Origin of the sequence: Pyrococcus sp. (assembly GCF_030153625.1) — an archaeon.
Lineage (GTDB): Archaea > Methanobacteriota_B > Thermococci > Thermococcales > Thermococcaceae > Pyrococcus > Pyrococcus furiosus.
In genome coordinates this window covers 1-55,967 of record NZ_JASKLM010000002.1, presented here as the reverse complement: position 1 = coordinate 55,967, position 55,967 = coordinate 1, and the positions used below count along the sequence as shown (strand labels likewise).

General features: G+C 40.0%; 61 protein-coding genes, 4 tRNA genes, 1 other RNA gene and 3 pseudogenes. 42 read left to right on the top strand and 27 right to left on the bottom strand.

Annotated features, from left to right (window positions below; all coding sequences use genetic code 11):
• The first annotated feature begins 154 nt into the window (after positions 1-154).
• The 9 genes from rpl7ae to PWP39_RS00780 all read left to right on the top strand — a co-directional run bounded on the left by rpl7ae (position 155) and on the right by PWP39_RS00780 (position 5,845).
• On the top strand, positions 155-526 hold the full coding sequence (rpl7ae, locus tag PWP39_RS00820) for a 50S ribosomal protein L7Ae (protein WP_014835393.1): 372 nt from the start codon (positions 155-157) through the stop codon (positions 524-526).
• 46 nt (positions 527-572) lie between these two features.
• Positions 573-788: a 30S ribosomal protein S28e gene (locus PWP39_RS00815; protein WP_288071929.1), complete on the top strand. Its 216-nt coding sequence runs from the start codon at positions 573-575 to the stop codon at positions 786-788.
• A gap of 5 nt (positions 789-793) precedes the next feature.
• Positions 794-994: a 50S ribosomal protein L24e gene (locus PWP39_RS00810; RefSeq protein WP_288071927.1), complete on the top strand. Its 201-nt coding sequence runs from the start codon at positions 794-796 to the stop codon at positions 992-994.
• 405 nt (positions 995-1,399) lie between these two features.
• Entirely contained in the window at positions 1,400-1,789 is a 390-nt protein-coding gene (locus tag PWP39_RS00805; RefSeq protein ID WP_288071926.1) for a hypothetical protein, read from the top strand.
• A gap of 44 nt (positions 1,790-1,833) precedes the next feature.
• Positions 1,834-2,925, top strand: a complete 1,092-nt coding sequence (locus PWP39_RS00800) for a hypothetical protein (RefSeq protein WP_288071923.1) — start codon at positions 1,834-1,836, stop codon at positions 2,923-2,925.
• Positions 2,888-3,592, top strand: a complete 705-nt coding sequence (locus PWP39_RS00795) for an ABC transporter permease (protein WP_288071920.1) — start codon at positions 2,888-2,890, stop codon at positions 3,590-3,592. The genes PWP39_RS00800 and PWP39_RS00795 overlap by 38 nt, the downstream gene beginning before the upstream one ends.
• Positions 3,589-4,038: a hypothetical protein gene (locus PWP39_RS00790; protein ID WP_288071917.1), complete on the top strand. Its 450-nt coding sequence runs from the start codon at positions 3,589-3,591 to the stop codon at positions 4,036-4,038. The genes PWP39_RS00795 and PWP39_RS00790 overlap by 4 nt, the downstream gene beginning before the upstream one ends.
• Positions 4,022-4,690, top strand: a complete 669-nt coding sequence (locus PWP39_RS00785) for an ATP-binding cassette domain-containing protein (protein ID WP_288071914.1) — start codon at positions 4,022-4,024, stop codon at positions 4,688-4,690. Before PWP39_RS00790 ends, PWP39_RS00785 begins: the two co-directional genes overlap by 17 nt.
• A 297-nt stretch (positions 4,691-4,987) precedes the next feature.
• Positions 4,988-5,845 carry a DMT family transporter gene (locus tag PWP39_RS00780; protein ID WP_288071912.1) on the top strand — a complete coding sequence of 286 codons (858 nt, stop codon included), beginning with the start codon at positions 4,988-4,990 and terminating at the stop codon, positions 5,843-5,845.
• Here PWP39_RS00780 and PWP39_RS00775 read toward each other — a convergent pair.
• Both PWP39_RS00775 and PWP39_RS00770 read right to left on the bottom strand, forming a co-directional pair.
• Positions 5,824-5,901: transfer RNA gene (locus tag PWP39_RS00775), tRNA-Ile, on the bottom strand. The two genes, PWP39_RS00780 and PWP39_RS00775, sit on opposite strands and share 22 nt — an antisense overlap.
• A gap of 6 nt (positions 5,902-5,907) precedes the next feature.
• A tRNA-Asn gene (locus PWP39_RS00770) sits at positions 5,908-5,983 on the bottom strand.
• Between the two features lie 426 nt (positions 5,984-6,409).
• Here PWP39_RS00770 and PWP39_RS00765 point away from each other — a divergent pair.
• Positions 6,410-6,643 carry a hypothetical protein gene (locus PWP39_RS00765; RefSeq protein WP_288071910.1) on the top strand — a complete coding sequence of 78 codons (234 nt, stop codon included), beginning with the start codon at positions 6,410-6,412 and terminating at the stop codon, positions 6,641-6,643.
• A 138-nt stretch (positions 6,644-6,781) separates the two neighbouring features.
• On the opposite strand, the pseudogene PWP39_RS09745 reads toward PWP39_RS00765, so the two are convergent.
• The 7 genes and pseudogenes from PWP39_RS09745 to PWP39_RS00730 form a co-directional block, all read right to left on the bottom strand.
• Positions 6,782-6,938 (bottom strand): annotated as a pseudogene (locus PWP39_RS09745) (IS6 family transposase); the annotation flags it as partial.
• A 366-nt stretch (positions 6,939-7,304) separates the two neighbouring features.
• Positions 7,305-7,964, bottom strand: coding sequence for a hypothetical protein (locus PWP39_RS00755; RefSeq protein WP_288071907.1), 660 nt, complete (start codon positions 7,962-7,964; stop codon positions 7,305-7,307).
• A complete protein-coding gene (locus PWP39_RS00750; RefSeq protein WP_288071905.1) occupies positions 7,961-8,656 on the bottom strand; it encodes an ABC transporter ATP-binding protein in 696 nt (231 codons plus the stop codon). Before PWP39_RS00750 ends, PWP39_RS00755 begins: the two co-directional genes overlap by 4 nt.
• Complete coding sequence (locus PWP39_RS00745) at positions 8,653-9,084, bottom strand: hypothetical protein (RefSeq protein WP_288071902.1); 432 nt, start codon at positions 9,082-9,084, stop codon at positions 8,653-8,655. Before PWP39_RS00745 ends, PWP39_RS00750 begins: the two co-directional genes overlap by 4 nt.
• Positions 9,077-10,150 carry a radical SAM protein gene (locus tag PWP39_RS00740; RefSeq protein ID WP_288071901.1) on the bottom strand — a complete coding sequence of 358 codons (1,074 nt, stop codon included), beginning with the start codon at positions 10,148-10,150 and terminating at the stop codon, positions 9,077-9,079. The genes PWP39_RS00745 and PWP39_RS00740 overlap by 8 nt, the downstream gene beginning before the upstream one ends.
• 88 nt (positions 10,151-10,238) lie before the next feature.
• A complete protein-coding gene (locus PWP39_RS00735; RefSeq protein ID WP_288071899.1) occupies positions 10,239-10,451 on the bottom strand; it encodes a hypothetical protein in 213 nt (70 codons plus the stop codon).
• A gap of 48 nt (positions 10,452-10,499) precedes the next feature.
• Positions 10,500-10,628: a subtilosin A family bacteriocin gene (locus PWP39_RS00730; RefSeq protein WP_288071898.1), complete on the bottom strand. Its 129-nt coding sequence runs from the start codon at positions 10,626-10,628 to the stop codon at positions 10,500-10,502.
• A 783-nt stretch (positions 10,629-11,411) separates the two neighbouring features.
• On the opposite strand from PWP39_RS00730, the gene PWP39_RS00720 reads away from it, so the two are divergent.
• Entirely contained in the window at positions 11,412-12,275 is an 864-nt protein-coding gene (locus PWP39_RS00720; RefSeq protein WP_288071895.1) for a cation diffusion facilitator family transporter, read from the top strand.
• Here the strand turns inward: PWP39_RS00720 and PWP39_RS00715 are convergent.
• The 3 genes from PWP39_RS00715 to lplA all read right to left on the bottom strand — a co-directional run bounded on the left by PWP39_RS00715 (position 12,253) and on the right by lplA (position 13,653).
• Positions 12,253-12,438, bottom strand: a complete 186-nt coding sequence (locus tag PWP39_RS00715) for a hypothetical protein (protein WP_288071893.1) — start codon at positions 12,436-12,438, stop codon at positions 12,253-12,255. The genes PWP39_RS00720 and PWP39_RS00715 overlap by 23 nt on opposite strands.
• A gap of 323 nt (positions 12,439-12,761) precedes the next feature.
• Entirely contained in the window at positions 12,762-12,935 is a 174-nt protein-coding gene (locus PWP39_RS00710; RefSeq protein ID WP_288071891.1) for a hypothetical protein, read from the bottom strand.
• Entirely contained in the window at positions 12,904-13,653 is a 750-nt protein-coding gene (gene lplA, locus PWP39_RS00705) for a lipoate-protein ligase large subunit (RefSeq protein ID WP_288071889.1), read from the bottom strand. Before lplA ends, PWP39_RS00710 begins: the two co-directional genes overlap by 32 nt.
• Positions 13,654-13,924: 271 nt before the next feature.
• Here lplA and tuf point away from each other — a divergent pair, with 271 nt between their 5' ends.
• From tuf to PWP39_RS00690, 3 genes are all read left to right on the top strand, one after another.
• The gene (gene tuf / locus PWP39_RS00700; protein WP_288071888.1) at positions 13,925-15,211 is read left to right on the top strand and encodes a translation elongation factor EF-1 subunit alpha; all 1,287 of its coding nucleotides are present in this window, start codon (positions 13,925-13,927) and stop codon (positions 15,209-15,211) included.
• Positions 15,212-15,250: 39 nt separating this feature from the next.
• Positions 15,251-15,559, top strand: a complete 309-nt coding sequence (gene rpsJ / locus PWP39_RS00695) for a 30S ribosomal protein S10 (protein ID WP_011012523.1) — start codon at positions 15,251-15,253, stop codon at positions 15,557-15,559.
• Positions 15,560-15,596: 37 nt separating this feature from the next.
• Positions 15,597-15,683 (top strand) — tRNA-Ser (locus PWP39_RS00690).
• 43 nt (positions 15,684-15,726) lie between these two features.
• On the opposite strand, the gene PWP39_RS00685 is transcribed toward PWP39_RS00690, so the two are convergent.
• Entirely contained in the window at positions 15,727-16,629 is a 903-nt protein-coding gene (locus PWP39_RS00685; protein WP_288071886.1) for a transcription initiation factor IIB, read from the bottom strand.
• Between the two features lie 140 nt (positions 16,630-16,769).
• Between PWP39_RS00685 and PWP39_RS00680 the strand changes: the two genes are divergently transcribed.
• From PWP39_RS00680 to PWP39_RS00670, 3 genes are read left to right on the top strand one after another with little or no spacing between them, the layout of a single operon-like run.
• Positions 16,770-17,132, top strand: coding sequence for a ribonuclease P protein component 2 (locus PWP39_RS00680; protein ID WP_288071884.1), 363 nt, complete (start codon positions 16,770-16,772; stop codon positions 17,130-17,132).
• Between the two features lie 4 nt (positions 17,133-17,136).
• Positions 17,137-18,207, top strand: coding sequence for an mRNA surveillance protein pelota (locus PWP39_RS00675; RefSeq protein WP_288071883.1), 1,071 nt, complete (start codon positions 17,137-17,139; stop codon positions 18,205-18,207).
• 12 nt (positions 18,208-18,219) lie between these two features.
• The gene (locus PWP39_RS00670) at positions 18,220-20,109 is read left to right on the top strand and encodes an arginine--tRNA ligase (RefSeq protein ID WP_288071882.1); all 1,890 of its coding nucleotides are present in this window, start codon (positions 18,220-18,222) and stop codon (positions 20,107-20,109) included.
• Positions 20,110-20,113: 4 nt separating this feature from the next.
• Here PWP39_RS00670 and PWP39_RS00665 read toward each other — a convergent pair whose 3' ends face one another.
• The 3 genes from PWP39_RS00665 to PWP39_RS00655 form a co-directional block, all read right to left on the bottom strand.
• A complete protein-coding gene (locus PWP39_RS00665; protein WP_014835397.1) occupies positions 20,114-20,548 on the bottom strand; it encodes a UPF0179 family protein in 435 nt (144 codons plus the stop codon).
• A gap of 13 nt (positions 20,549-20,561) precedes the next feature.
• Positions 20,562-21,602 carry an NAD(P)-dependent glycerol-1-phosphate dehydrogenase gene (locus PWP39_RS00660; RefSeq protein ID WP_014835398.1) on the bottom strand — a complete coding sequence of 347 codons (1,041 nt, stop codon included), beginning with the start codon at positions 21,600-21,602 and terminating at the stop codon, positions 20,562-20,564.
• Positions 21,603-21,648: 46 nt separating this feature from the next.
• Positions 21,649-21,758: transfer RNA gene (locus PWP39_RS00655), tRNA-Met, on the bottom strand.
• An 83-nt stretch (positions 21,759-21,841) separates the two neighbouring features.
• On the opposite strand from PWP39_RS00655, the pseudogene PWP39_RS00650 reads away from it, so the two are divergent.
• The 4 genes and pseudogenes from PWP39_RS00650 to PWP39_RS00635 all read left to right on the top strand — a co-directional run bounded on the left by PWP39_RS00650 (position 21,842) and on the right by PWP39_RS00635 (position 24,379).
• Positions 21,842-22,644: pseudogene (locus PWP39_RS00650) on the top strand (sugar phosphate isomerase/epimerase family protein).
• A gap of 5 nt (positions 22,645-22,649) precedes the next feature.
• Positions 22,650-23,024, top strand: a complete 375-nt coding sequence (locus tag PWP39_RS00645; RefSeq protein WP_014835399.1) for a hypothetical protein — start codon at positions 22,650-22,652, stop codon at positions 23,022-23,024.
• The gene (udg, locus tag PWP39_RS00640; protein ID WP_011012532.1) at positions 23,025-23,615 is read left to right on the top strand and encodes a type-4 uracil-DNA glycosylase; all 591 of its coding nucleotides are present in this window, start codon (positions 23,025-23,027) and stop codon (positions 23,613-23,615) included.
• A gap of 44 nt (positions 23,616-23,659) precedes the next feature.
• Entirely contained in the window at positions 23,660-24,379 is a 720-nt protein-coding gene (locus PWP39_RS00635; protein WP_149586330.1) for a helix-turn-helix domain-containing protein, read from the top strand.
• Here PWP39_RS00635 and PWP39_RS00630 read toward each other — a convergent pair.
• Positions 24,376-25,161 carry a 4-phosphopantoate--beta-alanine ligase gene (locus tag PWP39_RS00630; RefSeq protein WP_288071874.1) on the bottom strand — a complete coding sequence of 262 codons (786 nt, stop codon included), beginning with the start codon at positions 25,159-25,161 and terminating at the stop codon, positions 24,376-24,378. The two genes, PWP39_RS00635 and PWP39_RS00630, sit on opposite strands and share 4 nt — an antisense overlap.
• Before the next feature lie 60 nt (positions 25,162-25,221).
• Positions 25,222-25,653, bottom strand: coding sequence for an OsmC family protein (locus tag PWP39_RS00625; protein ID WP_011012535.1), 432 nt, complete (start codon positions 25,651-25,653; stop codon positions 25,222-25,224).
• A 69-nt stretch (positions 25,654-25,722) separates the two neighbouring features.
• On the opposite strand from PWP39_RS00625, the gene PWP39_RS00620 reads away from it, so the two are divergent.
• On the top strand, positions 25,723-26,559 hold the full coding sequence (locus PWP39_RS00620) for an SPL family radical SAM protein (protein ID WP_011012536.1): 837 nt from the start codon (positions 25,723-25,725) through the stop codon (positions 26,557-26,559).
• Here the strand turns inward: PWP39_RS00620 and PWP39_RS00615 are convergent.
• From PWP39_RS00615 to rqcH, 3 genes are all read right to left on the bottom strand, one after another.
• The gene (locus PWP39_RS00615) at positions 26,545-27,315 is read right to left on the bottom strand and encodes a hypothetical protein (protein ID WP_223208978.1); all 771 of its coding nucleotides are present in this window, start codon (positions 27,313-27,315) and stop codon (positions 26,545-26,547) included. The two genes, PWP39_RS00620 and PWP39_RS00615, sit on opposite strands and share 15 nt — an antisense overlap.
• Positions 27,316-27,462: 147 nt before the next feature.
• Entirely contained in the window at positions 27,463-27,900 is a 438-nt protein-coding gene (locus tag PWP39_RS00610) for a hypothetical protein (RefSeq protein WP_288071870.1), read from the bottom strand.
• A complete protein-coding gene (gene rqcH / locus PWP39_RS00605) occupies positions 27,900-29,849 on the bottom strand; it encodes a ribosome rescue protein RqcH (protein ID WP_011012539.1) in 1,950 nt (649 codons plus the stop codon). The genes PWP39_RS00610 and rqcH overlap by 1 nt, the downstream gene beginning before the upstream one ends.
• Before the next feature lie 183 nt (positions 29,850-30,032).
• On the opposite strand from rqcH, the gene PWP39_RS00600 reads away from it, so the two are divergent.
• Positions 30,033-31,931, top strand: coding sequence for a 1,4-alpha-glucan branching protein (locus PWP39_RS00600; RefSeq protein ID WP_011012540.1), 1,899 nt, complete (start codon positions 30,033-30,035; stop codon positions 31,929-31,931).
• On the opposite strand, the gene PWP39_RS00595 is transcribed toward PWP39_RS00600, so the two are convergent.
• From PWP39_RS00595 to PWP39_RS00585, 3 genes are read right to left on the bottom strand one after another with little or no spacing between them, the layout of a single operon-like run.
• Positions 31,914-32,834: a D-2-hydroxyacid dehydrogenase gene (locus PWP39_RS00595; protein WP_011012541.1), complete on the bottom strand. Its 921-nt coding sequence runs from the start codon at positions 32,832-32,834 to the stop codon at positions 31,914-31,916. The genes PWP39_RS00600 and PWP39_RS00595 overlap by 18 nt on opposite strands.
• 5 nt (positions 32,835-32,839) lie before the next feature.
• Positions 32,840-33,478, bottom strand: a complete 639-nt coding sequence (locus tag PWP39_RS00590; protein ID WP_014835401.1) for a TIGR00153 family protein — start codon at positions 33,476-33,478, stop codon at positions 32,840-32,842.
• Entirely contained in the window at positions 33,456-34,382 is a 927-nt protein-coding gene (locus tag PWP39_RS00585; RefSeq protein ID WP_011012543.1) for a 2-dehydropantoate 2-reductase, read from the bottom strand. Before PWP39_RS00585 ends, PWP39_RS00590 begins: the two co-directional genes overlap by 23 nt.
• A 63-nt stretch (positions 34,383-34,445) precedes the next feature.
• Here PWP39_RS00585 and amrS point away from each other — a divergent pair, with 63 nt between their 5' ends.
• The 19 genes from amrS to fen all read left to right on the top strand — a co-directional run bounded on the left by amrS (position 34,446) and on the right by fen (position 54,321).
• Entirely contained in the window at positions 34,446-35,492 is a 1,047-nt protein-coding gene (gene amrS / locus PWP39_RS00580; RefSeq protein ID WP_014835402.1) for an AmmeMemoRadiSam system radical SAM enzyme, read from the top strand.
• A 1-nt stretch (position 35,493) separates the two neighbouring features.
• The gene (locus PWP39_RS00575; protein WP_011012545.1) at positions 35,494-36,297 is read left to right on the top strand and encodes a hypothetical protein; all 804 of its coding nucleotides are present in this window, start codon (positions 35,494-35,496) and stop codon (positions 36,295-36,297) included.
• A gap of 187 nt (positions 36,298-36,484) precedes the next feature.
• Positions 36,485-38,302 carry an S-layer protein gene (locus PWP39_RS00570; protein WP_288071866.1) on the top strand — a complete coding sequence of 606 codons (1,818 nt, stop codon included), beginning with the start codon at positions 36,485-36,487 and terminating at the stop codon, positions 38,300-38,302.
• A 44-nt stretch (positions 38,303-38,346) separates the two neighbouring features.
• Entirely contained in the window at positions 38,347-39,087 is a 741-nt protein-coding gene (locus PWP39_RS00565; RefSeq protein WP_011012547.1) for a hypothetical protein, read from the top strand.
• A 45-nt stretch (positions 39,088-39,132) separates the two neighbouring features.
• The gene (locus tag PWP39_RS00560; protein ID WP_011012548.1) at positions 39,133-39,909 is read left to right on the top strand and encodes an FKBP-type peptidyl-prolyl cis-trans isomerase; all 777 of its coding nucleotides are present in this window, start codon (positions 39,133-39,135) and stop codon (positions 39,907-39,909) included.
• 233 nt (positions 39,910-40,142) lie between these two features.
• Positions 40,143-40,838: a hypothetical protein gene (locus tag PWP39_RS00555; RefSeq protein ID WP_288071863.1), complete on the top strand. Its 696-nt coding sequence runs from the start codon at positions 40,143-40,145 to the stop codon at positions 40,836-40,838.
• Positions 40,839-40,852: 14 nt separating this feature from the next.
• Complete coding sequence (gene trmY / locus PWP39_RS00550; RefSeq protein ID WP_011012550.1) at positions 40,853-41,461, top strand: tRNA (pseudouridine(54)-N(1))-methyltransferase TrmY; 609 nt, start codon at positions 40,853-40,855, stop codon at positions 41,459-41,461.
• Between the two features lie 88 nt (positions 41,462-41,549).
• A complete protein-coding gene (gene psmB / locus PWP39_RS00545) occupies positions 41,550-42,170 on the top strand; it encodes an archaeal proteasome endopeptidase complex subunit beta (RefSeq protein ID WP_011012551.1) in 621 nt (206 codons plus the stop codon).
• Positions 42,171-42,188: 18 nt separating this feature from the next.
• Entirely contained in the window at positions 42,189-44,135 is a 1,947-nt protein-coding gene (locus tag PWP39_RS00540) for a beta-CASP ribonuclease aCPSF1 (protein ID WP_014835404.1), read from the top strand.
• 4 nt (positions 44,136-44,139) lie between these two features.
• Entirely contained in the window at positions 44,140-45,477 is a 1,338-nt protein-coding gene (gene thrC / locus PWP39_RS00535; RefSeq protein ID WP_011012553.1) for a threonine synthase, read from the top strand.
• Between the two features lie 33 nt (positions 45,478-45,510).
• Positions 45,511-46,188 (top strand): UMP kinase, encoded by a 678-nt coding sequence (gene pyrH / locus PWP39_RS00530; RefSeq protein WP_014835405.1) that lies wholly within the window; start codon positions 45,511-45,513, stop codon positions 46,186-46,188.
• A 240-nt stretch (positions 46,189-46,428) separates the two neighbouring features.
• Positions 46,429-48,546: an ABC transporter substrate-binding protein gene (locus tag PWP39_RS00525; RefSeq protein ID WP_011012555.1), complete on the top strand. Its 2,118-nt coding sequence runs from the start codon at positions 46,429-46,431 to the stop codon at positions 48,544-48,546.
• 118 nt (positions 48,547-48,664) lie between these two features.
• Positions 48,665-49,663, top strand: coding sequence for an ABC transporter permease (locus tag PWP39_RS00520; RefSeq protein WP_011012556.1), 999 nt, complete (start codon positions 48,665-48,667; stop codon positions 49,661-49,663).
• A gap of 11 nt (positions 49,664-49,674) precedes the next feature.
• Positions 49,675-50,826, top strand: a complete 1,152-nt coding sequence (locus PWP39_RS00515) for an ABC transporter permease (RefSeq protein WP_011012557.1) — start codon at positions 49,675-49,677, stop codon at positions 50,824-50,826.
• Positions 50,819-51,799 carry an ABC transporter ATP-binding protein gene (locus tag PWP39_RS00510; RefSeq protein ID WP_011012558.1) on the top strand — a complete coding sequence of 327 codons (981 nt, stop codon included), beginning with the start codon at positions 50,819-50,821 and terminating at the stop codon, positions 51,797-51,799. Before PWP39_RS00515 ends, PWP39_RS00510 begins: the two co-directional genes overlap by 8 nt.
• A gap of 10 nt (positions 51,800-51,809) precedes the next feature.
• The gene (locus PWP39_RS00505) at positions 51,810-52,799 is read left to right on the top strand and encodes an ABC transporter ATP-binding protein (protein WP_011012559.1); all 990 of its coding nucleotides are present in this window, start codon (positions 51,810-51,812) and stop codon (positions 52,797-52,799) included.
• Between the two features lie 24 nt (positions 52,800-52,823).
• Positions 52,824-53,213: a phosphate-starvation-inducible PsiE family protein gene (locus tag PWP39_RS00500; protein ID WP_011012560.1), complete on the top strand. Its 390-nt coding sequence runs from the start codon at positions 52,824-52,826 to the stop codon at positions 53,211-53,213.
• A 21-nt stretch (positions 53,214-53,234) separates the two neighbouring features.
• An RNA gene (locus PWP39_RS00495) (C/D box small nucleolar RNA) lies at positions 53,235-53,292 on the top strand.
• Between the two features lie 6 nt (positions 53,293-53,298).
• Complete coding sequence (fen, locus tag PWP39_RS00490) at positions 53,299-54,321, top strand: flap endonuclease-1 (RefSeq protein WP_011012561.1); 1,023 nt, start codon at positions 53,299-53,301, stop codon at positions 54,319-54,321.
• Here fen and trm5b read toward each other — a convergent pair.
• From trm5b to PWP39_RS00475, 3 genes and pseudogenes are all read right to left on the bottom strand, one after another.
• Positions 54,311-55,309: a tRNA (guanine(37)-N1)-methyltransferase Trm5b gene (gene trm5b, locus PWP39_RS00485; RefSeq protein WP_193328789.1), complete on the bottom strand. Its 999-nt coding sequence runs from the start codon at positions 55,307-55,309 to the stop codon at positions 54,311-54,313. The two genes, fen and trm5b, sit on opposite strands and share 11 nt — an antisense overlap.
• 11 nt (positions 55,310-55,320) lie before the next feature.
• The gene (locus PWP39_RS00480; RefSeq protein ID WP_011012563.1) at positions 55,321-55,737 is read right to left on the bottom strand and encodes a hypothetical protein; all 417 of its coding nucleotides are present in this window, start codon (positions 55,735-55,737) and stop codon (positions 55,321-55,323) included.
• 140 nt (positions 55,738-55,877) lie between these two features.
• A pseudogene (locus PWP39_RS00475) lies at positions 55,878-55,967 on the bottom strand (IS6 family transposase); the annotation flags it as partial.

Genomic DNA, 55,967 nt, shown 5'->3' with positions numbered 1-55,967 from the left:
TGTTCCCCCTTCTTTTTCTAAAGTACTGCCAGTAACTTAAACCTGACACCCCACAGCTTATCCTAACAGTATCCTGCATCTAACCAAAATCCTTTTAAAGCAGAGTTTTCAACCAACCTCGACAGATGAACGATGACTAAAGGAGGGATGGATGATGGCCAAACCAAGTTACGTGAAGTTTGAAGTCCCAAAGGAGCTTGCTGAGAAGGCTCTACAAGCAGTAGAAATAGCCAGAGACACAGGAAAGATTAGAAAGGGAACAAATGAAACCACAAAGGCTGTAGAGAGAGGCCAAGCAAAGCTCGTCATAATTGCCGAGGATGTTGATCCAGAAGAGATTGTAGCACACCTTCCACCACTCTGTGAGGAGAAGGAGATTCCCTACATCTATGTTCCAAGTAAAAAGGAGCTTGGAGCTGCAGCTGGCATTGAAGTTGCAGCCGCAAGTGTTGCCATAATTGAACCAGGTAAAGCGAGAGATTTAGTTGAAGAGATAGCCATGAAAGTTAAGGAATTAATGAAGTGATTTCCTCCCCTTTATTATTTATCACTCTCATCGTGAGGTGTGAGAGATGGCTGAGGATGAGGGGTACCCAGCTGAGGTTATCGAAATCATTGGGAGAACAGGTACTACTGGAGACGTAACCCAGGTAAAAGTTAGGATACTCGAGGGTAGAGATAAGGGTAGAGTCATCAGGAGAAATGTCAGAGGGCCAGTAAGGATTGGAGATATCCTCATATTAAGAGAGACAGAAAGAGAGGCTAGAGAGATTAAGAGCAAGAGGTGAAGTCTATGGCAAGATGGAACGTCTGTTCTTATTGTGGAAAGCCTTTCGAGCCTGGGACTGGAAAAATGTATGTAAGGAACGATGGCAGAGTCTTGTTCTTCTGCTCAAGGAAGTGCGAAAGATACTACTTTATGGGAAGGAACCCCAGGAAGCTTAAGTGGACCAAGGCCTATCAAGAGGCTAAACTTCAGAGGGCTAAGAAGTGATTTCTCCCGTCTTTATCTTTGGATTAATAATTTTTACTAACTTAGGAAAGGTAAGTTGGTAGAATGATAATAACTATACCGTTTTAGAGTGATGTTTAGTTTTGAATTTATTTTAATTCTTAAGGATATTAGCAGTGGTAGAATATCCAAGTTCTTTAGTAGTCTTCAACTATTATATAAATTTACTTTACATTAGTCTATCTAAAATTTCAATTGGTCAATTTATATTTGTAGTTTGGTTGATATGATAATTTGAGTGAGCTTTATTAATAATTTTGTTACATCTTCTCCAACTCCAAATAATTATTTAGTAAACAAAGAACTTTAATAGTCTAATGCCTACAAATATGGAAAAATTTATAAGTATCAACGTTAATAATTTGCTGAGGTGATGAGAAATGAAGAATGGAAAAATATCTATTAATTAGTTTATGGATATTTGGCCTAGTAGTAGCAAATCTAGCCTTGGCTTATGAAGACTCTCAGAAAAAAGAAAATGGTGTAGCAAATCCCATACCAAGAGATCCCGTAGTAACGGACTTTGACAAAATTGGTGGAGAGTTCGATCCATGGCTTGATTCAGCATATGCATATATTAGTGGGAAAGCCAGCCAATTGCATCCTCCTATGCTTTACAGCATTGAAAAATGGGCAATAGCATATCCAAATTGTCATCTTGTTTGGACTACTGGAACTCCTGGTACTATAGCCTATCTAAGAGCTTGGATTGAAGCACAAACAACATGTGGTGAATTATATGCCGAAATAAACTGGATTGAGGGATGGGCTTTATAGTTCAACGCCCACAAACCTAATACTGGACTGGAGGAAATGAACATATGTTATTACAAAAGAAAATTAAGGCCATAATTATTCCCATTTTATTAATTTTTTTAGTTTCCTGGAACTCTGTTCAATCTAGTCCTTACTGGATCAGACCCGGAGTTTATTTCATATACACTGCCAAGGGTGATAGAAGCGTCATAGTTGAATGCAACAATGGAACAATATACTTTGGAAAGTATGGAATCTTTAGATGGGAGATACTGGACGTATCAGAGAGTAGTATGCTCATCAATGTTTCGCTGGAAGTTCATAACGCCACAGCTTATACAGTTAGAACATTAAGTCTTGAAGAAGGGCTCAAAAGGAGCAAAGATTTGATAAACAGATATAGCAATTTAAATTATACGAAGGAAAATTCGTGTAGATTTGCAAAAACAAAGAATGATGAGAATATAACAATCTGTGAAGATGATAAGGTTGTCTTAGTTAGCATTCAAGCACCTAATTATATACACGGTCTTTACGTGGATAAAAAGGAAGGATATGCTCAGGAAACTCTCATCTCTAACATTGAGGTGAACCTCACTAGATCAGCGCTAATTGAAGTTTCTCTTCCAGATAATGCTGTGTACTTTAGAGGCAAGAAACTCGGAATGAATACATTATTCTTGACAGATATGAATGTAAGCGGTAAGAGGATTTTGGAGGAATGGGTTATAGAGGAAGTTAAACCATTAAATGCAAGTGTTCATACGCGATTTAAAACGTTCAAACCTCCTATTTTACTCATAAGGACAAACTTCTATAACAATGCATCTAATTTCGCGTTATACGATCCATCATCAGGAATACTCCTCGAGGGTTACACACCTGTTTCCCCAGTCTGGCTTGCCCTAGGATTTAAACACGTAATCTTCGCTGAGAAAGAACATTTTCAAAAAACGAAACAGCCCATAACAACAAGTAAAGATATCTATGGATTTGGGATGGTATTAGAAGAAACAAATGCATTCAAATTTGAGAAACAGACCCTTAGTGGGGTTGAAATTCCAAGAGAGGGTTTGATCGTTCTTGTGATCTCAATACTATCTCTCCTGGTGGTTAGCTATGAGAGGTTTAAGGCTAATCGCTTGGGAAAGCAATGATACAATTAGAGGGTACATACTAATTTCGATGACTTTGGTATTGGCGATATTCATGAAGGCTGCCCTCATGAAAGGAGGCCCTATTATAATTACCACTGGGCCAGTCTCAATGCTTAATCATTCGTTGTTTGGGATGTTTTCATTTAACGTCTACATAGTTATCACTTTTGCAATATCCCTCATAACTTCCTTAAGAATAAGGGGAGAAATCGATGAGGGAAGCGCTTATTTCATATATTCTCTCCCTTACCCGAAGCGATTCCTCGTTTTCACGAAAATCCTCGTGACATACTTGACGTCACTTTTAACAATAATCACTACTCATATTTTGATATTTTTCCTTCACTTTTCTTCTATGTATGAAAAAGCCATTATAACAATTGTTTCCAACATTCATATATTGTTCACGTTTTACTCCTTAATCCTTCTATATCTCATATCACTTGCAATGTTCTTCTCCTCAATATTACCCAACGCTCCAATTTCAAGTTTATTCTCCTTCTTCTCTGCATTTGGCTTGGCAAATTTGAAAATTTTTAACCCAACAATTAAGATACAAGAAATCCTAACTGGGAACTATCTCTTGAGTTTACTACCATACTTGCTCGTTTCGTTCACGTTAATTCCGATTTCGATTGAATTAATTTGCAGGAGGGATATCAGATGAATCTCTCCAGGTTGATCCTTATAACTGGAATGGTCGTGATCACGGTGTCCCTAATTCTCCAGACAATCATTGATGAAGATGAAATCATTTATCCAATAATCCCCCTGGGAATTAGCGAAATTTCAGGATTTTATTCTCCAGCGTCAGCATTAGTTGAAATATCTTTCACGGGTTCGGGGAGTGGGAATTTTTCGATAATAAGTTTAGAAACAAGGGAGGTAATATACACTGGAGAGCTTAGCGAGAAGATCGTTAGAGTTGTGTTGCCCAATCCTGGGTATTATGGATTTTTGATCAACGGATCATACTCCGGCACGGCAACAATAAGACCCATAGCTATTGGATTTCCTTCCGATAATTGGAGAGTCCACCTGTTCTCTTTGTCTTCTCTGATATTCATACTCTCAATGACAATTTGGAGGGAGAAGAATGATTGGAAGATTTAAGGGTGTGTACAAGAGAATTGGACAAACAGAGATCCTTAGAGATGTTTCCTTAGAAATAAAGAAAGGAGTCACGCTAATAGTCGGACCGAACGGGAGTGGAAAATCTAGCCTAATAAAACTTCTTGTGGGCTTTTGGAGACCGACAAAGGGAGAAGTTAGATTATTGGAGGAAGATCCTTGGAACAATCACGAGCTCATGAGGAAGATCGGCATAAGCCTTGATCCACCATCATTGCCAAGATATCGGAGGGGAATTGAAGTTGTCAAGCTAGTTGCGGATGCCAAAGAGGTAGAGGTTGACAAGAACATGGTAAGAAATATATTTCCAGAGGTTGGTGCTCTCAACAGAAGGATACTTGAGTACTCAGCGGGCATGAGGAAAAGGTTAAGCTTGCTCTTGGCTTTACTTGGTGATAATGAGGTTTTAATTTTGGATGAACCTTTCTCAGGCCTCGATATCAGCGGAATTTTAGAGGTCTCAAGGATTATCAAGGAGAAAGCTGAAGCTGGGACAAACATAGTTGTTGTTTCCCACATTTGGAAACCTCTCTCTGAAATAGTAGATGAGGTTGTTGTTCTAACTGGTGGAGAGGTTTCTTTTGTTGGTAATAAGGAGAAAGGGTTTGAATTTCTTGAGAAGATGGGAATCTGACCTAAACTAGGATCTCCTAACCCACTAGATTCATGGAGAAATTTATAAAAAATTTAGTGAAGAGGATTTTATAATTCCTTCACTTGGGTGAGTAGTATGAATAGATGGGAGAGTTACTTTACTGATTCCCGAAAATAGACTAATTGATAAAGGCTAAACTCATTATAAGAAAGGATACGCTCACAATAAAGTGGCAGGAGAGGGACTATTATGTGAGGATTAATACAACTGGGAAAATACTCAAAGGATAGCATTTTACAAGTGAAATTTATATAGGGAGCATGAATATTCCCGAACATGAACATCTATGCTGTGCTCTCCATATTGTTTTGGTCAACTGTTGCCTCGGCTTTCAAATTGACACTATCAAGGATAGATCCTGTAAGCATGCTCTTCTACTCTTCCATAACCTCAACCCTCGTATTCCTACTTGTTAATATAATTAGAAAACCAGAAAATTGGTCATCGATAAGGGCCAACTACAACTCAATACTTCTGGGCTTTATGAATCCCTTCTTCTACTACCTGGTTCTTTTCACCGCTTACTCGAGGTTGCCAGCTCAAGAGGCTCAGGCCCTCAACTACACCTGGCCCATAATGCTGGTTCTCTTTTCTTCTTACCTCCTCCGTCAGCCAGTAACCTTAAATGAAGTCTTTGGTATTCTTTTGGGCTTTCTCGGTATAGTTATCATTGGAACTAGGGGAGATTTATCATCCCTAAGCTTTAAGGACCCGGTTGGAGATGGCTTAGCTCTTAGCAGTGCAATGCTATTCGCAATGTACTGGATCCTCAACCTTCAGGATGACAGAAGAGCTGAGGTCAAGATGTTCTGGAACTTCCTCTTCGGTTCAGTTTACATTACCCTATATGCTATTGGATTTAAGGGAATAAAGCTTGATCCCCTTGGAATTCTTGGAGCTGTGTACATAGGGATCTTTGAGATGGGCGTTACATATCTCCTCTGGCTCAAGGCTCTTGAGATTGATAGGGCCGGGAAAGTGGCCTCCCTTATCTATCTAACCCCCATAATATCCCTGGGGATAATATCCTTGACGGTTGGGGAGAGAATAATGGCATCAACGGTTGTGGGCCTTGGATTAATTCTCTCTGGTGTTTTTCTATCAAGAAGAGGTGGTGGGCCCGCGGGGATTTGAACCCCGGACCACGCGGTTATGAGCCGCGCGCTCTGACCAGGCTGAGCTACGGGCCCACTTACTGGCGCCGCCGCCCGGATTCGAACCGGGGACCGCCGGATTAACAGTCCGGCGCTCCACCAGCTAAGCTACGGCGGCTCGCCCAAAAGATAACCATAGCTCCTAGTTTATAAATGTTACGGTTCACTTTAATTTTCTATGATTACTTCTCATGAGGAAAATGCCTAAAGTAGTGGGACAAATGGTATGGCATTTATCTAATATGTCCATCTGACTGCTGAAATGTTCCCTAATTCCTTCTCTTCTGAAGATATTCCATCAAGCCGCAAGGTAGGTGTGTTAATATCAAAGTTAGTCCTCATTCTGCTAACAACATTAACTCCTATCAACCACTTTACTTGTCTATAGACTTTGGTTGTGAAAAATCTCCCGCATACTGAAGCCTAAAGAGCCCACAACTGTTGCTTGAACTCTGACCATCAATTTTCCACACAAAATTCTCGAAATGTTTATAATCTTTCTTTTCGTAGTTAAAATATGAAAAGCCTTTAAGGGGGGAGAAAAATGACAGAAATAAGATACTACAAAATAGGTGAGGACAGGTTTAAGATCAGTGAAGATGAAGTGGCAAGAAGAGAGCTAAGAGTTGCCAAAGTCAGCGATGATGTAATCCAAATTCAAGAGGAAGTGCACGGAATAATAGCACTTGTTGGAGCAACAAGCAGTGTAAACATAAAGAAAGAAGAACTAAAAGAGCTAATTAAAATTGTTAAAGAAGAGTTCGGTTGGGATATTTAAAGGAATTCTCGAATTCTCTTTTTTGCTATTTTTATCATACTGTTAGGATGACTGGGGCATCACTTCCTGAAGGTATTCACTTATATCACCAGGCGATCCACCAAACCGAAAGTGAATTATTCCAAAAACGCTTTGTTCTTCTTTAAAAGTCCTAAACCAGCGTTCAATATTGTTCCTCGGCCCGAAGGTTACGTGAAGATAATCCAGCTCAAGGGATTTAAACGCTGATGTATACCACGGCCCTTTGTCAACTAGAACAGGATTTTAAAACAACCAGAATGAAGTTCCTGGCAATCTTTCCTAGACTGTCATGTGGCTGATTTCTAGTATTTTTTCAGGCCGAAGCCTCGCAGGTATAATTCTACTGCCTTGATTTTCTTTTCCGCTGGGATTTTGTTCCGGCGAAAAGGTTTTCTACTGTCCTTCATAGTTGCCTTTCGAAAAGGTATTAATAGGCCTCGGCAGGGGGAGAATGCTACGTTTAGTGCCTCGATCCCGGAGAACCTTACACAGACGACGGAACGGTTGGATTTTAGAGAGATTCTGGCACTGAATCTGGATTATATCACTTCACAGGCAGTGGGAACTAGGGTAATGTGTACTGGAATGAACGATCTAACGAGCAAAAGACCAAAAAAGTGGAAAAATAGGTTTTTAAAGCTCACGATGACAGTATAACCCTCTCTGGATCAACCTTTTCAAGGGTCACCGAACCCGTCACCGCAAAGAACACGGAAACTGCTATTAGAAGCGCCGTTGCCATCTTCAAGGGGGCTCCATTCTCCACCACATATCTTGGAACCCTTGCGAGCACGAAGAGCAGGAGAAACAGAACGGCGTTCAAACCCCTCACGTTGGAGACCTGGAGCGTAAGGGCTAGAGATAGGCTGCCCAGCCCCCACACAAAGAGGGCACTGCCGAATACCGGTATGAGCATCCAGGAGGGGGAAGGAGATGGCGCCTTGGAGTACAGGATAAACCCAATCCCCCATGCGGAGGTGAGGGCCACCACGAACGTTGGCATAATCTCTGCAAAGAGCAGGCGTGAGGGTTTCTCCGGGAAGATGAGGTAGAGGTGGTAAAACTTAGATGTCTTCCTCTTCAGAAGCCCCGCGAAGGACACCGAGATCACAACCGCGTATCCAACGAGCATCATGGTGAAGAGGGAGTAAAACTGGAAGAGTTCTTCTGATATCAGAAATTCCTCTAAACCCTCGTTGTTAATGAATGAGTAGAAGAGCAGGCCAACTAAGAGGAAAACAAGCAGGGACTCTCTCATAAATGTCCTAAACTGGAAGATCACAATTTTTCTGAACCTCATTTTGGACCCCCCACAAGATTAATGTAAACTCTCTCGAGGTCGTCAACTTCCCCGAGTGAAAATTCAGCCCTTGTTATCCCATCAACAATGATTGCCGCCCTGTCTGCTATTTTCTGGACCTCTGGGAGATTGTGAGACGAAAAGAATATGGTTTTCCCCTCCTCTTTCAGCTTGAGGAGAAGGTTTCTCACCTCGATCTGTGCAGTGGGGTCAAGTCCGCTCGTTGGCTCATCAAGGATCAAAAGTTCGGGGTCATGTATAAGAGCGGAGGCGAGAGAGACCTTCCTCTTCATACCTTTGGATAGCTCTTTGAACCTCTTCCCCCAGTACTCCTCTGGAAACCCGACTTTTCTCAATGCTATCTCGGCGTCATCGAGGCTCTTCCCCCTTACATGGGCAATAAACTCAAGATTTTCGAGAACCGTCCAATCAGGGTTCAGAACTTCGTACTCAAAAACGATCCCTATGCGCTTGAAAACGTCCCTCTTTGGTTCCTCTCCAAACAATTTAACGTCACCCCCGTCCCTTCTGAAAAGTCCGAGCATGGTTCTTATGGTCGTTGTCTTCCCCGCACCGTTCGGACCGAGGAAACCATAAATTTCTCCCCGGTTAACGTGAAATGATACTCCCTTAAGGATTTCCCTCTCTCCTAATCTTTTTTTTAGATTTACAACTTCTATTATCACCTTCACTTAGACCCCCTCCACACCACTCTGTAGGTAACAAAGTAGAAGATTATAAGTATAATCGTGGGATCCACCTCGGTCAAGCCCCTCATACTTACACCCATCATAAACATAGCCAGCACTATGTACGAGTTTGCCACATAGTTAAAGACCTTTCTTGCAGCTACTGGCCAGCGGGGCACCTTTAAGACACCCCTCAGAGCACTTAGGAGGAGCGATGTCCCGTAGAGAAGAAAGACCGCCTTAATTTTGCCCTCGGCCTCCAAGGATAGGATAAGGGATGACGCCCCCATTATTGAGTCAAATACCCCTCGGACTCTTGGCCAGAAAAAATCCTCTCCTTTCATCAGCTTCCTTGCCGTTATCAAAATCAAAACAAAGGCAATGTATCCGTATACACCAAGTAAAAACGAAAGAAGTAGAAGCCTATTCATCGATCCTCACCTTTAGGCACTTTTTTAGGTTCTCCATTCCAACCTCCTGTGCCCATTTGCACTGAGACGGATGAATAAAGCCCTTTTCGAGGACGTACCTTGCCCTCAGGATACAGGGCGAACAGAAGTTTAAGAACTTACAGTCCCCACAGACATCGTGTCCAGGTGCCCGCAAGGTATAGAAGAACGTCATCCCATCCAACGCTTCTATAAACGCTGATTCCACGTTGTTGGGATCTATTCTTACAAACGAATCTCTCGTGGAATCGCTTATAACGCACATCCTGAGGATCATGTCTGGTCCAATGGTAACACTTCTCCATCCTGCGCCGCAGTTCTCTATTGTTCCACCGAATTCCTCTATTTTAACCACCGGTATAATGGATTTGAATTTTTCTCTAACCCTCTTGTCAATTTCACTTAACTTCCATAGATCCGCATTGGACCACGTGATACCATTGGCCCTTCCGAAAGGCAACATGGGGCTGTAAGTGAACATTTTAGCACCAAGGTTGATGGCAAGTTCCGCGGTTTTCTCAATGTGATCGATATTGTTTGGAGTGACTGTCATTGCAATTCTCACTTGGTATCCAGCAGAGGTCAGTCGTTTGATATTGGATACAGTTCTTTTCCATGCTCCGGGTAGCCCTCTGAATCTGTCATGGTAATTAGGGTCATAACTGTCCAAACTTATGCTAAAGAAAATCTTTTCCTTGTAAGGTTCAAGACGCTCGATAGTTTCAGGGGGAAGATAGGCCCCATTTGTAAGAATGCCAACCATGGAAACGTTTTTGGCGGCATATTCTACTATGTCCAGAAAGTTGGAATGAAGCGTTGGTTCCCCACCGGTTATTTCGATGCCGATGAGGCCTCTCGAAATCAGGAAATTCAGGATTTTCCGAAATGCATTAAATTTGAGGTAGAGCGGCTTCTTGTCCTTTATTCTGTAGCAGTGGACGCAGTTCAGGTTGCAGTTCTCAGTAATTTCAAACACAACGTGGGTGGGAACAATATATGGATACTCTTCAACACTGGCGTGGGTGCTCATAGGGTTGTCAGAGAACACCACATCACCTAGTTTTTCTGCAATGAGCAAGAAGTTAATTATCTTGTTCCTCTCTTCAGGACTTGACGAGAGAGACTTTGTTAGGTCGTCAACCGGTTATAGTCCCGCTACACAGTCTCAGTATTTTTGCGCCATCCGCATTGACGGCGCGAACATTCCCGTCTTTCAAGATAATAGCCATGTGTGGGTATATCCTCAACTTAATAGAATGTGAGAGAGATACATATTTCGATTTTATATCCCTCTGCACCGCAGGTGTTTTAGCTCCCATCAGATCGTCCACATGCAGGAACAACCCCATTAAACTCCCTCCATAGATTTAATCATAAAAAATTAAAAATGTAGGAGCTCAGAACAGGCCAAAGAGCCCGTAGAGTCCAACTCCCTCAAAATCGGGAATTGGACCATCCGCGAAGCAAATGGCACATATAGAGCAGATGGCACAATCCTTTCCTTGGACTACATACTTGGGGTCCATTATGTTCACCTCCAATAGGTTTTTGCGTTGTGTAGTGATTACTATTTTATATTTAAATTTTTTGCTTCAAATACTGGATACATTTTAAAATCTTTTTTCTACTTGTTATCACATTGACAATTAGTTTTAACAAAACTTAATTGGAGAGTTGGTATAGATTCTACGGAGACAACGTTGATTTGCTATCTCAACTACTATCCAAAGAATAATTTTAAAGTAAAATGGTATGACATGAGAAAATCATTGGGAATAAAACATGTGCTTGGGTAATTCAAAAAATCTTACTCAAGCAGGACTTCGGTTCTTTTCCCGAAGTCTTCAGGCCTGTCGTGCTTTTTGGAAAGAATGAGTGGACATAGATAGCTATCCCTTGGAGACGAGCATAATGACTAAACCAGCAAAGCTCATAAATCTCCCTACCGTGCCTATTATAAAGAGGTGATGACTAATCCAGAGATAACCAGAATTGCCGAGGAAACTAAAAAGACGAGCCACCTGAAGTGTCAGGAGATCTCCATGATGAAAATTGTTCACCAAAATACTTAAGGCTTATGACCAAAGCCTTTTAAGGGGAACAAAAAACGCCAATCATGAGGTTAATCTGACGACATCCAATATCTTAAAATCTAAAAATAATGAAACGGGTTTAAAAGGCAATGATGAATGATGGGCAAACTGAAATAGTGATGATGGTAGGTGATCTCTGAGCCAAATTTTCGGGATGAGGAATTCAGCCTAAGCTGAGGTGTGATGAGGGAGTGACGGACTGACCGAGGTGATTAAATGTATGAAGCTTACAAGCCAATCCTCGTGAGTATAATTGGCAATCTACTTCTTGCAGTCTTGAAAATAACCATTGGTATTATTTCATCCAGCATTGCCCTGATTTCAGATGGAATTCACTCTCTCAGCGATCTTATTACCACCATTATAGGATTTGTTGGTGTTAAAATAGCCAAGAGACCTCCGGATAGCACTCATCCATTTGGCCACTCAAGATTTGAACCACTTTTCGCGTTCTTCATGGGTGAGTTACTGCTCATAGTTGCCTATGAAATATTCAGGGACTCCATTGAAAGAATTATGCATGGAGTTATTATAGAGGTCACCCCAGTGATGATTGGAGTTGCCCTCCTTTCGATATTCGCCAAGGAGGCAATGACCCAATATACCCTAGTTGTGGGTAGAAAACTTAATAATGTAATTCTAATAGCAGATGCTTATCACCATAGGAGTGATGTTTTAAGCACTATCGCTGTTTTAGTCGGTCTTCTCTTTGAAAAAGTGGGAGTAAAAGGAGGAGACAGTGTTGCTGGTATAATAGTTTCTCTGTTCATCGCTAAGGTTGGGATTGATATTATCCTTGAAAATGTCAATTATCTAACGGGAAGATCCCCACCTTCGGAAGTTTACAGGAAGATTGAAGAGGTAGCATTAAGTGTTAAAAACGTTTTGGGTGTTCATGATCTTAGGGCTCACTACGTAGGAAGCAAGCTTCATGTCGAGCTTCACATTGAGGTCCCCCCAAATCTAACACTTTTAGAGGCTCATGACATTAGTGAGGAAGTTAAGAGGAGGGTTGAGATGCTGCCTGAGGTTGAGGTTGCATTCGTTCATGTCGACATTAAAGGACTAACATCTCCTTGAATATTCTCTCGATTTCACCTTTGGCAGTTTCGGTAGGTCCATTCACGATAATTCTTCCCTCGGAAATCATTATCATCCAGTCCGCGAGTGGAATTAAAGGTTCCCATATGTGGCTGACTATCAAGAAGTTAACGTCAAGATTCCTTGAATTCTCTGACCTCAATAACTTTCCTCACATTCTTGAAGTCTAAGTCCGAAAATTATTCATAGTTTGATTTATGTAAACCTCAGGTTCGATCCAATAGGGGATTCCAAGTGAAAAAATCAACAATAATTAAAAATTATAAGTGCTCTACCTCGTTCTGAAGAGCGAGGTTTTGTGAGGGGTTTATCTGGTATCCCGTTATCGGCAACCTAATTCTCATCCAATCCACCAGCCACTACTGATATTCCAATGGGGAAATCACCGGTTACCTTATGCAAAATGTTCAAAGTCCCATTAGCGTTACTCAAAACTCCAATAGCCTCCTTCTTAGCCCATTCCCTTCAAATCCCCTTCTCTACTAATGGTTTTAAAGCCAGAGCATCAACCCTACTCATGTAGGTCTCACCAACCACAATCCCAAACCGCTTTCCCTTAACCTTTAATTTCATTAAGTTAAGTAATGTAAGAATGGATAGAGAAGAATCACCTAGAAAAGTTCCATTCTTTTCTTCCATATTTTTCCTCTATAAGCTTCTCAACCAGTTCGAGTTCATACTTTGTAAGTTCCCCCTCTTCTAGCGGGAAGGCCCTAAAGAAGGAATTTTTCAAAAGATTATAAGCTTCCTCTCTGTTCATTTTAATACCTTCTCTTTCCAATGTAGTTACTCTATCAAAAATACTTTTAACACCTTTATCCTTAAGTTTTTCTTTAGAAACTTTTAATACACTCCCCAAAATTTCAAGTCTTGTTGCATACATAAATGTTCCATGTTGAAGGATTATCCCTTTTCTTCTTGTCTGGGCTGATCCGCTTATCTTCTTACCATTGGCTATAATATCATTCAATCCAGAGAACTCAGCTCTAACTCCAAGATCCTGTAGAGCATCGACCAAGGGGCCAGCTAAAAACCTGTAACTTTCGTAGATATTCTTAAGGGCTGGATGATAGTCCTCTCCAATTATAACTGAATAGGTTATTTCTCCGTACTCATCATGAAATACACTCCCCCCTCCAGTAATTCTTCTAACTATAGGTATTCCAAGTTCCTCTGCTTTTTTCACATTAACATCGTGTCTAACGCTCTGAAACCTTCCAATAGTCACTGAACTCGGCTTAAAAACGTATAATCTTATCGTATCAGGGACTTTTTCTTCACTTCTAGCTATTAAGATCGCTTCATCAATTGCCATCTGTACTTCAGGCCTAGCAACTATTAAAGGAATAAACCTCATAAATCTCACCCGACTATCTCTTACCAATTATAGTTTAATAAAACTTGGCTATGAGGAAATCGGTCTTGACTGAGGAGTGATGAAAGTGGTCACCGCTGAGCCACCTAAGCAAAGACAATTAAATTTTTAAACTTCCTTCATAATTTCACACCGAACTCAATGAAGCCCCCTCAACTAAAGGCGGGTTTCCCGCCTGAGGGGGCTGATGTGCGAAAGCTTTAAAAAGTAAGTTCAAAAGTAGGGTTAGGCAAGAAATTGGAGGTGAATAAAAATGCCCAAGGACAAGCCCCACGTTAACATTGTATTTATTGGACACGTAGACCACGGAAAGAGTACAACAATTGGAAGGTTACTCTACGACACTGGAAACATTCCAGAGACCATCATCAAGAAGTTCGAGGAGATGGGTGAAAAAGGTAAGTCCTTCAAGTTCGCTTGGGTCATGGACAGACTTAAGGAAGAGAGAGAAAGAGGTATTACAATTGACGTTGCCCACACCAAGTTCGAGACACCACACAGGTACATCACCATTATCGATGCTCCTGGCCACAGAGACTTCGTAAAGAACATGATTACCGGTGCTTCACAGGCTGATGCTGCAGTTCTTGTAGTTGCAGCTACAGATGGAGTCATGCCACAGACAAAGGAGCACGCCTTCCTTGCAAGAACACTCGGTATTAAGCATATCATTGTAGCTATCAACAAGATGGACATGGTTAACTACGACCAGAAGAGATTTGAAGAAGTTAAGGCACAAGTAGAGAAGCTCTTGAAGATGCTTGGTTACAAGGACTTCCCAATCATCCCAATAAGTGCTTGGGAGGGTGACAATGTAGTTAAGAAGAGCGACAAGATGGCCTGGTACAACGGCCCAACACTCATAGAGGCTCTTGACCAGATTCCAGAGCCAGAGAAGCCAGTTGACAAGCCACTTAGAATCCCAATCCAAGATGTATACTCAATTAAGGGTGTCGGTACAGTTCCAGTCGGTAGAGTTGAAACCGGAAGACTTAAGGTTGGAGATGTAGTTATCTTCGAGCCAGCATCAACAATCTTCCACAAGCCCATACAAGGTGAAGTCAAGTCCATCGAGATGCACCACGAGCCACTCGAAGAAGCCCTTCCAGGTGACAACATTGGTTTCAACGTCAGAGGTGTTAGCAAGAATGACATCAAGAGAGGTGACGTTGCCGGACACACAACCAACCCACCGACAGTAGTTAGGACAAAGGACACATTCAAGGCTCAAATTATCGTACTCAACCACCCAACTGCAATTACCGTTGGATACAGCCCAGTACTACACGCCCACACCGCCCAGGTTCCAGTCAGATTTGAGCAACTCCTAGCAAAGCTCGATCCAAAGACAGGTAACGTTGTCGAGGAGAACCCACAATTCATTAAGACCGGTGATGCTGCAATCGTAGTTCTAAGGCCAATGAAGCCAGTAGTTCTTGAACCAGTTAAGGAAATTCCACAGCTAGGTAGATTCGCTATTAGAGACATGGGTATGACAATTGCCGCAGGTATGGTTATTTCAATTCAGAAGGGAGAGTGATTTCTCTCCCAAATTCTTTTTCTTTTGAGGTGATCAATTATGCAAAAAGCAAGAATTAAGATAGCAAGCACAAATGTCCGTTCTCTTGATGAAGTTGCTAATCAAATAAAGCAAATTGCAGAAAGAACAGGAGTTAGAATGAGCGGGCCTATACCACTTCCAACAAAGAGGATAAGGATTACAACAAGAAAGAGCCCTGATGGAGAAGGCTCTGCCACATTTGACAGATGGGAATTAAGAGTTCACAAGAGGTTAATTGATATTGAAGCGGACGAGAGAGCAATGAGACAAATCATGAGAATTAGAGTTCCTGAAGATGTTACAATCGAAATTGAATTGATATCATGATAAATGCTTATTAATCCCCTTACCTATATTTAATTGTGCCGGGGTAGCCTAGCCAGGGAAGGCGCGGGCCTGGAGAGCCCGTGGGCGTTCGCCCACCGGGGTTCAAATCCCCGCCCCGGCGCCATATTTCTCACTTCTAATCAATAGCAAAATTAAAAACTAAAAAATCATGCTATAGGAACTTTAATTTTCAGCTTCTCCACAAGTTCTTTGTATCTATTTCTTACGGTCACTTCAGTTACTCTAGCAACTTCGGCAACCTCTCTCTGTGTTCTCTTCTCTCCTTCCAGTAAAGAGGCTATGTAAAGGGCTGCAGCTACTAAACCAGCTGGACTCTTACCGCTGGTCAATCCTCTCTTATAAGCTTCCTCCAGAATTTCAATGGCCCTCCTTCTAACTTTTTCACTTAGTCCAAGCTCATCCGCAAATTTATTTACATAGTCAGTTGGCTTGACAAATAACTTTTTAGGAGTTAAATTGAGGTTTCTCGCAATGAATCTGTAACTCCTTCCAATTTCTTTCTTATCAACTCTAGCAATGTCAGCAATCTCATCCAGAGTCCTGGGAACTTTTAATAATCTACAGGCAGCATAAACACAGGCTGCCATAACGCTTTCAATAGACCTACCCCTAATAAGCCCTCTTCTCACTGCTTCCCTATACAACCTAGCAGCTTCTTCCTCAACATGTCTTGGAAGTTTTAACTGAGCAGTAATTCTATCTAGTTCACTTAAGGCAAAAGCTAAGTTCCTCTCTGCTGCATCACTGACTCTTAATCTGGACTGCCACTTTCTCAGACGGTACATCTTCTCTCTCATTAATCCCGAAAGAGATCTGTCAATTCCAATCTCAGTTGAAAGCCCTTTGTCGTGAAGAAGAATACTTTCAGGCGCACCAGTTCTAGACCTGCGCTCCCTTTGAGAAGCATCAAAAGCACGCCATTCGGGACCCATATCAATTATGTTTTCCTCTATTACATAACCGCACCTGGCGCAGACTATCTCCCCCCTCTCTGGATCATAAATAAGTTCCGTGGATCCACAAGCAGGACAAACCTTTTGCTTATTCACTTCAACACCCCCACTGCCTAAAACCCTGTCCAATATAACTACGGGTTCCAAAAGGTATATAAACCTTTTGTGTTACCATGTCGGATAGTAACTTAAAAAGATTTCGGTACTTTTAAATTATGTTCTGCATTTTTCAAAGGATGATGGAGAGGCCAAAAACCTTACCTCCTACTTTGAGAGACAAGAAAAGATACATAGCATTTAAGGTTATTTCAGAAACTCAGTTTAATAAAGATGAAGTAAAAGATGTCATTTGGAAGGCATGTCTTAGAACGCTTGGAGAACTTGGAACAGCAAAAGCCAAGCCATGGCTAATCAAATTCGACGAAACTACTCAAATGGGAATAGTGAGGTGTGATAGGAATCACGTCTATGATGTCATATTTTCCCTAACACTAGTCTCAGACATTAATGGAAATGAAGCAATTATAAAAGTTCTAGGGGTTTCTGGAACAATCAAAAGGCTCAAAAGAAAGTTTTTGTCCCAATTTGGGTGGAGGTGAGCGGATGGAAATATTAGAGGAAAAACCAAAGGAGGGCAAAATAAAGATAAAGGCAGAAACTCTCGATGATCTCTGGCACTTATATCATATCATAAGTGAGGGAGACATTGTATATGGCAAAACTCTAAGGAAACAGGCTCAAAGAAGCGATTCTTTAAGGCCAGAAAAAGTTGAAGCAATACCTGTATTTTTAGGAATAAAAGTTGAAAAGGTTAATCTACACAGATTTGCCAACCAGCTTAGAATAACTGGACCGATAATTTATGCAAGTAGGGAGGATGTTCCCCTGGGAAAATACCACACACTAACGGTAGAACCTGGTACTGTAATAACCATACAAAAAGAAAAATGGAAAAGTTATCATATTGAAAGACTTAACGAAGCTATAGAGGCTTCAAAAAAAGCAAGAGTCATGATTGTCGCCATGGAAGATGGAGAGGCTGAAATTGCAATAGTTAGGGAATATGGTCTAGATTTCGTTGGATCTATAACCTACAATATAAGTGGGAAGAGGTATAACGTAAAGAGAGATAATGAAGAAAAGAAATTCTTCCATGAAGTAGCAAAATCTATGGAAGAGTTAATGAAAAGAGAAAAGATAGAGAAAGCGATTGTAGCAGGACCTGGATTCTATAAGGAGAATTTCGTTAACTTTCTCAAAGAGAATTATCCAGAACTTGCAAAGAAAGTTGTCACAGACGACACAAGCATGGGGGGAAGAACAGGAATCTACGAAGTTATAAGAAGAGGAACAGTGGACAAAGTGTACACCGAAAGTAGGATATCGAAGGAAATAATGTTGGTAGAAAAAGTGATAGAAGAGATAGCAAAGAATGGCTTGGTGGCTTATGGACTAAAAGAAGTAGAGGAGGCAATAAATTATGGGGCCGTTGAAACTTTAATTGTCCTGGATTCACTGCTAAAGGGAGAGTTAAGGGAAAAAATTGAAGAGTTAATGGAACTTGCGAGAAATTTAAGGGCCTCTGTCGTTGTAGTAAGCTCAGAACATGAAGGAGGCGATAAACTTAAGGCCCTTGGAGGTATAGCTGCACTGTTGAGGTTTAAAATCAAGTGAGGTGATAAAAGTATGATTGAAACAATAAAGTCCGAAATAAGGAAAACTATTGAAGATATAGTAAGAGGAATTGCACCAGATTGGAGTGGAGATATACAGTTTGTAGACACTCCAAGCCCAGAGCTGGGTGATTTTGGAACTACAGTAGCATTTCAACTTGCTAAATTATTAAGGAAATCTCCCATCATTATTGCCCAAGAAATTGCAGAAGAATTTAACAAAAATAGGCCAAAAGAGGTAAAAAAAGCTCTAGCAGTTAATGGCTATGTAAACTTCTTCCTAGATTATCCACAAATTTCTAGATTAGTTATAGAGACTATTTTAGGCTATGGAACAGATTATGGTAGGTCAGAAATAGGAAAAGGGAAGAAAGTTATAGTGGAACATACTTCAGTTAACCCTACAAAACCACTTCACATGGGACATGCAAGAAATGCAATATTAGGAGATACAATGGCAAGAATTCTGAGATTTTTGGGATATCATGTTGAAGTTCAAAACTACATTGATGATTTAGGCGTTCAATTTGCCCAAGTATATTGGGGATATTTGAACTTAAAAGGGAAGTTTAATGAACTAATGAAAGAACTAAAAGAAAAAGGGCTAAAAAACAATCCAATAGATCATGCATTAGGGCTTCTCTATGTTGAGGTTAATAAGAAAATTGAAGAATCTCCAGAAGTAGAGAAGGAGATTAGAGAACTAATGAAAAAGCTAGAAGAGAGAAAATTAAACGGGAGAAATCTTGCTGAAGAGGTCGTTAAGGCCCAAATGGAAACCTTATACAATCTAAACATATATTATGATCTCTTAGTTTGGGAAAGTGACATAGTCAGCACAAAGCTCTTTGAAAAAACAATTAACCTTCTCGAGAAAAATGAGAACTTTTACACTCCAAAAGACGGGAAATACAAAGGAGCTTTTGTTATGGATTTGAGTAGGTTATTCCCCGAGATGAAGAACCCCTATCTCGTTCTTAGAAGAAGTGATGGAACAGCGACGTACACGGGAAAAGATATAGCATACCACCTATGGAAATTTGGAAAAATAGATATTGACTTACTGTACAAGAGATGGGATGAGTACACATGGACAACAGCTCCAGATGGAGAACCGATGCCAGGAAAATTTGGAAGGGGAGACATTGTCATTAATGTTATTGGGGCAGAGCAAAGACATCCTCAATTGGCAATTAAATATGCTTTAGAGTTGCTCGGATACAAAGATGCCGCGGAAAACTTCCACCATTTAGCTTATGAGCACGTAGAAAGTCCAGAAGGAAAATTCTCAGGTAGAAAAGGAACATGGGTTGGATTCACTGTAGATGAAGTTATAGCCGAAGCGATAAACAAAGCCAAGAGTTTAATAGAAGAAAAGAATCCAAACTTAACAGAGGAAGAGAAAGAAGAAATAGCAAAGAAAGTGGCTGTTGGGGCTATAAGGTACACCCTCATCAAGTATAGTCCAGAGAAGAAAATTGTATTTAGATGGGAAGACGTGCTCAACTTTGAAGGAGAGAGTGCCCCTTACATTCAGTATGCCCATGCAAGATGTTCTTCAATCTTAAGAAAAGCTGAAGAATTAGGAATATCAACGGATTGGAAGTCACTTCTAAAAGTGGCTAATTTTAACCAAATAACAGAAAAAGAAAGAGAATTAATAATGTTACTATCAAGGTTCCCAGAAATAGTTCAGCAAGCTGGAACTGATCTTAAGCCCCACTTAATTGCATGGTATGCAAATGAGGTTGCCTCAACGTTCAACAAATTCTACATGGATCATCCAGTTATAAAAGCAGAAGAGGGAGTAAGAGAAGCAAGGCTCTTGCTTGTCATGGCTACAAGGCAAGTTCTAAGGAATTCTCTTTGGTTAATGGGTATAGAGGCTCCAGATAAAATGTGATGCTCTATTTTTGTGTATTTTCCCTTATTACCTTTGCAATCTTATATTTTCTTCCATTACACTCAATGTCTCCAATTATCTCCAGTATTTTCACAACGTCCCCTTCAAATAGTCCTTCTGGCCTTACTAGATCAACTTTTTCGGGATCATCGCATTCAACAAACTTTAATGTTATTTTGCTCCCAGCAACTGCATACCTGGGCTCTATAATCACATCAATTGCTGGTTCTACAACTTCAACTACCCTTACCTTTCCTTCATGAAGTAGGCAAGGATACTCCATATTTCTTACCTTGATTATTTTGTATCTCCTTCCAGGTTCGAGGTTTCCTGTACATACTCTTGCCAATCTACATGATTTACAAGGCTCAGCTGGTCCATAATAAATGAACTCAACACCTGGTTTAGCCAACTTTTCTCCAACCAGTGTGATAACCATCTTTCCCACCTCCTCAAATTACACCAGTGATTTTAGCAGCCCTTTCAGCGGCCTCCCTAGTCAGACCATCCCTCCCCAGGATAGTGTATCTCTCTGGTCTTATAGTATGAGCTATAGTAAGGGCCTCTATTATTATTTCTGGATCAACTCCTAGCTCATAAGCTGTAGTTGGAGCGCCTACCTTTTGGAGAGTTTCCTTTATTTTTCTCCAGTTTATTCCGTGGAGATAAGCCATAATTATTGTTCCAATTCCTGTTTGCTCTCCATGAAGAGCAGGTTTTTCAAGCAAAAGGTCTAATGCATGGCTGAAAAGATGCTCCGCTCCACTAGCTGGTCTTGAAGAGCCAGCGATACTCATAGCAACTCCGCTGGAAATTAAGGCCTTCACTACTTTTCTAACCCCTTCATCGTCTCCTATTCTTATGATTTCCGCATCCCTCATGACCATTTTTGCACTCATTAAACTTAAAGCTGCAGCGTATTCACTGAAATATTCGCCTTTAATTTTATGAGCAAGTTTCCAGTCCCGCACAGCAGTGATATTGCTGATAACATCTCCTACTCCTGCAGCTAAGTACCTCCTGGGAGCGGATTTTATTATTCTAATGTCTGCAATAACTGCCACCGGAGGCCTGGCCTTGATTGAGGTCTTAGTTCCAAGCCCCTTTATGGAAGCATTTGCGCTTGCTATTCCATCGTGGGATGCGGTAGTTGGAAAACTGACAAATGGTATTCCTGCTCTATAACTGGCCAACTTGGTAACGTCTATAATTGTTCCTCCTCCAACTGCAATAGCCCATTTTACCTTATTGTCTCTTATTATACCTTCAACCTTTTCAACTTCATTAATTGTTGCTTCCTTAACAATTACAGAATGAACGTCAAATTCTTCTTTAAGAACTCTTTCCACATCCTTCCCAGCTATTTCTTTTGTTTTCGGTCCATAAACCACAAGAACAGGTGAAGAAAAACTCAACCTTTTTGCAACGTTAACAGTCTCACTAATAACATTCTTACCTAAAATTACCTCTCGCGGGAACTCCATTATGTGCATTTGTATCCCCTCATTTCTAATACGGTACATGGAGTCATAAGAATAGTGGTGCCGGGGCGGGGCTTCGAACCCCGGATCTCCCGGTTTCTCAGGCTCCCCCTTAACGGGGGAGGGCCCTATGAGCCGGGCGCTTTGACCAGGCTAAGCTACCCCGGCACTACCCGAGTTATCCTCATCCACGGAAGACTTTTAAGTCTTTCGCTTGATGAAAATCTCAGAAAAAAGTGAGGTGAATAATAATGAAAGTTGGAGTTAGCATATATCCCCACTTTTTAAATGAAAGAAAAACCCTTGCCTCAATTTTAGCAGATATCAAAGTAAAAAATTATGATTTCGTCCAGATATTCCCCACGCTTTGGGAGTTATTAAAAACGGAACCGTGATAGAAGAAAAGTTGAAAGAAATAGAGACAATACTAAAGGGTGTTGAAATAGATTACATAGTTAGAATGCCAGTTTCGTTGAATTTAAGGGACAACGTCTACTACTCAAGACATTTTAAAGTTGCCAAGGCGGTCTTGGATGTTGCTATTAAGCTTGGAGCAAAAACAATAGTTATGCAAAGTGGAAAAACTGGAAGGTTAGACTTAGAGATTGACTCAATAAAAGCTTTGGCTGATATAGCAGAAAACTTTGGAATAAATATTGCACTTGAAAACACGTTTAGTGTTAAGGATACTCTCTACGTAATAGACAACGTGAATAAGGACAACGTTGGATTTGCTCTGGATGTAGCTCATGCATTCTTAAGTGCCCAGGGGGATGAAAATAGGCTCTTAGAAGATGTTAGACTAGGAGTCGAGAAAACAATAATCCTTTTAGTCCACGATAATTTTGGAAAAATGTTCCCCCAGGTAGAGCCAGAAGATGCCCTAGCTTACGGGGTGGGAGATCTACACCTTCTCCCAGGGGAAGGAAAGATACCATTTGGAAAGATAATAAGACTCTTCAAAGATATACCAATTCTCCTAAAGGTAAAAGACGTTAAGACTTTTGAAAACCTCCCCTCAAAATCTGATCTGCTTCAGAGATTGATGAGGTGAGAAACATGCCAGCCAGAGAAATGCGCATGGAAATGTTTCTCAGGGCTCTCTTAAGGAGAGATTTTGATAAAGCGAAATCACACTTAGATAAACTCCAAAAGCTAGTGAAAGAAGAAGATGAATGGGGAAGAGGATATCTAAAGGCCTTAAATGGCTTCATGAGCGCAATAAAGGATAATGACACCGATTCACTCATTATAATGCTTCTAAATAATCCAGACGAAGAGAGAATAAAAGAGTTTCTTAGGAACTTTGAAGAAATAAAGAATCAGGAATTTCGAGATGACTATGAGAAAGGCTACTACACTGCCTGGGTAGAATTACTGCAAGCTTATCTCTCTCAAGCACGGCTACAACTCAAAGAGAGAAAAGGTGATTAAATGTCAAAGCATGAGCTAATGAAAAAGCTAGAAGAAAAAATACTCACCTGTAAAAAATGCCCATTGTGGAGGCTAAGAACTAATCCCGTTCCCGGGTATGGAAATTATGACGCAAAAATAATGTTCATTGGAGAAGCCCCAGGGTACTGGGAAGATCAAAAAGGGTTACCATTTGTTGGAAAAGCTGGAAAAGTCTTAGATGAACTATTAGATGGGATTGGACTAACAAGAGAAGATGTTTATATAACAAATGTGGTTAAATGTAGGCCACCAAACAATAGAGATCCGACAGAAGAAGAAATAAAGGCATGCTCCCCATATCTTGATCAACAGATAGATATTATAAAGCCAAAGGTTATCGTTACATTAGGAAGGCATTCCACCAATTACATCCTCAAAAAATTTGGATTTGATCTTGAGCCAATAAGCAAAATTCATGGGAAAGTCTTCAAGGCAAAAACACTTTTTGGTACTCTTTATATCTTCCCAACATATCATCCAGCAGTGGCCCTTTATAGACCTCAACTAAAGGAGGAACTAAAGCAGGATTTTGACATCCTAAAAAGCTTGTTAGAAAAACTAGGGATTTAGGCAATCGCCGAAATATTTATATTTGACCAGGAAAATATAACTTCATGCTTGAAAAGGAAAAGGAAATCTTGGCAAAAAGAATTGCTGGTGAGATTGTTTTATCCCCCGACCCAGGAAAGACTATGAGAAAATGGAGAGAGATTTTCGGCATAAGCCAAAGTGAACTTGCCGAGTATCTTGGAGTGTCATCTTCTGTTATTAGTGATTATGAGGGTGGAAGAAGAAAGAGCCCAGGAGCTTCAACTATAAGGAAGTTTGTTGAGGCTCTTCTGGAGATCGATGAGAAGAGAGGAGGAAATGTAATTAGAGCGTTTAGTAGAACCCTTGGCGGGGATATTCCAACAAGTGCAATCCTTGATATAAGGGAATTTAACATTCCAGTCACGGTAAAGGATATTGTAAATGCCGTTAAAGGCGAAATAGTAGCCAACCCAGATTTGATAGATAGGAAGATTTACGGATACACTATTGTCGATAGCATTCAGGCTATCCTGGAGATGTCTGCAGAAGAGTTTCTTAAGCTCTATGGTTGGACGACTGAAAGAGCTCTTGTCTTTACAAAAGTAACAACTGGAAGAAGCCCAATGATAGCAATAAGAGTGCAGGGTTTAAAGCCTGCCATGGTAGTGCTTCATGGAGTAAAAAGACTCGATGAATTAGCCATAAAAATTGCAGAAAAAGAAAGAGTCCCCTTGGTTGTCTCAAAAGCAGAGAGCGAAAGTGAATTAATTATGGGCCTGAGGAAACTAGTCGGGGCATTTTAAATGTCAAGTTTTTCTTTTTTCCAGATTCCCCCCTCTGCAAGCTTCGTGAGCCTATCTCTAATGTGTATGAGAACCTCACTCAAAACTTTTGAGTTATCATAAGTGGCCACTATCTTCTCTAGATCTTCTTTTGGGAGAGACTTCATTTCTTTTGCGAGCTCTATCATCCTGGGATAAGCCCTAACTATGTTATCCACTATTGTTATATCAGCCATTCTGGCACTTCTCGAGAGCGGGTTTAAATCCACAGTTATTACAAATTTTCCCATTCTACATAATGCTTCTGTTCTGTCTCCATCTTCTAAAGAAACCAAAATGACATCAGCTTTCCAGATACCATTTTCATCAACCTTTCCCCTCTCACTCTCCAATCCTGGAATTCTTTTAGTTGGGTTAATTCCCAGAACCTCATCGGCTCCATTCTCATAAAGGACTTCAGCAATTTTCTTAACTCTCTCTTCAGTTCTATAAAATAAGTTAATCTCCAATTTTGCGTTCAGAACTTTTGCTAATTCAACTGTTTCTTTAGGAACTAAAGCAGCAACATTGCCGTTTACAGAAATTACAGGGTGTTTCGCAAGGAGTAATTTAGCAATTGCAGCTCTCATTGCAGTTTCTGCTGGTGGGATTGTTTTTTCTCCAATTAAATAGTCAAATGCTTCTCCCCTTCCATGGGCAATAAGCCCTGCTTTGGCTGTAATCCCTTTCTCCATCCCCTCAATTATTTTTTCTCTATACAAAAGACTCCAATATCGTGGATGAGACTTCGGTATTTTTACCATATCAACCACCAAAAATAAAATCAAAGAGAAAGTTATAAAGCTCAGCCTGATGTGCACTCATCACCCTTCAGCATGGGATGGAGGCTCATCATCGAAAATCTCCAAAGTATATCTAACTATCGTTCCACCCAATTTTAGATGAGCAGAGGCAGAACAATACTTCTCTTGGCTAAGCTCTATTGCTCTTCGAGCCTTCTTTTCGTCAACCTTTCCATAGATTTTATAGTGGATAGTTACCTCCTTATACACTCTCGGATGCTCTTCTCGCCTAACTCCCTCGATTTCCACCCTCAGACCTCTTATAGGTTCTCTCATCTTCCTTAGGATCATCACTACATCATAGGCAGTACATCCTGCCACGCTGAGCAATAAAAGCTTCATTGGGCTTATTCCGCCTTCTCCTAAAATAACCGAACAGTTTTCCCCTTCTATACCCCCAATGAACTGTTCTCCTTCAACCCACTTTACTATTCCCTTCACTATGTTACTCATTCCTCCATCACCCTTCTGGATTGACCCTAAAAATTTAAATTAATTTCTCCATTCAAGCATTAAATGAAAATGTACATCAGACCATTTGACCCCTGGAAATCAAATATGTGCACTTGCCCGTTTAAATACACCCTTAACCCCTACACTGGATGCGATCATGCTTGTGTTTACTGTTACATAACATCCTACATTCCTAAAGCCTTTAAAGTGAGAATTAAAGAAAGCTTGCTTCCTACGTTAGACAGGGAATTAAGGAAGTTTAATAAGAACTTTATAATTGCGATGTCATACTCCTCAGATCCCTATCCAACGATTGAAAAGGATCTCACGATAACGAGGAGAGTTCTAGAGCTATTCAAAAAATATGATATAAGATGTTTACTTTTGACGAAGTCTGATATATTTATAAGAGACCTAGATATAATTAAAGAGCTAAGGTGTGCAGTCGGAATTACAGTAACAACGGTAGATGAAAGAAAGGCTAAACTTTTGGAGCCAAATGCGCCTTCTCCTAAAGAAAGAATTAAAGCACTAAAACTTGCAAAGAAAGAAGGCATTCCTGTGTACGCAAGAATAGATCCAATTATTCCCTTTTACACCTGGGAAGATTTCGACAAAACTCTAAAAGCATTGAAATTTGTTAGTCATATAACAGTCTCAACCTTAAAACTAAGGCCTGACATTAAGGCAAGAATGAAAGCAAAATTTCCCGAGCTAATGGAAAAACTAGAGCCCCTATACACCGAAAAATATGAAGGATATTATTACCTCAAAAAAGATCTGAGAATGGAGATATTAAGGACAGCGAGGGAAAAAATTGAAGAAGCTGGAATAACATTCGGTTCCTGTAGGGAGGGATATTATTCTTATCCCACTTGTGATGGTTCTCATCTAGTTCCTAGATAACTTTCCTCTAAACTTTTGGACTACAAGTTGTATATCCTCATCGGAAACTATTTGTGAGGCTTCCCTTTCGGCTAATCTTTTCCTCTTTAATGCAATTGATACCCAGGGCTTAATCTTAGTTGTTATAACTTCAATATCATCCAAAATAGCCTTCAATCCTCTTTCTCTTAGGTATGAGGTATATTTCTCTGCTACACCTCTAAGCAACTTTTCTAGCTTATCCTCCTCATATTCACCCACTGGCATTAGAACAACTCTTATTTTAAGAATGTCTTTCACTAAATATCCTGAAATAACAAGGGTGTCAAAATTTACATTATTGTCAGAAAGGAAGATTGCAATACCCTTGGCAACTCTTTTCACTTCTTTTTCATATTCTTCAGGCACATCAACAACAATGTTCTGCCGATTCTCTTCTTGCTCTCTACTCATGCTCAATCTAAATTTATCAACATCAATATAAGAGTAATATCCAACAGGGCGAACCTCTCTTTGGATCTCATCATTTATACTCCTTAAAATTGGACCAATTAGGTGCTTAATTTCCCTCAAGAAAAGACCACTCTTCTCTGAAATTACAATCTCCCCTACAATGTACAAGACCATATACCTATTTACAGTAATTTCTCTCCCCCTCAATGAGACTTCATTAATTTTAACCCCCAAAGCCTCGAGAGCTTCAACTAATCTTGTAAACTTCTGTGAAACTATTTCCCTGAAGATTTCTGGACCATCATAATTTATAATCTCCCTCATACCATTGTGTTTTTGGTTGAGGATATATTTAAACTTTTTCCAAGAAATTAAACAAATTTTCACATACAAATTACTATCTTGTAAATTTTATAATTAGATTTGGAAAATTTACAAAACTAATTCGATAAAGATTAAAAAATATCCAAATTATGCTACCTCCACCTGCTCATATGGACTCTTGCCTTTTTTATGCTTCAACAATAAATTGTACATAGCCTCCCTAAGCGAAGAGGACATATTGTCGTCTAATAGGATATCTGCTCCCTTATAGCTTAACTCCTTTGCCACTTGAACTAAGTTATTTATAATAGGCATTACTTCCGAAATTATAATTCTCACAAGTGAAGGATAAACTTCCTCTTCGATTTCTTCCTCCGCCTCAATTCCCAAATACACTACATATCCAGAGGTTTGTATTGCTAAGATGAACTCATTTTCGGAAACCTCAAATATCGAGAAATTTGAAGAAGTTGAAGAAGTATTAGCAAGTAAGATCCCCTTTATTGATAAGGTAACTACATCTCCATTAATTTCAAAAAGTAAATCCCTTGCAAATTCTCTTGCAAGAGAGTAAAGCTTAAACATTATTCAACCACCTCCTCAATCTCTCCATGTCCTGGGGGCAAAACGCTCATTATATCTTCTTCAGAGACCCTATATCCCCATTTTTCAAATATTTTTTGGATTTTCTTTACAAGGTCACTCTTCTTTAATCCTCCAGGCCTTATCACTACATACTTGTTTGTATGAGCTTTTACCGCATCAACTGGACCACACATGACAAGCTCTTCCCCCTCAACATTAACTATTCCAACCGCAAGTTTAAGAGGGATCCCATGAATCCAATTTCTCTTCCCATACACCATAAAGGCTCCTTTGGGTAGGTATTCTCCAGCAGGGGCTTGTTTGCTAACTTGCTCTGGGTAAACCCAGTAAGCATCTGCCGAAGCTAATCCCTCGCTCCATGCTCTACTCATGGCAACGGCAAATTGACAAGCTTCTCTGATCGTTTTTTCACTGGCATTTCTACCATTTTTTATAATAACATGAGGAGCCCCCCATATGTCTGCGTGACAATAGATGTCATTTTCATCCATATGCTTTTTAACAACGATTTCATTCGTTGTAGCATCCTTCCCTCCGATGACCAGAAAACCTTCGCTGCTAATAAACCACCTAAATTTTTCAAACCACTTTTTCTTTTTGCGGGTGATTTTCTTTATGTTGATTTCTTTACTCTCTCGCTCTATCTCTTTTTCAAGCTCTATTAATTTTCTTTTAGTTTCCTCATATGCTATTTTTGCTCCTTCCAGTTTCTTCTTTGCTTTTTTCGCCCTCTCATAGTAAAGCTCAGCATTTTCTTCTAGTGATTTTTCAACATCGAGAGAAACTTTTATCCCATCCAAATTGAGCGTTACTTTGTTGTCGGTTACGTCGATTATCATTTTTGCCCAAGGGTAGCCAGCTTTCTTTCCTTCTTCTATCCTCTTTTTAACTTCTTCAACTCCATATTGCTTTAATGCTGAGGAAATAACTCTTAAGATTTCATTTACAATGGAATAGTGGGCATAGAGCGCGTCACCCTTTTCCTGATTAGTCATGGCTTCTTTTTCAAATCCTTTTATCTGTTCTTCAATTCTCCTTAAAGAAATTTCAAGAGCCTTTCTCCTTTCTTCTAGTTGCTTGGTTTTTTCGAGTCTTGCTTTTTCAATTGTTAGCTTTCCAAAGTATTCATCCAAAGCTTCGCTAAAAGATTCATAATATCTTTTTGTATATTCCCGATACCATTGTAGATCTATTGGAACGACATCCACCATAACCCCTTCTTTGTTATATACAATGTTAGGCTTTTTTTCATCGTTTAGAACTGTTAGAAGAGTATCATATACGAGTCTTAATTCTTCTTCACTTAGTTCATCAACCTTTCTATCTTTATCTATTTTTGCTCTAAGGAGAGTCTCTTCAGAATATAAGCCTCCAATGCTAAAATTTTTCGCAAGCGCTCTCACGATTTCAGTTCCCTGGGAGTTCAATATTATCTCTTTGAACTCTTCAAAGCTAACTTTTAGGGGGTTAGCTCTAGAAGGGGGAAAAACGTACTTAATTTTTGGTTTTATTGCCCTATCTTTAAACTCTTCATATCTAAGAGCCCCAATTATTTCCCAATCTTTAGTTACAAATATAATATTCCCCCTACCAAAAAGTTCGGCGATGAGGAAATATTCACCAAACGACAAGATAACTACCCTATCGAATTCGTATTGCCTTATATCCTCAAGAAATTTTCCAGACAAATATTTTCGTAAAAGCATCGCGAATGAAGTTGGCTGTAGATTCTCCTTAACGTAAGTAGTTATGTGGATTCTCTTTCCAGCCTCAATTAACAAATCTACCCTTCCTACTCCCGTCTTGTGAAGTTTAAACCTAATTTCATTACCTTCATGATAAATTTTCTCAACCCTCGAACCCACTATCATGTCTTTTAGTTCCTCGGTTATGTATTTTATATCCACACTGCTCATGCTTTCTTTCATAAATACCCCCCCTAAGGTTAGTTTTGCAATTTTATAAAGATGGGGTGGTTATTTACATCTCTTACCCAGGACTTACAGTTTTCTATATTTTATATACATAAAGCATTTTTTAGTAAACAAAGCTAAGATATAGGCAAAATCGTTAAATACTCTCTTCATAAATCTTTTCATAGGGAATTAGCCATGAGAGGATACTTAACTTTTGTCTTACACTCCCATATACCTTATGTAAGAAAGCACGGAAAGTGGCCCTTTGGGGAAGAGTGGGTTTTTGAGGCTATTGCAGAAACATACATTCCTCTACTTATGGAGTTTGAAAAGTTGCGCAACAAAGGTGTAAACTTCAAACTCGTTATAAGCTTCTCTCCAGTGCTATTGGAGCAACTAAACGACGAATACATGAAAAAAGAGTTCGAAAAGTATATCACTAGAAAATTAGAGCTTATGAAAGAAGATCTTACAAAATACACGAACGATCAATTGAAAAAAGCAATAGCCTACATGATAACATACTTTGAAGATGTTTATAGGTATTGGAAGGAAATTAATGGCGACATTATAGGAAAATTTAGAGAATTCCAAGAAGCAGGTTACCTTGAAATAATAACATCAGCTGCAACTCATGGATACCTCCCACTTTTGGGAAGGGATGAAGCTATCGAAGGTCAAATTGCAAATGCGATAAAGACTTACGAAAAGTATTTCCAGAGAAGGCCCAGAGGAATGTGGTTACCCGAGTGTGCATACAGGCCTGATGGATACTGGAGAAGCCCGAGTACAGGAGAGGTAGTTTGGAGGAAGGGAATTGAGCACTTCCTTAAGAAGTATGGGATAGACTACTTTTTCGTGGAGAGTCATCTAATTGACGAAGGACCAGCTACTTCCAAGTACGGGGAGATTTTACCCGAAAAAACCAAGAAGTCGACGCTAAGACCCTACTTCCTTAAAAATGGAATTGCCGTTTTTGCAAGAAATAGAGAAACGGGGATTCAAGTGTGGAGCGCAGACATAGGGTACCCAGGAGACTTCTGGTATAGAGAATTCCACAAGAAGGCCGAGAAAAGTGGAGGACAGTATTGGAGGGTTACATCTAAGGAGATTGACCTTGGAGGAAAAGAGCCCTATGTGCCAGAAAAGGCCATGGAAAGAGTTGAAGAACATGCAAGGCACTTTATATCATTGGTATCCTCCCTTCTAGAAGAATTCAAGAAAAAAGAAGGAGAATATGGAATAGTAGTTGCTCCCTATGATACCGAACTATTTGGACACTGGTGGTTCGAGGGGGTTAAGTGGTTAGGAAAAGTTTTGGAGCTTGCCGAGAAGCTAGGAATTAAGACTACGACAATATCCGAATTTCTAGACAACTTCGATGGTAAAAGGTATGAAATAGAGCTACCTGAAGGCTCCTGGGGAATGTTCGGAACTCACTATACATGGTGGAACCCAGAAGTTGAGTGGACATGGCCAATAATCCACTTGGCGGAAGATAGAATGGTGGCATTAGCTAGCAAATACCTTGGAAGAGACGAGCTAACAGATAGGACATTGGATCAGCTTGGCAGAGAGCTTCTTCTTATTGAATCAAGTGACTGGCAGTTCTTAATAACAACAAAGCAGGCAAAGAAATATGCCAAAAAGAGGATTCTCGAGCACGCCCACATTTTCCACAGGCTTGCAAATTCCCTGGAAGTGTATGTAAAAACTGGGGAATTTCCGGAGATGGAACTTCTCGAAGAAGCAGAAGATAAAGACAATGTCTTCCATCCAATAGTTATAGAGCCATATGTTAGTGAAGTTCCGCCTGAAGTTCCAGAATACATTGAGCCTCCCCAGATTCCCAAAGAGGAAGAAGATAAAGAGAGAGGAAAATTTTCAAGTGGCCAGAGCATGGGCAGAGACTTCGAAGAATTTTTGCTCTCCATAAAGGGAATTGGTCCAAAGACCATAGAAAAGCTCAAGAAGGTAGGTATAACGAAGCCTGAAGACTTCCTTAATTGGAAGATAGAGGAGCTTGCCAAAAAAGCAAGAGTTCCAAAAAAGAGATTAGAAAGGATCTATAGGAGATTAAGAGCTCTTCTTTAGTATTTCTACAATTTTTTCCGCTACTTCTACTCCCGCTCTCTCCTGGGCTTCGTAAGTTGAGGCTCCTATGTGAGGTGTTAGAACAACATTGTCAAATTTCGTTAGTGGATGGTTTTCTGGAAGAGGCTCTTCTTCAAATACATCTAACCCTGCACCCGCAATCCATCCCTCTTCAAGAGCTTTAATTAGGGCCTGTGTATCGACTACAGCCCCTCTCGAAGTGTTTATTAAAATAGCTGTTCTCTTCATAAGCCTAAGTCTCTCTTCGTTAATGAGGTGATATGTTTCCGGAATTAATGGAACATGAATTGTGACTATATCGCTCTCCTTTAGCAGTGTTTCTAGATCCACAAACTTTCCACCGACTTCTTTAGCTCTCTCTTCGTTAGGGTAGGGGTCATAAAGTAACAATTTCATGCCTAAAGCTCTTGCAATCTTCGCAACTTGATAGCCAATTCTTCCAAATCCAATTATTCCAAGGGTTTTTCCTTCAAGTTCTATACCCATACACTCCTTCTTCGCCCACTTTCCTTCCCTCATCTTTCTATCAGCATAAGCTATCTTCCTAGCAACTGCAAACATCAACCCAACAGCCAACTCTGCAACACTTCTAGAACTGGCTGCTGGAGCATTAACAACTTCAATGCCTTTCTCTTTAGCAGCTTCAACATCTATGTTATCCAATCCAACTCCAGCTCTTGCAATTACCTTTAATTTTGGAGCATTTTCTATTACCTTTCTTGTAATCTTTGGCTTACTTCTAACTATAATAGCTTCAACATCTCTAACTAATTCTAAAAGCCTATTTTCCTCCGGATACTCCTCGTAAATAACTTCAAAACCAGCATCTTTTAGTATATTTAGAGCCTTTTCATGAAGAGGGGCAGCTACAAGCACCTTCACCATTATCACCTCCTTTTAACGGCCATAAGCATTATATGGTCTGAAGCATCTTCAGCCCTATCGGCAATATCTCCAATTTTTGTGATAATTTGGTTCCAAATAAGCTTTGCGTAAGTGGAAATGTTTTCATCTTCAAATATCTTTCTCAGCAAAGAGTATTCTATTTTATCGGCATCCTCTTCTTGAGCTTCAGTGGACTTAGAATATTCAAGTGCTCTATCTACGTCAGTCTCTAAGGATACAACAGCTTCTTTGAGGTACTCAAATGTTTTTAGGGATTCGTTGATTAAAATAAGGATCTTTTCTTTATATTCCGGGGGAACTGCAGGCTTAGCAAATATTAGGGTATGGGCAGCACTTTCCGCAGCATCTGCAACATTATCTATTAGCTCTACAAGTCTTATGTAATCCCCTCTATTTGCCGGAATAAAGGCTCCTGAGTAAAGCATAAGCTCTATTTCTCTCCTAAGCTTATCGGCCCGAGTTTCACTCTCCTCGACTTTAGTTAACAGCTCCTCGGCATTTCCTATGTTTCCCTGCAAATACTGAACAAACATCTCCTTGGTGTATTTTAATGTATCTCCGACCATTGTCAAATGATCCCTTATTAGTTTAAACACATCATTCTCTTTTGCCCCAAACATTTTCCACTCCTCCATGTAACTTTTCCATTCCCTTAATTAACCCCCACAGAAGAAAATTAAGGGGAGCTTCAAGCCCAACAGATTTGGCATACTCAACTATTTTTCCGTTTATGTAGTCAATTTCAGTCTTTCTCCCCTTTAATATATCCTGGAGCATGGAATTGTAATTCTCCCTAGTTTTTTTCAATGTCTGGAATAGCAAATCTATTGGATGAACCTCTAATTTTACTCCATTTTGCGTCGCAACCTTACACCCCTCTTTCACAACTTCTACTGCTACAGAAAGCAATTCCTCATTGTCTAGAATTGCCCCATTTTTAACCCGTAACAGAGTGCCAATGGGGTTAATAGCAGAATTAACAATTGCCTTTGCCCATATCCACCCTTCAATGTTCTCACTTACAATAGTTTCTAATCCCGCTCTATTGAAAATTTCGGAAATTTTGTCAACAAATGTGTGACGCCCTTTAGGGTATAAACCAACTACAGTTATTCCTTTTCCCGTCCACTTCACAACCCCTGAGCTCACTAAGATAGCTCCATTTGTAGTTATTCCTCCTATAGGCTTTCCCCCGAACTTTCTTATTTCATCTTCATTTCCTATTCCATTTTGAATACTTAATATCCAAGTGTCCTCCACAATCGCTTTAGAGGCTCTAAGGGCTTCTACTGTAGAGTACGATTTTGTTGCGAGTATTATTAGATCTGGTTTTTCTTCGGGAGGAGAGATTGTAGCAGGAACTTTTATCACCTCTTCTATAATCCCAGTTATCCTAAGCCCTCTCTTATTTATTGCATCTACATGGGGCTTTCTGCCAATAAGAACAACATCCTCACCTGCAGCGAAAAGTAGCCCTCCAAAAAGCGAGCCTATAGCCCCAGCACCCAGAACATAAATTTTCATTCCACATCTCCTCATATTAGTTTGGGGGTAGATATATAAATGCCCTTTGCTCATAAGGTAGTGATGAGAACAGCACTATATTGGGAGCCCCTAGAGGATGGAAAAGTTAAATGCAAGCTTTGCCCGCTAAATTGCATTATAAACCCAGAAAAAAGAGGATCTTGTAAAGTTAGGATTAACATAGATGGAAAGCTCTATACCTTAAATTATGGGAAGGTCTCCTCAATAGCCCTCGATCCCATAGAGAAAAAGCCCCTATTTCACTTCTGGCCAGGCTCCTGTGCATTTTCAATAGGAACTGTAGGATGTAACATGCACTGTAAGCACTGCCAAAATTGGGAAATTAGTCAAGCGGATGAAAGCTTCCCTTACCTTCAAGATGCAACGCCAGAAAGTATAGTGAGGTTAGCAAGACACTACGAATGCGAGAGCATAGCCTACACTTACAACGAACCCACCATATGGTATGAGTTCGTTTTGGACACAGCAAAACTAGCTAAGAAGGAAGGACTAAACAATATTCTGGTAACAAATGGTTACATAAATGAGGAGCCATTTAGAGAGTTAGCAAAATACATAGATGCCATGAACATTGATATAAAAGCATTTAACGACAAATTCTACATGAAAATTTCAAGTGTGCCAAGTGGCGAGCCGAGCAGAAGAACCGCAGTAATTGCCAAAAAAGAATTTGGAATTCACGTTGAGCTAACATACTTAATAATTCCAACTCTTAATGATAATGAAGAAGAAATTAGAAGATTTGCCAGGTGGGTTGTGGAAGAGCTCGGAGATGATACCCCAGTACACTTCTCACGCTTCTTCCCACATTACAAACTGTTGAATTTACCTCCAACCCCTATACAAACTTTGGAAAAAGCTTATAAGATAGCCAAAGAAGAAGGACTCAAGTTCGTGTACCTCGGAAATGTTCCTGGACATGAAGGAGAAAATACATACTGTCCACGTTGTGGAAAATTACTAATAGAAAGATGGGGATTTGAGATATTAAGGTATGAAATAAAAGATGGAAAATGCAAATACTGTGGTGAACAAATCCCTATAGTTGGAGAATATCAAAGGAAAACATACAGGGGAATGTGGTGGTAATATGGTGCTAATAGAGGCAATTTTTTATATTGAAGTGCTAGGAAATGATAAGAAAGCCGTAGAAACTTCTAGCATGGAAATTGAGAAAAAACTAAAAGAAGAGAGAAACGTTAAAATAAAGGGAATATATAGGGATAAAGTCGTTGAAAATGAAGAAGACGAGAAATTTAAATATTCAACAGTCGTTGAAGCCCATGTAGAGGGAAAACTTGGAAATATCGTTGATTTAGTTTTGAAGTATGGACCTACAATAGTTGAAATTGAAAATGTGAAGGGTAACGAGATACATGCAAAAGAGCTTGTTCCAATATTGGGAAGAATAGCATATGTAGTTGGCGCACTCATAGATAAGTTTGGCCCTGTAGTAGCTTACCCAAAACTCGATGCTCTGCCAAAACCCAAAATTGGTTATTCTGAAGAAGAAATTGAGAGGATGATCATCGAAGAAAATCTAATAAGATATAGATTCGCAGTAGAGATTTACGGTAACTCTCTTGGGGAGATAGAAGAAAATTTGAGTAAGGCCCTATTTCTAGAAGGGTGTAAAATAAACAAAATTAAGGTAACCGAGAAAGAAAAAATACCACTAGAGGACAATAAAGTTAGAATAAAGGCTTTAGCTGGTGTGGAACTTCTCTCAGATTTAAAAACTCTTTTTGTTTTAGCTGCCAAATATGCCCCTCTAGCATTTATAATAATTGAACCTGAAATAATAAATATAGACCCGGCAGAGCTTCAATCAACTCTTTCGGAAATAGCAAGTATAGTCAACGATTTAGTTCATAGACCCTTACTGGCAGAATAGAAATAGATATTATCGGCAAACACCGAAAATTTCATAGACACATCATGAAGCTGCTAAAATCTATTACGGCGATTGGCGAGCTTCTTTAATCGTTAGAAAGGGTTTGGAACCGAAAAGTATTTATACCCCGCATTGACACACATATAGATGAAGCCCGTATGGGCAGATTATTGGGAGGTGGAGAAAAATGAAAGTTAAGAAGATTGCGGCCCTTGCAGTTGGTGCCGCAGTAGCTGGTGCAACCCTTGGCTTTGCAAGTGCCCAAGGCGAAGTCCCCGAGATACCAAAGGACTTCTTTGTTAAGGATGGAAAGCCAAACGTTAAGATCGTTGTTGGTAGTGAAGGAGCTGCTATGGACGTTGTGAGCGCAGCCGATATTGCCGCTGCAATTGGAAGCTTACTCTACACCGAGAAGGATGTTGAAGTTACCGACGCTACAGTGGTTGCAAGGAAGGATGTAACCGAACCCATTGAAAAGATACCTGTCTTTGACAACTACGACACAAATACAGCTCACAAATACAAGGTTGGAGACAATCTAAAAGATGTACCAGCCTGGTGGAACGGATCAGACTTTGTAGCTAACTTCTCAACATCAGTTTGGAATGATGGTGTATATGACAAGGCAGTGGAGATCAGGATTGACAATATTGGAAGCGTTGGGAGCTATGACCTTGCAGCAAACCTAACACTTAAGGGAATTGCTCTCGACGGCATAACTGACAGTGAAGTTGATGTAATTGACGACTTTGAGGACTTCACAGTTAACGTAAGTACAGTGGTTGCAAACATATCACTTGTAGTATACAACTATACACTCAAAGGACAACCTACAGTTGACAAGATAACAAAGGATGAAACAATACCAGAAGTAAACCTAATCACAAACTTGTTCCTTGACAACAGCACACTCGCAAAGTTCTATCCAGACTACGACGGTTACACCATAGAGGGAGTTAAGGTTCTTAAGTCAGGAGTTGGTGAAGGAGAAACCCTAAAGATCCTTGACAATGAATATCCAATAGTCTTCATTGGAAAAGACATTCAAGAAACAGCTTGTGGAGATTGCTTCACCTATGGTAAGGACTGGGGCGAGGACTACTACAACCAGGGTGAAACACACAACTTCGGAGACTACAAGGTCACAATCCTTGATATTGATGTTGCAAGAGACAAGGCATTCATAAAGGTTGAGAGCCCAAGTGGAGATACTGAGACAACTACTCTCGCAGTTGGTGGTACAGAGGCACAAACCTTCTTCGACGGAGGCATAAGAATCCAGATAAAGGACACCTTCGTAGGTATCAGCGGTACAAACGCAGTAAAACTCCACGTCTGGACAGACCTCAAGACAGTAAAGAGTGGAGACGAAATAATGCCTGGATGGATAGCAGAGTTCAAGGTCGACAGTGGAAAGATTATATGGTTCGCCCTTGAAAACAAGAACACACTCTCCGACAAGAGAGTGCCATTATTCAACACCTACGCTGTAGACTACAAGGCAACGATAAGGAAGAAGAAAAAAGACGATGTAGAGTACGGTACACTAACAGCCTACATCTACATCGAGCCACTGGAGACACAGTATGAGACAGTAGAGGCAGCAATAGGAGAGTCAATTGATGACTATGAAGTTGTAGACGTCAAAGCTGAGGTCAGTCCAGAGGTTGCTTATATTCCACAGAAGCTAACCGCTCCAATCACAGTCCTTGACACCGAAGTCCTTGAGCAAGGACTAGAGAACGTAGGCAGCAACCTAATCCTAGTGGGTGGTCCAGTCGTCAACAAGGTAACTGCAGCCTTAGCTGAAGACCTAGGAGTTCCACTCACCTACGAAGAGTGGGCCGAGAAGTTCGGTACTGGTAAGGAAGGATGGACTATCGTCTACAAGGAGCAGTGCGGCAAGATTGGAGGCTACGGTGTAGTCCTAGTAGCAGGTAGCGACAGAGAAGGAACCAGAGCAGCTGCAGAGGCATTGCTCGACTACATTGCAAACCTTGAGTGATCCCTTCTCTTCTTCTTTAATTCTTCTTCCCTGGAGGTTTAAATGTGAGAAAGTATATAGCGGGAATTTTTTTGATTACGATTATTTTAGCAAGTATTGGGATTACTGCATATGGATATGCCAAATTTAACAGCATTCTTATATCTTCTCCCGATTTTGTTCAAGAAAAGTACATCGTAATTAAATTCCCAAATTCCACGTATGTTGTCCTTTCTCAGAATGAGTATATAGAGGCCAGATTAAAAGGCTGGAAGCCTCCTGAGGGGAGCATTGGGTACATTATAACTCTCTCTTATAACCCAAAATCTCCTCCCGACTTTGTACTTGAAAAGAGGTATGAAGAGTTTACTATAGTGGTAGGATCACCGGAAGTTAAGACTTGCTCAAAAAACCCAGATGAGTTTAAGGGGAGCTGTACTGAGAGAACTCTTGCTGTAAGCGAAGTAACATTGTTGGTTTCAACACTATTCAAAAGATACTTTTATGCCGAAGCTATAGCTAGGGGGTTAAGTAATGAATCGGCAAAGATGTACGCCTACGAAGAGACTATGAAAAGGAGAAACATTAGGTATCTGAGCCTTTTAGTAAAGGCACAAGTAGGCCTTGGGCTTATCGGCAATGAAAAACACTTGGGAGTTATAATAATGGGACCAGCTGAAGGAGCTAATGAGACGAGTATAATAATTCCCAGGGAGGGCTTAATTATTCTAAAAGGAAAGAGTGACTCCTCACTAAGAGCCGAAGCCATACTACTAGAAAATTTAGTAGGTCTTCAGTTTTCATAATTAAGCTTAAAAATAAACTTTCAATACGGAGTTAGGGGAAGAAAAATGAAAGTAGAGAAAGGAGATGTCATAAGACTTCATTACACTGGAAAGGTTAAAGAAACTGGAGAAATCTTCGACACAACTTATGAGGATGTTGCAAAAGAAGCTAGAATATACAATCCAAACGGAATCTATGGGCCAGTCCCTATAGCGGTTGGAGCGGGACACGTATTGCCCGGACTAGACAAGAGACTTATAGGGCTTGAAGTTAAGAAAAAATACGTCATTGAAGTTCCACCCGAAGAAGGCTTTGGATTGAGAGATCCAGGAAAAATTAAGATTATCCCACTTGGAAAGTTCAGAAAATCTGGAATAATCCCGTACCCTGGGCTAGAAATTGAAGTTGAAACAGAAAATGGGAGAAAAATGAGAGGTAGGGTTCTTACAGTTAGCGGAGGAAGAGTTAGAGTAGACTTCAATCATCCATTAGCAGGAAAGACTCTCGTATATGAAGTTGAAGTTGTTGAGAAAATTGAAGATCCAATAGAAAAGATTAAGGCACTAATAGAACTAAGACTGCCAATGATTGACAAAGATAAGGTTATTATTGAGATTAGTGAAAAAGATGTAAAGCTAAACTTCAAAGACGTTGATATTGATCCAAAGACACTAATTTTGGGCGAAATTCTTCTCGAAAGTGACTTGAAATTTATAGGATATGAGAAAGTTGAATTTGAGCCAACCATTGAAGAGTTATTAAAGCCCAAGTCTGCCGAGGAGCAAGAGTCTCCTAACGAAGAACAGCAAGAGGAGAGTGAGTCTAAAGCGGAAGAATCTTAAGGGATAAAATTAGTTAAATACATGGGAGGACCATGAAGAAGATAAAGATACTTGAACAAGACCTCAAGTTGAGACTTCCAGAAAGAAGCATAGGAAAGGCCATAAAGGCAATTTTGACTCTCAAAGATCTCACCTTTATTCCTTTATCCCCCATTTACCCTCGTGGCTTTCACCCAATAGTAAGGATTAAGAAAAGGTTAGGTGAAGTTGATAAAGAAGTCTTGGTATCGTTAATGGATTTTTCTATTTTAAATAAAAACAACATTCCTCCATGGAACCGGATATTTGACTTCCATTTGGATACAAACTATATAGAGGAAACTTCAATTCAGGGAATTGAGACAATTTTAATTGGGGACAGAGAGGCCATCAGAAGGGCTCTCTACTTATTAGATAACCTAATCCCAACCATATTAAGAAAACCCAGAAAAATTTACACCTTTTTCAATGAGATATACCTTAAATATGGCGAAAATCAATTTATAGGGCTGAAAATTATGGGCTCCATGCTAACATTTAGAAGCCACGGCATTCCATTATCGCAATTACCTAAGATCCTGGGAAGAGGAATTTTTGTGCTTAATTCTCTTTTCTATTCAAAAAATGCAGAATTTTACAGGTTACTTTTTGTTACTTCGCTAGAGACTTTTGGATACTTTTATGAATTCTTCATGAAGCACATTTACCCAAAACTCCCATTAGAACATAGAGAATTCTTAGAGGAAATGCATGACTACAAGAATTTTCTTCAACTATTGTATTTTCACCTCTCTAGAATGAGCGTTGACAAAATAAGAGATGAAGTCGGAATATTAATCCGGAGAAGATCAAGACCTGATAGACCCATTGAATTAGGGATAATATTTAGGGATAGGGGAATCGAAGTAAGAGACAGAATTTCAACGGCTCACATTGATCTTCTAGTTTAAGGGAGGGAACAAAAGTGAGAATATTCATTATAAAGTCCTCTACAGCCCATACTGCTTTTGATTACTCCATTAAAGACATCCCTGGCACAAGCGGAAGGCTTGACTTGATTTGTAGGTCTCTAAATGCAGCATTTCAACTCTCTCATTCCTTTAGAAAAAATGTTAGAGTATACACAGTTCTATATGGACCACCTGACCCTCCAAAGACAATTCGCTTTGAAGGTGCAAAAATTAAACCAAAAACTCTGAATCCTGATGAAGTATCTACTGCAAAGCTAATTGGTAAAATACTAAATGCCGGAAAAGATATAAAGGAGCCAACAAAAGAAAGGGAAGTTCTTCCCGGTATTTATATTAGCAGGATGACATTTGAAGACGTGGTAAGGAAAAACATTAAGTATAACTTGTATTTGCTTGAGGAGAACGGAGTAGATATTGAGAAAGTTAAATTCCCACAGGATAACGTGGGATTCATACTAGGAGATCAAAATGGATTCACAGAGGAGGAGCTCAATTTTCTAGAAGGATTAGTGCCAAAGATAACAATAGGGCCAAAACCCTATCTAACTTCCCATGTTATAGCATTTGTAAACATTTACTTAGACAGAATTGGCATTCCATGAAGCGAAAGGTTTATATAAAAGTTTGTGCTTTATCCCAGCTGAGAAGTCTTTTTCTGTTCTAGCTCGCTCTGGGTAATATTCAAAAGGGGTGTTGCACTTGAAAGAGAAACTTAAGGGAACAACTACAGTAGGCCTAGTTTGTAAGGAAGGAGTAGTACTTGCAGCAGATACAAGAGCTAGCCTAGGAAACATTATCTACGCAAAGAACGTGACAAAGATTCACAAGATTGACGAGCATTTGGCAATTGCAGGGGCGGGAGACGTTGGAGATATACTCAACTTAGTTAGACTCTTAAAAGCCGAGGCAAACCTATACAAATCTACCGTAGGAAAAGAGATGAGCGTTAAGGCATTAGCAACCCTGCTTGCAAACATCTTGAACGGGTCAAAGTACTTCCCCTACTTGGGATGGTTCTTGGTTGGAGGATACGATGAGAAACCCAGACTGTTTTCTGTTGACATGGTGGGGGGAATAACTGAAGATAACTATGCCGCTGCAGGTTCTGGAATGGAATTTGCATACTCAATTTTAGATTCCGAATATAGAGAAGAAATGAGTGTAAATGATGGTATCAAGTTAGCTGTAAAGGCAATTAATGTGGCAATAAAGAGAGATGTGTTCACAGGAGATGGATTGCTCGTTGTAACGATAACAAAAGACGGATACAAAGAATACAGAGGAGCAGAACTAGAAAAAATGTTAAAGTAGTCCAAGGAGGTGACAATTTTGATTAAAAGGGAAACCATGGTTGAAGAAATTCTTAAGGAGATAAGAGAAAAGGTAGCTCAAAAAATACCAAAAGAAGCAAAAATAACCGAAATAGAATTTGAAGGGCCAGAATTAGTCATTTACGTTAAAAATCCTGAGGTTGTAATGAAAGATGGGGAGCTTATAAAAGAGCTGGCGAAAATTCTAAAGAAGAGGATAAGTATTAGACCAGATCCAGATGTTTTGTTACCTCCTGAAGAGGCTGAGAAGTTAATTCTGGAAATTGTTCCAAAAGAGGCTGAAATTACGAATATTTCTTTTGATCCATCCGTAGGAGAAGTTCTAATTGAGGCAAAGAAACCTGGGTTAGTAATTGGAAAAAATGGTGAAACTCTTAGACTAATCACCGAAAAAGTAAGGTGGGCCCCCAAAGTTGTCAGAACGCCTCCACTTCAGAGCCAGACTATCTACCTAATCAGACAAATTCTTCAAACTGAAAGTAAGGATAGAAGAAAGTTCCTGAGGCAAGTTGGGAGAAATATCTACAGAAAGCCCGAATATAAAAGCAGGTGGATTAGAATAACTGGACTTGGAGGATTTAGAGAAGTAGGTAGAAGTGCACTATTAGTACAAACTGATGAAAGTTTCGTGTTGGTTGATTTTGGAATTAACGTTGCTGCCTTAAATGATCCATATAAGGCATTTCCACACTTTGACGCTCCAGAGTTTCAATATGTATTGAAAGAGGGCTTACTGGATGCAATAGTCATTACTCACGCTCATCTTGACCACAGTGGAATGCTTCCATACTTATTCAGATACAATTTATTCGATGGGCCAATATACACAACTCCTCCTACTAGGGATTTAATGGTGTTACTCCAAAAGGATTTTGTGGAGATTCAACAGAGCAATGGACAGGAGCCATTATACAAGCCTAAAGACATAAAGGAAGTCATTAAGCACACAATAACCTTAGATTATGGGGAAGTTAGAGATATATCTCCCGACGTGAGGCTAACACTCCACAATGCTGGCCACATTTTAGGCTCAGCAATCGTTCACTTGCACATAGGGAATGGGTTGCATAACATTGCAGTTACTGGAGACTTTAAATTCATTCCAACAAGATTATTAGAGCCAGCAAGTTACAGATTCCCAAGACTTGAAACTCTAGTCATGGAATCAACGTACGGTGGAGCTAATGATATTCAAATGCCCAGGGAAGAAGCGGAGAAGAGGTTGATAGAAGTCATTCACCAGACCATAAGGAGGGGAGGAAAAGTCCTAATTCCAGCAATGGCAGTGGGGAGGGCTCAAGAAATAATGATGGTGCTAGAGGAGTACGCAAGAGTCGGAGGCATTGATGTCCCAATATATCTCGATGGAATGATTTGGGAAGCTACAGCAATTCATACTGCGTATCCCGAATATTTAAGCAAAACACTGAGGGAACAAATTTTCAAGGAAGACTACAACCCATTCTTAAGTGAAATCTTTCATCCAGTGGCCAATTCGAAAGAGAGGCAGGACATTATTGATAGCAATGAGCCCGCAATAATCATAGCCTCTTCTGGTATGTTAGTTGGAGGACCAAGCGTAGAATATTTCAAGCAGTTGGCCTCTGATAAGAGAAACTCAATCATCTTCGTAAGTTATCAAGCTGAAGGAACACTTGGAAGACAGGTGCAGAGTGGAGTTAGAGAGATTCCAATGATAGGAGAAAGTGGAAGAACAGAGGTCATAAAAGTGAACATGGAGGTTCATACAATTGATGGATTCTCGGGTCATGCTGACAGAAAAGAACTAATGAATTACGTAGCTAAGGTTAGACCAAGACCCGAGAGGGTAATTACAGTTCATGGGGAGCCTCAAAAATGTTTGGATTTAGCTACGAGCATTCACAAGAAGTTTGGACTCTCCACTAGGGCTCCAAACAATCTCGACACCATTCGACTGAGGTGATGCCATGAAATGTCCGAAATGCGGGAGAGAGTGGACTACTTTTATTCCCCCCTTTTGTACTTGTGGGGCTGAACTTGAAATTAGCTATGACTACTCTAAAGTAGATGTTAGAAAGTGGAAGAACAGACTTTCTTCTGTATGGAAATATCGAGAGCTTCTTCCCCCTGTAAAGAGAATGATTACACTGCGAGAGGGTGGAACTCCGTTAATAAAGGCAAGAATTTCAGAAAAAATTGGGATAGATGTGTATATTAAGGATGAAACTAGAAATCCCACAGGTTCATTTAGGGATAGACTAGCTACAGTTGCCATTTCTTATGGTTTACCTTATGCATCCAACGGATTTATTGTAGCTAGTGATGGAAATGCTGCAGTTTCAGTTGCAGCTTATGCTGCAAGAGCTGAAAAGGAAGCGTTTGTAGTAATCCCAAGGAAAGTTGACAGGGGGAAGTTAATACAGATGATGGCCTTTGGGGCCAAAATCATTAGATTTGGGGAAAGTGTTGACGAGGCAATAGAGTATGCAAGGGAAATAGCAAAGCTCAATGGCCTTTATAACGTCACGCCAGAAGATAATATTATTGGACTTGAAGGTCAAAAAACAATAGCCTTTGAACTTTGGGAAGAGCTAAATCCCACCCACGTAGTAGTTCCAACTGGTAGTGGAAGTTATATTTATTCAATTTACAAGGGATTTAAGGAGTTAATGGAAATCGGGGTTCTTGAGGAAATTCCTAATTTGATAGCCGTTCAAACTGATAAATGCAATCCTATAGCATCTGAAGTTCTGGGAACAAAGAAGAAATGCACAGAAACAAAAGCTCTCGGCTTGTACGTTAAAAATCCAGTTATGAAAAACAAGGCAGTTAAAGCTATAAAAGAAAGCAAAGGTACTGCAGTAATTGTAAATGAGGAAGAAATCATGAGAGGAGAAAAATTACTTGCAAGTGAGGGCATTTATGCAGAATTATCCTCAGCCGTAGTCATGCCGGCTTTGCTAAAGCTTAAAGAAAATGGGTTTATAGAAAAAGGAGACAAAGTTGTATTGGTAGTTACAGGTTCTGGTTTAAAAACTGGAGAAGGTGGAAAAGAGAAATTTTCAATTGGACCAACTAAAATTGAGATACTTAGGCTGTTGAAAGAAAGAGAAATGTATGCATATGAGATCTGGAGCTTACTTGGGAAACCTCTAAAGTACCAAGCAGTCCATCAGCACATTAAGGAGTTACTTGAATTGGGATTAGTTGAACAGGCATATAGAAAGGGAAAGAGGGTATATTACAAGATAACTGAAAAAGGATTGAGAATTCTACAAAACTTCGAAGACCTAGAGAACATTTAAAATCGTTACTTCTTAAGGTAATTTGGTGAAAGCATGAGGATAGTGTTTGACATAGGAGGGTCTGTCTTGGTTCCAGAGAATCCTGATATAGACTTCATAAAAGAGATAGCTTACCAGCTCACAAAAGTTAGCGAAGATCATGAAGTGGCGGTGGTTGTTGGAGGGGGGAAATTGGCTAGAAAATACATTGAAGTTGCAGAAAAATTCAATTCTAGTGAAACTTTTAAGGATTTTATAGGGATTCAGATAACAAGAGCCAATGCGATGCTTCTCATAGCAGCTCTAAGGGAAAAGGCATATCCAGTTGTAGTTGAAGACTTTTGGGAAGCGTGGAAGGCAGTACAGCTTAAGAAGATACCTGTAATGGGAGGAACTCACCCAGGGCACACTACCGATGCTGTAGCAGCGCTCTTGGCAGAGTTTCTTAAGGCAGATTTATTGGTAGTGATAACTAATGTTGATGGAGTATATACAGCAGATCCAAAAAAAGATCCCACAGCCAAGAAGATAAAGAAAATGAAGCCGGAAGAGCTTCTTGAAATTGTGGGTAAAGGAATAGAAAAGGCTGGAAGCAGTAGTGTTATCGACCCATTAGCGGCTAAGATAATTGCAAGAACAGGAATAAAAACTATCGTTATTGGAAAAGAAGATGCAAAAGACTTATTCAGAGTAATAAAGGGAGATCACAACGGAACAACGATTGAGCCCTAAAAATAGAAAACTTCCAGTGATGTATGGATATGGTCACGAAAGTTTATTTGAAATGCTCTAATGTGTTCAAGTAGCTATTTATGGCTTAACTTTTTGTTATATTTTTATATTTATTACGAACATTATGATAAATATTATGCCAAAATTTCTAGCATATTGGGTTAAAAATACCACATCATCGAAAAACTTATAGCTTGAGTACACTTTAGATATTAACTGAAAACTCGAGGTGATGGCCAAATGAAGAAAGGACTGTTAGCAATTTTGCTTGTTGGAGTCATGGTATTGGGAACTTTTGGAAGTGGATGTATTGGAGGAGGAACCCAAACTCAGACCCAAACACCCACAGAAACTGGAAGCCCAACCCAAACAACCACTCCTAGCGGAGTAACCCAAGCAATTTTGGAGCTCGGAAAAGTTACAGTTGTCGATACTGGAACAGCTATCGTTGTAGTTGGTCCCAAAGGTGAAAAACCAAGCGTTTCAATTCCATCTGGAAAGAAGGTAATTACCGTAACTTATGTGGTGGATGAGCAAAACACTCCAAGCGTTAAAGAGTTAATGGAGCAAGGTCAGGGATTTGGTGCAATAAACCCAGCATTCTTTAGGGATACAAACGTTGATGCTCTTGTAATAGCTGCCAGAAGAGAGACTAATCCGGAAGTAAGAACTGAAATATTCAAGGCTCTCTATATCCTGGGCAACTATTATGTCCCAGAAGTCATACTTGGACAGAACAGGCAACTCCGTGTCTACTGGGACTGGGTTAAGGGAAGATATTACCACCCGACACTCCCAGAGAGATATGATCTTCTCTGGGAAGACCCCAACGCTCCGGTAGTTGATACAGGAATTGGAAGCTATAAGAACGACCCAGAAACCTATGTAATAGCTACCATTGGATGGCCCGAAAGCTTTGACCCAGCTTGGACATATGAAACATTTGGATGGGAGATCTGGCACGAGATTGGAGACACCTTAGTCACTTACTGGAAAGAAGAGACTGAGCAAGTTACCCCCGACTTGGCAGTTGCATGGGCCCACAACAAAGAGGGCACCGAGTGGTACTTCGTTATAAGGGGAGGAGTTAAGGCTTATGATCCATGGAATGACAAGACTTATCCAATAGATGCAACTGATGTTGTATTCACCTTCTGGCGTGTTGCTAGGTTAGGGCACTCAGTTAGTTGGATGGTTACAGAATTCATGAATGTCTCAGCTTCCCAGGCACTCACTGAGGAAGAATTCAACAACTACGTTAAGAACAACCCACTTATAGCAGAGTACAATGGAAAGACTGCAGAAATTAAGTCTCTACAAGACTTACTCAACTTCTTCGGATACAACGGTGAAACTGCCGGAGTATTCAAGCTTGTCCTTCCACACCCATACGCTGCAGTATTAAACATAGTGGCAGATCCATTCCTAAGCGTAGTTCCAATGGAGTACTTGTTAGGAGACAAGTATGAAGAAGCACTCAAGGCAAGCAACTATGGTAAGAACCCAGACGCTTGGGAGGCTTATGTGCAAGAAGGAGTCGACGATCCAACTCACCAGTTAATGCACAAGTACCCAGTTGGTACTGGACCATTCTATGTTAAGGAGTACCAAGAGAACTCCTACATAGTCCTTGAATACAATCCATACTATTGGAATGCAACAAGCAACCCAGGACACAAGAGAGTTATCTACATCATAAACAACGATGCTGTTGCCAGAGTACAACTCTTAACCACTGGAACAGCTGACGTAGCAGCAATACCAACGGACAAAATTGAAGACGTCCAAGGAGTAACGAAGGATGGATATAAAGTGGTAGTGCAGACCGACATACTCTTGCCAGTTCTAACGTTCATAGTATTCAACACCCAGAAAGAACCCTTCAACGACGTAAAAGTCAGACAGGCCCTAGCATATGCAATTCCATATGATCAAATAGCAAAAGTAGTTTACAACAACCTCCTCGAGAGGAACTGGGGACCAATTCCAAAGCCATGGCCTGGATATACCGAGTACGGAATCATCAAGTACGAATACAACATTGCTAAAGCCAAGCAAATGTTACAAGAAGCAGGAGTTGATCCAAGTAAGTATTCAATAACCCTCATCTACAACGCTGGTAACACCCAGCGTGAGAAGGTGATGACTCTAATCCAAAACGTGTGGAGCCAGCTTGGATTTAGAGTGACAGTTGAATCTTATGAATGGCCAGTTTACCTCTCCAAGACAGAACATGGAGACTACGACGTTTACATAGTAGGTTGGGTACCAGACTACCTTGACTCCGACAATTGGGTAGGCCCATTCCTCTATGGAGCTACAGAGTTCTCTGAAATAAACATTGAAGTTTCTGGATGACTTCTTTCCTATTTTTCTTTTGTCTTTCTGTCTTTTCATATACCGAAGGATTTTTATTTTGTTGACAAAAAAGTTTAGACGAAAATTTTAATGCGACAATGAACATGGAGGGACATAGATGGCGAACCTCAAGAAATTCTTAATTAGGAGGCTACTAACTTTTATTCCAACAATAATAGGAGTTACAATAATAGTATTTCTAATAGCATATAAAATACCAGCAGATCCAGCCAAGGCATGGGCAGGAGGAGAGAAAGCAACTCAAGCTGCAATTGAAAGGATAATAAGAGAATATCACCTAGACAAGCCTTGGTATGATCAGTATATCTTTTTAATGAAAGGACTACTTACAAATACAATTATCGACCCCAGAACGTCAAACCCTGTTATGTATGACGTTGGAAAAAGATTTCCAGTAACTTTTCAGTTGGCAATAATAGCGTTTGTCTTCATTCTTCTCGTAGGAATTCCACTAGGAATAATCTCTGCCCTTAAAAGGAATACATGGATAGACACAGTGGTAAGAATATTTGCCCTCCTGGGTGTTTCAACTCCAGCATTTTGGCTAGGATACCTAATGCTGTACGTCTTCTTTGTGAAATACAGAATTACCACAATAGCAGGTGTCCCACCATTTCCACCAAAGATTACGGGAGTTCCCATGATAGATGCTTTACTAAGGGGCGATTTTGCACTGTTTAAGCAACACTTAGCAAGATTCTGGCTCCCAGGCTTCACTCTTGGCTTCCTGGGAATGGGAGTAACAGCTAGATTCGTGAGAAATAGTTTCCTTGAGGCACTTAGCTCAGACTTTGTTCAGTTTTTGAAGGCCAAAGGAGTACCAAAGCTTAGGCTTTATAGGCACGCCCTAAAGAATGCATTAGTTCCGATAGTTACTGTGCTCGGCCTCCAATTCGGTGGACTTCTTGGAGGAACACCAATTACTGAGACTGTGTTTGGGCTCCCAGGAATGGGTAGTTATGCGGTACAATCCATTCAAAACTTAGACTTCCCAGTCGTGGTAGCTATAACTTTCATATACGCTATAATCTACGTGGTAACTAACCTCGTCGTTGATATACTCTATGCTATAATAGATCCAAGGGTTAGATACTGAGGTGATTTCAAATGCAGGAAGAGTATAAGAAGTCTATACTTGACAAACTTGCCGATAAATTCGTTTATGGTCTTGGAAAGTTCATAAGTTTATTTAAAAAAGGCTGGATGGAAAAAAACAGGTCAAAGCTTGAAGAATGGAGATTAATGCTTTATGCCTTAAACAGGTCACCTCCAGCATTAATAGGACTGTTTCTTGTAATGATTTTTATCTTCCTGGGAATCTTTGGACCGTATCTAGCTCCTTGGAAGTACAACTTCATGCCAACATTATATACAAGCAACTATGACCAAGTTTATCTCGTACCCCCTGGGAGTAAAGCGGTGCTAGAGTACTATAATAACGCAGTAATAACTTATCCGTTAGGCTCCGATCATTATGGAAGAGATCTATTAAGTTTGATCCTACAAGGAGCAAGGACGAGCTTTGTAATTTCAATAATAGTTATTATCTTGGGAGTCCCCCTGGGAATAATTTTGGGACTAATTGCAGGATATTACGGAGGAAAGATAGACGAACTAATAATGCGTATAACTGACATGTTCCTGTCTTTTCCAGCGTTAATCTTGGCAATAGCACTTTCGGCAGTATTACCTGAGAGACTACAAGAGTTTATCTCAGCACATCCTATTCTAGAGAAAATAGTGCTGGCAATCTTTGCTCTAGACCAGAGAGAAGCAGGGAACCTTGGAAGGTTGCTTGCTGTTATAGTGGCAATGATTATAGTATGGTGGCCAGGATACGCAAGAATCACTAGAGGTTCAACGTTGGCTGAGAGAGAAAAATTATATATCGAAGCTGCTAGAGCAATTGGCCTTCCAACAAGAACTATACTCTTCAAGCACATCCTGCCAAACATCATTGGGCCAATATTAGTGTACATAACCCTAGATTTCGGTAGCGTAGTTTTAATGGAAGCTGGACTAAGCTTCCTGGGACTCGGTGCAACACCACCAATTGCAGACTGGGGAAGAATAGTATACGATGGAGCCCAGTACTTCCCAAGGTGCTGGTGGCTAGTGTTTTACCCAGGATTGGTAGTTCTCTTAACAGCGCTTGGATGGAACTTACTTGGTGATGGCCTAAGAGATATCCTGGATCCAAAGACCAGAAGAAGCATAGAGTTCAAGGTAAAGAAGAAGGAGGGTGAGAAAAGTGCCTGAGCCCATCCTCCAAGTTAGAAATCTAACTGTTCACTTTTATACTTACGCTGGAATAGTTAAAGCCATAGAAAAAGTGTCTTTCGACGTGTACAAAGGAGAGACTTTCGCCTTGGTTGGAGAAACGGGGTGTGGAAAGAGCGTAACCTCAAGGGCCCTAACTCAACTAATAGAGAGCCCAGGTAGAATAGTTGAAGGTCAAGTTCTATATTACAGAGATGACGGAAGTGTCGTGGATTTACTAAAGCTAAGCGAAGAAGAGATAAGAAAGATTAGAGGAAACGAAATAGCCTACATATTCCAAGATCCTCATGCTTCACTTGACCCACTATACACTGTTGGACACCAAATTGCCGAAGCAATGGAAGTACATGGGAAAATCTCGAATATAAAAGAGGGAATTCAAAAGGCAATCCAAATCCTAAAATCCGTTCTAATACCAGATCCAGAGAGAAGAGTCAAGAATTATCCGCACGAACTCTCAGGTGGAATGAAGCAGAGAGTTGTCATAGGGATAGGTGTCTCTAACAATCCAAGAATCTTGATAGCCGATGAGCCAACTACTGCTTTGGACGTGACTGTTCAGGCACAAATTTTGGAGTTACTAGATAAGATGAAGAGAGAGTACAATGCTACAATAATTCTAATTACCCACAACCTGGGAGTTGTTGCAGAGACGGCTGATAGAGTTGCAGTTATGTATGCAGGAAAAATCGTTGAAATTGGAAGTGTGGACCAGATATTCAAGAATCCTCTTCATCCCTACACTCAAGGATTATTGAAAGCAGTTCCAAACCCAATGACAAAAATAGAGAAGTTAGAAGCAATTCCTGGAACAGTTCCAAACCTCATTAATCCACCAAGCGGCTGTAGATTCCACCCAAGATGTCCAAAGGCCATGGAGGTTTGTAAGCAGAAAGTGCCTGAGCTTAAAGAAATCGAGCCAGGGCATTTTGTTGCATGCCACTTATATTGAGGTGATTCTTATGGAATATGACAGAGACGTTGTGCTGAAGGTTGAAAACCTCAAAAAGTACTTTCCAGTGAGGGGACTTATAAGGACAATTGGATGGGTCAAAGCTGTAGATGGCGTTAGCTTCGAGATAAGGAGAGGAGAAACCTTCGGACTAGTAGGGGAGAGTGGGTGTGGAAAGACTACAACAGGTAGAACAATCTTAAGGCTCATCGAGCCTACAGATGGGAAAATCATATTCATGGGCAAAGATGTAACTAAGCTTAAAGGTGAAGAACTTAAATGGTTCAGGAGGAAGGCCCAAATAATGTTCCAAGATCCTTATTCTTCATTAAATCCTAGGCAGACCGTATTTGAGATAATTATGGAACCTGTGAAGTTCCACGGCATTCAGGTGGACGATCCTGAGGAGTTTGTCATTAAACTGTTAGAAAGTGTAGGACTTAATGAGACCCACTTATACAGATATCCTCATGAATTTTCCGGAGGTCAAAGACAAAGAATCGCCTTAGCTAGAATACTTGCTTTAAGGCCAGAGTTCATAGTTCTAGATGAGCCTACCTCAGCATTAGATGTTTCAGTTCAAGCGAACATCTTGAACATGCTCAAAGACCTGCAGAAGGAATATGGATTCACATACCTCTTCATAAGTCACGACTTAGGTGTAGTGAAGTACATGAGCAATAGAATAGGAGTTATGTACTTGGGTAAGCTAGTGGAAGTAGGCCCTGCTGATAAACTCTTTGAAAATCCACTGCATCCATACACCCAAATGCTCTTTTCAGCAATTCCGATTCCAGATCCAGATATAGCTAGAGAAATGAAGAAAAAGAGGATGAAAGTAACAGGAGAACCACCAAGCCCAATAAATCCACCAAGCGGCTGTAGGTTCCACCCAAGATGTCCATACTTTAAGGCAGGAGTATGTGATAAGAAAGAGCCTCCTATGGTGGAAGTCGAGAAGGATCACTACGTTGCTTGTTGGCTATATGCAAAAGCTTAAATTTTCATTTTCTTAATTTTGTTTATGGTGAGAAGAAAGGCTATTAAAGCTTTGGATCTTGCATTTGACATCGTTACTGGCATATTAGTAATTCTTGCAATAGTACTTTTAGGAGTCAGTATAATAAATGGTTTCAAATACTTATTTGCTGGAAATCTGGAAGGAAGTCTTGAAGAATTTTTAATGGCACTAATCCTCTTAGAAATGTACGAGTTGCTCTCCCTATATCTGAAAGAGCACCATGTAAGTATGAGGAGGGTTGCTGAGCTTGGGATCGTGGCAATAATTAGAAAAATCGTCATATCAACTAAAGACACGGAAAAAGCCGATCCACTTGTCTTATTTGCCTTTGCACTAATGATCTTAGCTCTAGGGTGGATATATACTAGATTGGAAACCATAGAAAAAGATTAATTTCCTAAATAATATTGTATATGCAATGATGATCCTTCCCCTCAACTGAAAGGTGATGAGCACACCGGTAGGCTGAGGTGATATTATGGGTGTCCCAATTGGCGAGATTATACCAAGAAAAGAAATTGAGTTAGAAAACCTATACGGGAAAAAAATCGCAATCGACGCTCTTAATGCAATCTACCAATTTTTGTCCACAATAAGACAGAAAGATGGAACTCCACTTATGGATTCAAAGGGTAGAATAACCTCCCACCTAAGCGGGCTCTTTTACAGGACAATAAACCTAATGGAGGCTGGAATAAAACCTGTGTATGTTTTTGATGGAGAACCTCCAGAATTCAAAAAGAAAGAGCTCGAAAAAAGAAGAGAAGCGAGAGAGGAAGCTGAAGAAAAGTGGAGAGAAGCACTTGAAAAAGGAGAGATAGAGGAAGCAAGAAAATATGCCCAAAGAGCAACCAGGGTAAATGAAATGCTCATCGAGGATGCAAAAAAACTCTTAGAGCTTATGGGAATTCCTATAGTTCAAGCACCTAGCGAGGGAGAGGCCCAAGCTGCATATATGGCCGCAAAGGGGAGCGTGTATGCATCGGCTAGTCAAGATTACGATTCCCTACTTTTTGGAGCTCCAAGACTTGTTAGAAACTTAACAATAACAGGAAAAAGAAAGTTGCCTGGGAAAAATGTCTACGTCGAGATAAAGCCCGAGTTGATAATTTTGGAGGAAGTACTCAAGGAATTAAAGCTAACAAGAGAAAAGCTCATTGAACTAGCAATCCTCGTTGGAACAGACTACAACCCAGGAGGAATAAAGGGCATAGGCCTTAAAAAAGCTTTAGAGATTGTTAGACACTCAAAAGATCCGCTAGCAAAGTTCCAAAAGCAAAGCGATGTGGATTTATATGCAATAAAAGAGTTCTTCCTAAACCCACCAGTCACAGATAACTACAATTTAGTGTGGAGAGATCCCGACGAAGAGGGAATACTAAAGTTCTTATGTGACGAGCATGACTTTAGTGAGGAAAGAGTAAAGAATGGATTAGAGAGGCTTAAGAAGGCAATCAAAAGTGGAAAACAATCAACCCTTGAAAGTTGGTTCAAGAGATAACCTTAAAGTCTATTGCAATGTTATACTGACGCGGTGCATAGTTTCTAACTATTCTCTTTCCCAATATCTCAATTTTAAAGCTAAATTCATTTGCCACTTTCTCGATCTCCTTTATATGTTCCCCATAGGGATCACTTTCGGGACCAAACCCATAGTAGTGAATTACGCTCCCAGGTTTAGCGCTCTCAAAGGCATAAGGCAAGAAATCTTTAGCAAATTTAGGAAGGTTCATTATTATACGATCAGCTTTTATTAAGCCAGATACTTTTCGAACGTCTCCTAGTATTGGAATCACATTGAAGGACTTGTTTAATCTAATATTTTCTTCTAGATACTTTATAGCCCAGGGGTTAATGTCACATGCAAAAACAAGCTTTGCTTTCCTTGAGAGAAGAATAGAATATGGGCCAACCCCGGCAAACATGTCAAATACAACCTCTCCCTCTTTAGCCATGTTGAAAACCCGCATTCTTTCTGTAGCTAATCTCGGAGAGAAATACACTTTTGAAATATCTAACTTCAATCGAATCCCATTCTCTTTATGGAGAGTTTCAGTTCTATTTTCTCCAGCTAAGTGGATTAGTTCTCTAACCCTATATTCTCCCACGATTTTGCTCCCTTTAGCGAAGACACCTCGAATGCCTTTGTGAACTTTAAGAATAGCTTTTCCAATTTCCTTTTCATACCCTTTTAGCTCCTCTGGAATCTCAACTACTGCAAGATCACCAATTATATCAAATGAAGTGGGAAGATACCTTCTTAACTCTTCGGGGATATTAACGACTTCTTTGTAGCTCCTGGGCCTTATTTCTTTAGGTTCAAGGTCAGCTTCAATTATCTCAAATCCTTCTATAGGTTCCTTCACAGGAATTAGAAGAAAACCTCCCTCTCTTCTTATTTTATACCTTTCGTCAAATTTACCCAATTCGATGAGCTTTCTTCGAACTTGCTCTCCCAACTTCGTTGGAACCTTAACTGCCAACACCATCATACTTGGATTTATCTCCTCTCTTTTTCAATCTTTATGTTTAGATAGTATTTTACAATGTCTTCCACTTTTCTGAAGTCTCTCTTAGGCAAATTTAAAATTTCCCTTAACCTTTTATTTTCAGCCATTAATCCAGAAACTTGAATTGCAAGGTTCCTATTATCTGAAGAGATTTGAAAAAGCTTAAATTTCAAAGATGACCACTTACCCTCGACTTCATATAGCCTTTTCTCTAGTATCTCAACTTTTTTCTCGAGCTCTTTAATTTCCTTTTCTGTATGCTCTTCAAACTCAATATTTCCTTTTATGAAAATTTCTCTAAGAACTTTTTCAAGAGAGAAATCAAGCTCGTTAGAAATATTGATAACAAAATCCGAGATTTCAATAGTTATTTTAGCAAATCTACTTTTCTTGAATACTACTTTCATTTCTTAGCACGCCCCTTAGTTTTTGAGTTCTCAGCAGAAAGTTCTTCTCTAATTCTCATCAAAAGTTCCTTGTCCACTATGGCCTTCTCTTCGAATATCTTCAGTTCTTTATAACTTTCTTCAATCTCAGCAAGATACTGTTAGGATAACTGGGGCATCACCTCCTGAAGCCATTCAGTAACATCACCAGGCGGATCACCAAAACTAGAATGAATTCTGACAAAATTATA

Excerpts from the sequence above, each read along its gene's own strand:
- PWP39_RS00645 (WP_014835399.1), top strand. The coding sequence starts at position 22,650 with ATGCCAGCCAGAGAAATGCGCATGGAAATGTTTCTCAGGGCTCTCTTA.
- PWP39_RS00520 (WP_011012556.1), top strand. The coding sequence starts at position 48,665 with ATGGCGAACCTCAAGAAATTCTTAATTAGGAGGCTACTAACTTTTATT.
- PWP39_RS00660 (WP_014835398.1), bottom strand. The coding sequence starts at position 21,602 with ATGCACATAATGGAGTTCCCGCGAGAGGTAATTTTAGGTAAGAATGTT.
- rqcH (WP_011012539.1), bottom strand. The coding sequence starts at position 29,849 with ATGAAAGAAAGCATGAGCAGTGTGGATATAAAATACATAACCGAGGAA.
- PWP39_RS00730 (WP_288071898.1), bottom strand. The coding sequence starts at position 10,628 with ATGGACCCCAAGTATGTAGTCCAAGGAAAGGATTGTGCCATCTGCTCT.
- tuf (WP_288071888.1), top strand. The coding sequence starts at position 13,925 with ATGCCCAAGGACAAGCCCCACGTTAACATTGTATTTATTGGACACGTA.
- amrS (WP_014835402.1), top strand. The coding sequence starts at position 34,446 with ATGAGAACAGCACTATATTGGGAGCCCCTAGAGGATGGAAAAGTTAAA.
- PWP39_RS00590 (WP_014835401.1), bottom strand. The coding sequence starts at position 33,478 with ATGTTTGGGGCAAAAGAGAATGATGTGTTTAAACTAATAAGGGATCAT.
- PWP39_RS00515 (WP_011012557.1), top strand. The coding sequence starts at position 49,675 with ATGCAGGAAGAGTATAAGAAGTCTATACTTGACAAACTTGCCGATAAA.
- PWP39_RS00560 (WP_011012548.1), top strand. The coding sequence starts at position 39,133 with ATGAAAGTAGAGAAAGGAGATGTCATAAGACTTCATTACACTGGAAAG.
- PWP39_RS00785 (WP_288071914.1), top strand. The coding sequence starts at position 4,022 with ATGATTGGAAGATTTAAGGGTGTGTACAAGAGAATTGGACAAACAGAG.
- PWP39_RS00500 (WP_011012560.1), top strand. The coding sequence starts at position 52,824 with ATGGTGAGAAGAAAGGCTATTAAAGCTTTGGATCTTGCATTTGACATC.
- PWP39_RS00720 (WP_288071895.1), top strand. The coding sequence starts at position 11,412 with ATGTATGAAGCTTACAAGCCAATCCTCGTGAGTATAATTGGCAATCTA.
- thrC (WP_011012553.1), top strand. The coding sequence starts at position 44,140 with ATGAAATGTCCGAAATGCGGGAGAGAGTGGACTACTTTTATTCCCCCC.
- PWP39_RS00675 (WP_288071883.1), top strand. The coding sequence starts at position 17,137 with ATGGAAATATTAGAGGAAAAACCAAAGGAGGGCAAAATAAAGATAAAG.
- PWP39_RS00600 (WP_011012540.1), top strand. The coding sequence starts at position 30,033 with ATGAGAGGATACTTAACTTTTGTCTTACACTCCCATATACCTTATGTA.
- PWP39_RS00780 (WP_288071912.1), top strand. The coding sequence starts at position 4,988 with ATGAACATCTATGCTGTGCTCTCCATATTGTTTTGGTCAACTGTTGCC.
- rpl7ae (WP_014835393.1), top strand. The coding sequence starts at position 155 with ATGGCCAAACCAAGTTACGTGAAGTTTGAAGTCCCAAAGGAGCTTGCT.
- PWP39_RS00805 (WP_288071926.1), top strand. The coding sequence starts at position 1,400 with ATGGAAAAATATCTATTAATTAGTTTATGGATATTTGGCCTAGTAGTA.
- PWP39_RS00755 (WP_288071907.1), bottom strand. The coding sequence starts at position 7,964 with ATGAGGTTCAGAAAAATTGTGATCTTCCAGTTTAGGACATTTATGAGA.
- rpsJ (WP_011012523.1), top strand. The coding sequence starts at position 15,251 with ATGCAAAAAGCAAGAATTAAGATAGCAAGCACAAATGTCCGTTCTCTT.
- PWP39_RS00615 (WP_223208978.1), bottom strand. The coding sequence starts at position 27,315 with ATGAGGGAGATTATAAATTATGATGGTCCAGAAATCTTCAGGGAAATA.
- PWP39_RS00555 (WP_288071863.1), top strand. The coding sequence starts at position 40,143 with ATGGATTTTTCTATTTTAAATAAAAACAACATTCCTCCATGGAACCGG.
- fen (WP_011012561.1), top strand. The coding sequence starts at position 53,299 with ATGGGTGTCCCAATTGGCGAGATTATACCAAGAAAAGAAATTGAGTTA.
- PWP39_RS00815 (WP_288071929.1), top strand. The coding sequence starts at position 573 with ATGGCTGAGGATGAGGGGTACCCAGCTGAGGTTATCGAAATCATTGGG.
- PWP39_RS00625 (WP_011012535.1), bottom strand. The coding sequence starts at position 25,653 with ATGAGTAACATAGTGAAGGGAATAGTAAAGTGGGTTGAAGGAGAACAG.
- PWP39_RS00810 (WP_288071927.1), top strand. The coding sequence starts at position 794 with ATGGCAAGATGGAACGTCTGTTCTTATTGTGGAAAGCCTTTCGAGCCT.
- PWP39_RS00765 (WP_288071910.1), top strand. The coding sequence starts at position 6,410 with ATGACAGAAATAAGATACTACAAAATAGGTGAGGACAGGTTTAAGATC.
- PWP39_RS00680 (WP_288071884.1), top strand. The coding sequence starts at position 16,770 with ATGATGGAGAGGCCAAAAACCTTACCTCCTACTTTGAGAGACAAGAAA.
- PWP39_RS00670 (WP_288071882.1), top strand. The coding sequence starts at position 18,220 with ATGATTGAAACAATAAAGTCCGAAATAAGGAAAACTATTGAAGATATA.
- PWP39_RS00665 (WP_014835397.1), bottom strand. The coding sequence starts at position 20,548 with ATGGTTATCACACTGGTTGGAGAAAAGTTGGCTAAACCAGGTGTTGAG.
- PWP39_RS00620 (WP_011012536.1), top strand. The coding sequence starts at position 25,723 with ATGTACATCAGACCATTTGACCCCTGGAAATCAAATATGTGCACTTGC.
- PWP39_RS00745 (WP_288071902.1), bottom strand. The coding sequence starts at position 9,084 with ATGAATAGGCTTCTACTTCTTTCGTTTTTACTTGGTGTATACGGATAC.
- PWP39_RS00635 (WP_149586330.1), top strand. The coding sequence starts at position 23,660 with ATGCTTGAAAAGGAAAAGGAAATCTTGGCAAAAAGAATTGCTGGTGAG.
- PWP39_RS00585 (WP_011012543.1), bottom strand. The coding sequence starts at position 34,382 with ATGAAAATTTATGTTCTGGGTGCTGGGGCTATAGGCTCGCTTTTTGGA.
- PWP39_RS00710 (WP_288071891.1), bottom strand. The coding sequence starts at position 12,935 with ATGGAAGAAAAGAATGGAACTTTTCTAGGTGATTCTTCTCTATCCATT.
- PWP39_RS00795 (WP_288071920.1), top strand. The coding sequence starts at position 2,888 with ATGAGAGGTTTAAGGCTAATCGCTTGGGAAAGCAATGATACAATTAGA.
- PWP39_RS00630 (WP_288071874.1), bottom strand. The coding sequence starts at position 25,161 with ATGGTAAAAATACCGAAGTCTCATCCACGATATTGGAGTCTTTTGTAT.
- PWP39_RS00480 (WP_011012563.1), bottom strand. The coding sequence starts at position 55,737 with ATGAAAGTAGTATTCAAGAAAAGTAGATTTGCTAAAATAACTATTGAA.
- PWP39_RS00790 (WP_288071917.1), top strand. The coding sequence starts at position 3,589 with ATGAATCTCTCCAGGTTGATCCTTATAACTGGAATGGTCGTGATCACG.
- PWP39_RS00570 (WP_288071866.1), top strand. The coding sequence starts at position 36,485 with ATGAAAGTTAAGAAGATTGCGGCCCTTGCAGTTGGTGCCGCAGTAGCT.
- PWP39_RS00575 (WP_011012545.1), top strand. The coding sequence starts at position 35,494 with ATGGTGCTAATAGAGGCAATTTTTTATATTGAAGTGCTAGGAAATGAT.
- PWP39_RS00800 (WP_288071923.1), top strand. The coding sequence starts at position 1,834 with ATGTTATTACAAAAGAAAATTAAGGCCATAATTATTCCCATTTTATTA.
- PWP39_RS00610 (WP_288071870.1), bottom strand. The coding sequence starts at position 27,900 with ATGTTTAAGCTTTACTCTCTTGCAAGAGAATTTGCAAGGGATTTACTT.
- PWP39_RS00735 (WP_288071899.1), bottom strand. The coding sequence starts at position 10,451 with ATGGGGTTGTTCCTGCATGTGGACGATCTGATGGGAGCTAAAACACCT.
- udg (WP_011012532.1), top strand. The coding sequence starts at position 23,025 with ATGTCAAAGCATGAGCTAATGAAAAAGCTAGAAGAAAAAATACTCACC.
- lplA (WP_288071889.1), bottom strand. The coding sequence starts at position 13,653 with ATGAGGTTTATTCCTTTAATAGTTGCTAGGCCTGAAGTACAGATGGCA.
- pyrH (WP_014835405.1), top strand. The coding sequence starts at position 45,511 with ATGAGGATAGTGTTTGACATAGGAGGGTCTGTCTTGGTTCCAGAGAAT.
- trm5b (WP_193328789.1), bottom strand. The coding sequence starts at position 55,309 with ATGGTGTTGGCAGTTAAGGTTCCAACGAAGTTGGGAGAGCAAGTTCGA.
- PWP39_RS00505 (WP_011012559.1), top strand. The coding sequence starts at position 51,810 with ATGGAATATGACAGAGACGTTGTGCTGAAGGTTGAAAACCTCAAAAAG.
- PWP39_RS00525 (WP_011012555.1), top strand. The coding sequence starts at position 46,429 with ATGAAGAAAGGACTGTTAGCAATTTTGCTTGTTGGAGTCATGGTATTG.